The 43,838-nt window shown below is 31.2% G+C and carries 47 protein-coding genes and 1 riboswitch; of the genes, 40 read left to right on the forward strand and 7 right to left on the reverse strand.

What is annotated here, in order from left to right; genetic code table 11:
* The first annotated feature begins 190 nt into the window (after positions 1-190).
* Positions 191-619, forward strand: a complete 429-nt coding sequence (locus tag JJD95_RS07790; protein WP_291642030.1) for an FAD-dependent oxidoreductase — start codon at positions 191-193, stop codon at positions 617-619.
* Between the two features lie 213 nt (positions 620-832).
* On the opposite strand, the gene JJD95_RS07795 is transcribed toward JJD95_RS07790, so the two are convergent.
* The 7 genes from JJD95_RS07795 to lpdA are packed head-to-tail and all read right to left on the reverse strand — an operon-like array spanning position 833 to position 4,747.
* Positions 833-982 (reverse strand): hypothetical protein, encoded by a 150-nt coding sequence (locus tag JJD95_RS07795; RefSeq protein ID WP_291642032.1) that lies wholly within the window; start codon positions 980-982, stop codon positions 833-835.
* Between the two features lie 4 nt (positions 983-986).
* The gene (locus tag JJD95_RS07800; protein WP_291642034.1) at positions 987-1,400 is read right to left on the reverse strand and encodes a putative zinc-binding protein; all 414 of its coding nucleotides are present in this window, start codon (positions 1,398-1,400) and stop codon (positions 987-989) included.
* A 1-nt stretch (position 1,401) separates the two neighbouring features.
* Positions 1,402-1,803: a putative zinc-binding protein gene (locus JJD95_RS07805; RefSeq protein ID WP_291642035.1), complete on the reverse strand. Its 402-nt coding sequence runs from the start codon at positions 1,801-1,803 to the stop codon at positions 1,402-1,404.
* Entirely contained in the window at positions 1,796-2,647 is an 852-nt protein-coding gene (locus JJD95_RS07810) for a putative zinc-binding protein (RefSeq protein WP_291642037.1), read from the reverse strand. The genes JJD95_RS07805 and JJD95_RS07810 overlap by 8 nt, the downstream gene beginning before the upstream one ends.
* A complete protein-coding gene (locus tag JJD95_RS07815) occupies positions 2,640-2,933 on the reverse strand; it encodes a ferredoxin family protein (RefSeq protein ID WP_291642039.1) in 294 nt (97 codons plus the stop codon). Before JJD95_RS07815 ends, JJD95_RS07810 begins: the two co-directional genes overlap by 8 nt.
* Positions 2,933-3,313: a hypothetical protein gene (locus JJD95_RS07820; RefSeq protein WP_291642042.1), complete on the reverse strand. Its 381-nt coding sequence runs from the start codon at positions 3,311-3,313 to the stop codon at positions 2,933-2,935. Before JJD95_RS07820 ends, JJD95_RS07815 begins: the two co-directional genes overlap by 1 nt.
* Positions 3,314-3,352: 39 nt before the next feature.
* A complete protein-coding gene (gene lpdA, locus JJD95_RS07825; RefSeq protein WP_291642044.1) occupies positions 3,353-4,747 on the reverse strand; it encodes a dihydrolipoyl dehydrogenase in 1,395 nt (464 codons plus the stop codon).
* Positions 4,748-4,948: 201 nt separating this feature from the next.
* Between lpdA and JJD95_RS07830 the strand changes: the two genes are divergently transcribed.
* From JJD95_RS07830 to JJD95_RS08020, 39 genes are all read left to right on the forward strand, one after another.
* Complete coding sequence (locus tag JJD95_RS07830; RefSeq protein WP_291642046.1) at positions 4,949-5,242, forward strand: metalloregulator ArsR/SmtB family transcription factor; 294 nt, start codon at positions 4,949-4,951, stop codon at positions 5,240-5,242.
* A 171-nt stretch (positions 5,243-5,413) separates the two neighbouring features.
* Entirely contained in the window at positions 5,414-6,154 is a 741-nt protein-coding gene (locus tag JJD95_RS07835) for an ABC transporter ATP-binding protein (protein WP_291642048.1), read from the forward strand.
* Positions 6,148-7,068 (forward strand): SufD family Fe-S cluster assembly protein, encoded by a 921-nt coding sequence (locus JJD95_RS07840; RefSeq protein WP_291642050.1) that lies wholly within the window; start codon positions 6,148-6,150, stop codon positions 7,066-7,068. The genes JJD95_RS07835 and JJD95_RS07840 overlap by 7 nt, the downstream gene beginning before the upstream one ends.
* Before the next feature lie 117 nt (positions 7,069-7,185).
* Entirely contained in the window at positions 7,186-7,665 is a 480-nt protein-coding gene (locus tag JJD95_RS07845; RefSeq protein WP_291642052.1) for a putative zinc-binding protein, read from the forward strand.
* A gap of 40 nt (positions 7,666-7,705) precedes the next feature.
* On the forward strand, positions 7,706-8,059 hold the full coding sequence (locus tag JJD95_RS07850; RefSeq protein ID WP_291642054.1) for a carboxymuconolactone decarboxylase family protein: 354 nt from the start codon (positions 7,706-7,708) through the stop codon (positions 8,057-8,059).
* A gap of 170 nt (positions 8,060-8,229) precedes the next feature.
* Positions 8,230-9,168 (forward strand): cation diffusion facilitator family transporter, encoded by a 939-nt coding sequence (locus tag JJD95_RS07855; protein ID WP_291642056.1) that lies wholly within the window; start codon positions 8,230-8,232, stop codon positions 9,166-9,168.
* A gap of 32 nt (positions 9,169-9,200) precedes the next feature.
* A complete protein-coding gene (locus tag JJD95_RS07860; protein ID WP_291642058.1) occupies positions 9,201-9,677 on the forward strand; it encodes a permease in 477 nt (158 codons plus the stop codon).
* 5 nt (positions 9,678-9,682) lie between these two features.
* Positions 9,683-10,216 (forward strand): permease, encoded by a 534-nt coding sequence (locus tag JJD95_RS07865; RefSeq protein WP_291642060.1) that lies wholly within the window; start codon positions 9,683-9,685, stop codon positions 10,214-10,216.
* Between the two features lie 664 nt (positions 10,217-10,880).
* Complete coding sequence (locus tag JJD95_RS07870; protein ID WP_291642071.1) at positions 10,881-11,819, forward strand: NTP transferase domain-containing protein; 939 nt, start codon at positions 10,881-10,883, stop codon at positions 11,817-11,819.
* 247 nt (positions 11,820-12,066) lie between these two features.
* On the forward strand, positions 12,067-14,184 hold the full coding sequence (locus JJD95_RS07875) for a xanthine dehydrogenase family protein molybdopterin-binding subunit (protein ID WP_291642073.1): 2,118 nt from the start codon (positions 12,067-12,069) through the stop codon (positions 14,182-14,184).
* A gap of 54 nt (positions 14,185-14,238) precedes the next feature.
* Positions 14,239-14,712: a (2Fe-2S)-binding protein gene (locus tag JJD95_RS07880; RefSeq protein WP_291642075.1), complete on the forward strand. Its 474-nt coding sequence runs from the start codon at positions 14,239-14,241 to the stop codon at positions 14,710-14,712.
* The gene (locus JJD95_RS07885; RefSeq protein WP_291642077.1) at positions 14,706-15,533 is read left to right on the forward strand and encodes an FAD binding domain-containing protein; all 828 of its coding nucleotides are present in this window, start codon (positions 14,706-14,708) and stop codon (positions 15,531-15,533) included. The genes JJD95_RS07880 and JJD95_RS07885 overlap by 7 nt, the downstream gene beginning before the upstream one ends.
* A gap of 25 nt (positions 15,534-15,558) precedes the next feature.
* A riboswitch (purine riboswitch) is annotated at positions 15,559-15,659 on the forward strand.
* Positions 15,660-15,780: 121 nt separating this feature from the next.
* Positions 15,781-17,046, forward strand: a complete 1,266-nt coding sequence (guaD, locus tag JJD95_RS07890) for a guanine deaminase (protein ID WP_291642080.1) — start codon at positions 15,781-15,783, stop codon at positions 17,044-17,046.
* 61 nt (positions 17,047-17,107) lie between these two features.
* Positions 17,108-17,893 carry an EFR1 family ferrodoxin gene (locus JJD95_RS07895; protein ID WP_291642082.1) on the forward strand — a complete coding sequence of 262 codons (786 nt, stop codon included), beginning with the start codon at positions 17,108-17,110 and terminating at the stop codon, positions 17,891-17,893.
* A 316-nt stretch (positions 17,894-18,209) separates the two neighbouring features.
* Positions 18,210-18,788, forward strand: a complete 579-nt coding sequence (locus tag JJD95_RS07900) for a TerD family protein (protein WP_291642084.1) — start codon at positions 18,210-18,212, stop codon at positions 18,786-18,788.
* 62 nt (positions 18,789-18,850) lie between these two features.
* Positions 18,851-19,417 (forward strand): TerD family protein, encoded by a 567-nt coding sequence (locus JJD95_RS07905; protein ID WP_291642086.1) that lies wholly within the window; start codon positions 18,851-18,853, stop codon positions 19,415-19,417.
* A 316-nt stretch (positions 19,418-19,733) separates the two neighbouring features.
* On the forward strand, positions 19,734-20,576 hold the full coding sequence (locus JJD95_RS07910) for a type II CAAX endopeptidase family protein (protein WP_291642088.1): 843 nt from the start codon (positions 19,734-19,736) through the stop codon (positions 20,574-20,576).
* A gap of 233 nt (positions 20,577-20,809) precedes the next feature.
* The gene (locus JJD95_RS07915) at positions 20,810-21,841 is read left to right on the forward strand and encodes a glycosyltransferase family 4 protein (protein WP_291642091.1); all 1,032 of its coding nucleotides are present in this window, start codon (positions 20,810-20,812) and stop codon (positions 21,839-21,841) included.
* A 6-nt stretch (positions 21,842-21,847) separates the two neighbouring features.
* Positions 21,848-22,837 carry a lysylphosphatidylglycerol synthase transmembrane domain-containing protein gene (locus JJD95_RS07920; RefSeq protein WP_291642092.1) on the forward strand — a complete coding sequence of 330 codons (990 nt, stop codon included), beginning with the start codon at positions 21,848-21,850 and terminating at the stop codon, positions 22,835-22,837.
* Positions 22,838-22,882: 45 nt separating this feature from the next.
* Positions 22,883-24,067 (forward strand): glycosyltransferase family 4 protein, encoded by a 1,185-nt coding sequence (locus tag JJD95_RS07925; protein WP_291642094.1) that lies wholly within the window; start codon positions 22,883-22,885, stop codon positions 24,065-24,067.
* A 905-nt stretch (positions 24,068-24,972) separates the two neighbouring features.
* Complete coding sequence (locus JJD95_RS07930) at positions 24,973-26,802, forward strand: SEL1-like repeat protein (protein ID WP_291642096.1); 1,830 nt, start codon at positions 24,973-24,975, stop codon at positions 26,800-26,802.
* A gap of 74 nt (positions 26,803-26,876) precedes the next feature.
* Positions 26,877-28,019, forward strand: coding sequence for a hypothetical protein (locus JJD95_RS07935; RefSeq protein ID WP_291642098.1), 1,143 nt, complete (start codon positions 26,877-26,879; stop codon positions 28,017-28,019).
* A gap of 77 nt (positions 28,020-28,096) precedes the next feature.
* Positions 28,097-28,948 (forward strand): hypothetical protein, encoded by an 852-nt coding sequence (locus tag JJD95_RS07940; protein ID WP_291642100.1) that lies wholly within the window; start codon positions 28,097-28,099, stop codon positions 28,946-28,948.
* Positions 28,949-29,146: 198 nt separating this feature from the next.
* Positions 29,147-30,262: a hypothetical protein gene (locus JJD95_RS07945; protein WP_291642102.1), complete on the forward strand. Its 1,116-nt coding sequence runs from the start codon at positions 29,147-29,149 to the stop codon at positions 30,260-30,262.
* Between the two features lie 419 nt (positions 30,263-30,681).
* Entirely contained in the window at positions 30,682-31,125 is a 444-nt protein-coding gene (locus tag JJD95_RS07950) for a hypothetical protein (RefSeq protein WP_291642104.1), read from the forward strand.
* 423 nt (positions 31,126-31,548) lie between these two features.
* Positions 31,549-32,226: a hypothetical protein gene (locus tag JJD95_RS07955; RefSeq protein ID WP_291642106.1), complete on the forward strand. Its 678-nt coding sequence runs from the start codon at positions 31,549-31,551 to the stop codon at positions 32,224-32,226.
* Positions 32,227-33,923: 1,697 nt separating this feature from the next.
* On the forward strand, positions 33,924-34,067 hold the full coding sequence (locus tag JJD95_RS07960; RefSeq protein ID WP_291642108.1) for a hypothetical protein: 144 nt from the start codon (positions 33,924-33,926) through the stop codon (positions 34,065-34,067).
* Between the two features lie 169 nt (positions 34,068-34,236).
* Positions 34,237-34,491, forward strand: a complete 255-nt coding sequence (locus JJD95_RS07965) for a hypothetical protein (protein WP_291642110.1) — start codon at positions 34,237-34,239, stop codon at positions 34,489-34,491.
* Between the two features lie 40 nt (positions 34,492-34,531).
* Positions 34,532-35,248: a hypothetical protein gene (locus JJD95_RS07970; RefSeq protein WP_291642112.1), complete on the forward strand. Its 717-nt coding sequence runs from the start codon at positions 34,532-34,534 to the stop codon at positions 35,246-35,248.
* A 447-nt stretch (positions 35,249-35,695) separates the two neighbouring features.
* Positions 35,696-36,469, forward strand: a complete 774-nt coding sequence (locus JJD95_RS07975; protein WP_291642115.1) for a hypothetical protein — start codon at positions 35,696-35,698, stop codon at positions 36,467-36,469.
* Between the two features lie 62 nt (positions 36,470-36,531).
* Complete coding sequence (locus tag JJD95_RS07980) at positions 36,532-37,173, forward strand: hypothetical protein (protein WP_291642117.1); 642 nt, start codon at positions 36,532-36,534, stop codon at positions 37,171-37,173.
* Between the two features lie 316 nt (positions 37,174-37,489).
* Positions 37,490-37,717, forward strand: a complete 228-nt coding sequence (locus tag JJD95_RS07985) for a hypothetical protein (protein ID WP_367114791.1) — start codon at positions 37,490-37,492, stop codon at positions 37,715-37,717.
* Between the two features lie 60 nt (positions 37,718-37,777).
* Complete coding sequence (locus JJD95_RS07990) at positions 37,778-38,041, forward strand: hypothetical protein (protein ID WP_291642119.1); 264 nt, start codon at positions 37,778-37,780, stop codon at positions 38,039-38,041.
* A gap of 159 nt (positions 38,042-38,200) precedes the next feature.
* Entirely contained in the window at positions 38,201-38,383 is a 183-nt protein-coding gene (locus JJD95_RS07995; protein ID WP_291642122.1) for a hypothetical protein, read from the forward strand.
* A gap of 238 nt (positions 38,384-38,621) precedes the next feature.
* On the forward strand, positions 38,622-39,482 hold the full coding sequence (locus JJD95_RS08000) for a hypothetical protein (protein ID WP_291642123.1): 861 nt from the start codon (positions 38,622-38,624) through the stop codon (positions 39,480-39,482).
* Positions 39,483-40,058: 576 nt separating this feature from the next.
* Positions 40,059-40,823: a DUF5986 family protein gene (locus tag JJD95_RS08005; protein ID WP_291642125.1), complete on the forward strand. Its 765-nt coding sequence runs from the start codon at positions 40,059-40,061 to the stop codon at positions 40,821-40,823.
* A gap of 21 nt (positions 40,824-40,844) precedes the next feature.
* Complete coding sequence (locus JJD95_RS08010; RefSeq protein ID WP_291642127.1) at positions 40,845-42,005, forward strand: XRE family transcriptional regulator; 1,161 nt, start codon at positions 40,845-40,847, stop codon at positions 42,003-42,005.
* 462 nt (positions 42,006-42,467) lie between these two features.
* Positions 42,468-42,596 carry a hypothetical protein gene (locus JJD95_RS08015; RefSeq protein ID WP_291642129.1) on the forward strand — a complete coding sequence of 43 codons (129 nt, stop codon included), beginning with the start codon at positions 42,468-42,470 and terminating at the stop codon, positions 42,594-42,596.
* 339 nt (positions 42,597-42,935) lie between these two features.
* Positions 42,936-43,838: hypothetical protein (locus JJD95_RS08020; protein ID WP_291642131.1), on the forward strand; the 903-nt coding region annotated here is incomplete at its 3' end.

The raw sequence follows: 43,838 nt of genomic DNA on the forward strand, positions 1-43,838 counted from the left end.
AAATAAGAAAGAAAAAATAATTGATGCGAGCTTAATATTAAATTATTTTAAATATAATAATAGAGTGAAGTTATATTTAAATTTCGTAGAAAGTGATTTAGAATTTGATCTAAGTCTAAGAAATCCTAGTTAGAAAAAAAATCCACCCAGGGTTTCTTGTGAGTGAGCCTATGGTGAAGCTCACTTGCTATTGACTAATATCAATATGTTTAATTTAGAAAGTATACCAGAAAGCTTAATGGTAATAGGGGGGGGTGCAATAGGTACAGAAATGGCCCAAGCATTTTCACGTTTAGGTTCTAAAGTGACACTTGCACAAATGGATAAATATCTAATGCCAAATGGCGATGAAGAGGCTGCAGGTGTTCTCGAATTAGCTTTTAAAAGAGAAAACATCTCAGTTTATAATTCCACAACAATTAAAAATGTGAAAAAAGAAAATGAAAAAATAGTGATTGAAACCGATAAAGGAAATTTTATAACAGATAAAATTCTTGTGGCCACAGGAAGACAACCAGTATTAGAATCATTGGCCTTAGATAAAGCAGGGATTGTTTACACAAAAAAAAGGAATTACGGAGCAGACTCAAAAATCTATGCTCGGAAAAAATTAATATGAAATAAAAATAAAGGTTACCTTAATAGGCAACCTTTATTTTTAACCGCAACAGCCAGAACTCTTTATAACAAACTTATCTCCATCTTTTATTATTTCAAGATTTTTGATCAAAGATGCAATTTCAGCTTCAGCAGCAAATTTTATTCCATCAATTTCTGTAATAGTATCATTTTCTTTTTGTTCATCCAGAACAATGTTGAAAATTGGACCACTTCAGCCAAAATCTACAACTTCAAATCTGACCACATCTTTATTTAGAGCAGTTAGCTGGTTTTTTACATCATTTAAGATGTCAGGTTTTATTATAACGTTCATCCCTTTACCTCCCGAAGATTTATATTTTATAGAAGAAAATAATCCCATAAGATTAAACTCCTTTATTAATTAATAGTTCATCAAAATGTTTACATATTTCTGCAGCAACTTTATCTACCATTTTATAGTGTTCCTCGGTTAAGTTTCTAGTAGAAACAGTTTTATCTAAAGCAACATCTTCTCCTAATATATCCGAAACAATTACAGTAGCACTTACAGGTCCGCTATATTTTTCTGTAGCTCTTTTAGCACAACATTTACTGCAGCCATCTACTGCAATAACCGGAAAAGCTTTTGCAAAAAATCTTTCTTGTTCTCCACCTGCAACGTATAATGGAAGGCAAAGAGTAACGGTTGTACCTACACGGAGTTCTTCAAGCATTTTTCTTGTGGCAAGCCTTGAAATAGTTCCGCCAAGACATTCTTCACCACTACAGGATAATACTCCAATTTTTGAATTAGCCATACTATTTCTCCTCCTTTAAAATTTCATCTACTTTTATACAAATTTCCGCAGATAGTTCATCTACTACTTTCCATCCATCTTCAGTAAGAACCGTAGCAGTACCTGCATTTACGCCTCTATGTTTTTTCATTTGATCTACAGTTTTATATTTTGCCTTTACTATGCCACCTGCAACCTCAACATTTTTAGCAGCACAAAGTGCAGGGCAACCATCAATTGTTATGCAAGAACAACCTTCAATCTTTTCTTTAGCATCTGCATCTCCAGTTACTATATGGGCAAGACAAACTGTATCAGTTTCACTCGGTTTTAAGTCAGTTGTAATATGCAAAGCTACTTCTCTTGACATAAGGCCAAATACCTTACCCATTCCGCTACAGGCTATAACTTTTACTTTAGACATGAAATTCATCCACCTTTCTTTTTAGTACGCTATAATAATTATCAAAGTCATGAAGTAGTTCTTTATCACTTTCAAAATCGGATAACTCTATTTCGGCTATCCATCCATTTTCATATGGGTTTTGATTAATAAGCTCAGGTTCTTCTAACAGCTTTTCATTTACAGCTGTTATTGTACCGCTTACAGGGGATATAACTTCAAATACAGCTTTTCCAGACTCTACGTTTCCTACTTCATCAAACTGTTCTACCTCGGTGCCAACAGTTGGTGGAGTAAAGAACATTATATCTGAAAGACTTTGCTGAACAAAATCGCCAACACCTATCCTTGCCTTATTTCCAACAACGTAAGCCCAACAGTCATTTTCATTAAAATAAAAACCTTCTTTTGGGGTTCTAAAGGTAAACTTATCTTTTCTATATTCATCATAGTCAATGTTTTCAGGAAAAGCAAATGAATTTTCACTTTCAACTTTTTTTTCTACTTTTGTTAGTTTTTCACTTATAATGCTAGCAAGTTTAAGCTCGTTTTCTCCAAGTCTTAGACCTTCGGTAATATTAATGTTATTTGATTTTGCTTCATCGCTTATATTAATTTTTTCGGAAATTTTTAAACCTTTTTCTATGGCAAGTTTACTGGCACATTTTGTAGCACAGCCATCAATTACTAAAAGAGACTTTTCTTGCGCAATTTTAGTATACCTTGCGTCAGCTATTCTGTATAATACAGGACATATAATTTCACTATCCGTAGACTCAGAAAGATTTACTGCAACTTCCTTTGAAATGCAACCAGCACATTTATCAAGGCCATTGCAGGGAAGTATAGCATAAGATTTACTCATTAGCTGCCAGCTCCTTTCTTGTTTTCTTAATTTTAGTTGTAGTTTCCTTTTTATCTGGGAAAGACAAGGCGTCTAGCCCACAAGTCTTTCCACAAGCTCTACAGAATACAACACAATTATCTGGGTTTTTTACTATGAGTTTTTTGTCTTCATTTTCTCTTATTTCAAATACTTGATGAGGACAAAAGTCGGAACAGTCATTGCAAAAATTACATTTATCATAATCTATTGTTGGGCTCCAATCTATTGTATCTCTTGGAACACCCATAAAAGTTGATTCACTCATTATTCTTCCTCCTCAAAACCTAAGTCTTTTAATGCGTTTCTAACTACGTCAAAAGCTTTTTCGTTTGTCATATCTCTAATGTCAAGCATTACAGCATCTTTTTCTACATCTAGTCCAGCATTTTTAAAGGATTGTTTAAACATTTTCTTTTGCATATTTGGAGCGCAGGCACCTATTATTACTTTTCTGCCAGCTTTTAGATAGTCATCAAGAAATCTGTCTCCATCCTCTTCGCAAAGTTGAGGGTGAATAAAACCATACTCAACAGGGAGTTCAACTCTAACTTGATTTATGAAGTCCCAGATATCCATTGCCTGAAATCCTGGGCACTTTCCTGTACATACACACATTATAAAACCGGGTAATTGTTTTTCTTCCATAATAAAATCCTCCTTGTTTTTATATATTAAAGGGTATTCCTATAACTTGTGTAGGGATCTCCCTAAAACATCAGCGCAGGCTTCCCATATTGCTTCACCTAAACTTGGATGTGGATGAATCATATCAGCTAATACATCAGCTTTAGCTTTTAAGGTAATAGCAAGAGTTATCTCTGAAATTATTTCAGAAGCATTAACGCCAAGTATTTGACAGCCTATAATAGTATTATCACTATCAGTTATAACTTTTACAAAGCCTTCTCGCTCACCGAGAGTTAAGGCACGCCCATTATTTCTAAAATCAAATCTCCCCACCTTTATTTCCATATGGAGACCTTCCGCTTGTTCTTCATTAATACCAACAGAAGCTACTTCAGGATGAGTATAAACACAGGCAGGAATAGCATTATAATTAACTCTGCTGTCTATTCCTAGTGCATTTTCAGCAGCCACTTTACCTTCAGTAAAGGCAAGATGAGCAAGAAGCCTTCCTCCAATAACATCGCCAGCAGCATAAATCCCACTGATATTTGTTTCCATGTTTTCATTAACTACAATAGCACCATTTTCCATGGTAAGGCCTAAGTTTTTAAACTCTTCGCAGGTGGAGTTAAGCTTTCTACCTATGGCAACTAAAACATTTTCACATAGCACAGAGGATTCACTATCTTTTTCAATGTATACTACTTCAAGTTCATTTTCAGATTGTTTTATTTCCTTTACTGATGATGATAACTTAAAGTTTATCCCTTGCCTTTTCATAATCTTAAGAAGTGCAGTGGATATTTCCATATTCTCATTTGGAAGTATTTTATCTTTCATTTCAATTATAGTAACTTTACTCCCAGCAGAACTAAACATGGTAGCAAATTCAAGACCAATAGCACCACCACCGATTATCACAATGCTTTTAGGTATCTCTGTAAGATTAAGAGCTTCATTACTGGTTATAACTCCGGTATGATCAATTCCATTTATTTTAGGAATTAAAGGCCTAGAGCCAGTAGTTATAATTATTTTTCGGGTTGAAACTTCTATTTCTCCATCAACTGTTGAAACTAAAATTCTCTTTGGATCTTTAATATAACCACTACCTTTTAAAACCATAATTCCTTTTGCAGGTAGCATATGTTCAAGACCCATATTTAAATTTTTTACAACTCTATTTTTTCTTTCGTTAGATGTGTTCCAGTTTATGCTTGATATATTACTATCAATTCCAAATTCCTTTGATTTTTTAAAATCACGAGAAACTTCAGAAGTTTTAAGAAGAGCTTTAGTTGGTATGCAACCACTATTCAAACAAACTCCGCCCAGGTTACTTTCTTCTATTAGTACAACTTTGGCACCAAGCTGTGCTGACCTAATTGCAGCTACATACCCTGCGGGACCACCACCTATTATAGTAATTTCAGTACTTATTTTACTTTCCATAATAAATCACCTCCTATATAATTAATTATTTAATTAAATAGTTATTTAACTATAACATTATTTTACTACTATAAATATCAATAGTCAATATTGAAATATTAATAAAAGTGTATTATACTATCATTAAGTATATAATTGTTTAATTAAAAGATATTATTTTTTCTGAATTGATAAAAAAAATAAGTAACTAGGAGGAAAAAAATGAACCGAGAAGATTTAACTATAAAAGTTTTTAAAGCACTTGGGAACCCAGTGAGATTTAAAATTATGAGATTTTTATGTGATAGCCCAAAATGTGTTTGCAAGTTAAATGAAGAATTCGAGTATAGTCAAGCTAATTTATCTCAGCATTTAAGAATACTTAAAGATGCAGGGCTAGTTAAAAGTGAGAGAGTAGGACTTGAAATGCACTATAGATTATATAATGAAAAAATTAAAGATGTTATTTATAAAGTTGAAGATTATGTTAAAGATTTTTTCACTGATATAAAATAATATTTGTTTTAAAAAATCGTTGGTAAAATACTGCGATTTTTTTTGTAAATTTTTTGGATCAAATACTCTAAAATAATTATTGACATTGTGATATTAGGGGTTTAACATGTGAGTATATAATTAAATGATTATACAAACATATAATAAAACTAAAAAAGGATGATGATTTAAATGATAGAACTTAAAAATATAAGTTATAAAGTTGAAGGTGTCAATACCGTAGAAATTATTAAAAATTTAAGTTTTGAATTTACGGAAAATAAAATTTATGTAATTACTGGACCAAATGGTGGAGGTAAATCCTCCCTAGCCAAGTTACTTATGGGTATATATAAGGTGTCATCAGGTGAGATTTTATATAATGGAGAAGATATAACAAACCTTGAAATAACAGAGAGAGCAAAACTTGGTATTGGATATGCATTTCAGCAACCTCCAAAATTCAAAGGTATGAAGGTAAGTGAATTGTTAAAACTTTCAGCTGCAAAGGGTAATTCAACTTTGAACCCACATAATATACTCCTAGATGTAGGCCTTTGTCCAAAAGATTATTTGAATAGAGAAATAGATGCAAGTCTTTCAGGGGGAGAGCTAAAACGGATAGAAATTGCTTCAATATTAGCTAGAAAGCCTAAATTTGCTATCTTTGATGAGCCAGAAGCCGGAATAGATTTATGGAGTTTCGAAAAACTATCAGAGACCTTTAAGAAACTACATGAAGAGACGAATGCAACCATAGTTATAATTTCACATCAGGAAAGAATACTAAAGTTAGCTGATGAAGTAATTCTCATAGCCAATGGTAAAATAAAGGAAGTTTCAAATACCGATAAGATACTTATGGAAATTAGAGGTAATGAAGAGTGCGATTGTAGAAAAGTATTTAAAATAGGGGAGGAGATAGTATGTTAAGTGAAGTTGAGAAACAAGTTTTAAAAGCAATCTCGAATGATCATAGCATACCACAAGTTGCTTATAATTTAAGGAAAAATGGAGAAGGTGCAGATAGATCAAGCGATGAAGAAATTACTATAAATACTAAGAAAGATAAACCTGGAATTGATGTTTTTGTTAAACCAGGTACAAAAAATAAAAGTGTCCATATACCAGTTATTATTTCAAAAACGGGTATAACAGATATGGTTTATAACAGTTTTGATATTGGAGAAGATAGTGATGTACTTATTGTTGCTGGCTGTGGTATTCATAATCCAGGCGATGACAAGTCTCAGCATGACGGAATTCATGAATTTTTGGTTCGTAAAAATGCTCACATGAAATACACTGAAAAACACTATGGACAAGGTGAGGGAATGGGTAAAAGGATACTTAATCCTAAAACAATTCTTGAAGTATTTGAAGGTGGGTCCGTAGAAATGGAGCTTATTCAGATTAAAGGGGTAGATAATACAATTCGTGAAACCGAAGTAACACTTCATGAAGGGGCAAGCTTAATAGTAACGGAAAGGTTATTTACTGACTACAATCAGAAGGCAGAATCTCACATAAATATTAGACTACTAGGAGAGAATTCTTCAGCACAGATTATTTCAAGATCCGTTGCTAGGGGGAAATCTGAGCAGACTTATTACTTTAATATGATAGGGGAAAATAAGTGTGCAGGCCATATACAATGTGATGCAATAATTATGGATGGTGCAAAGATAACATCGCTTCCTGCAATCTCAGCTTTTCACCAAGATGCGCAACTTATTCATGAGGCGGAAATAGGTAGAATTTCTTCAGAACAGTTAATAAAGCTCATGTCACTAGGTTTATCTGAAAAGGAAGCAGAAGATAAAATATTAGAAGGGTTCTTAAAATAAATTAATTTGATTACTAGAAATATTTCTATTGACAAATTAAATTAAAGGTGTAATATAAGGTTATAAGCAATTAATTAAATAGTTAATTAAATAAATAAACAAATGGAGGAATATATAATGAGTGAAATAAAAAAACCTACAGGAACTGTAGCAAAAAAACAAACTGAAAATTGGTATCTTCCTTATATGGATAAGAAAACAAAGGGTATGGAAGTTGAAGAACAAAAAAGCCCAGTTGCAGTATTTTACTGTGCAGGTGCATCAAATGTAGGACAGTCAACAATGCTTGGTAGCGTAAAGGCAGCAAATAATGTTGGTTATGATAAGGCATCATTATTATGTCTTGCAAGTATTTCAGCAAAACTTGCTAACATTACAAATGGAGCAAAAAATGCAAAAGGAATAGTAGCTATAGACGGATGTCCAATGAGTTGTGCTAAAAAAACTTTACAGGCCTTTGGATTTGAAGCAGATAAACATATTATTGTTTCCAAAGATTTAGGAGTTGCAAAGAATTTTGATTTAAACTCAGCTACAGATCTTGAAAAAATTTCTACCGCAGTGGAAAATGCAGTTTTAGAAGTTTACGAGAAATAAAATTAGTTGTAAAAAAAATAAAAATATGGAGGGAATTATTATGGATTACAAAGAAATTATAGAACATATTAAAAAAGAAAATGGTGAGGTACCAAAACCAATACAAGCTTTAGGAAACTTAGATGAAAGTCTTGTTATAAATCATATAATGGATAAAAAATTTGTAATGTCAAAACAGACAATACCAGGAAAGTATAAAGCTTTAATACTTTTATCCGCTGCAATTGCATTAGATGCTCAAACTTGTATTTTAAATAATACTAAGTTAGCAAAGAAAAATGGAGCAACTGTGGAAGAAATAATGGAAACATTTGCTTTAGCTAAATTTTCTAAAGCAGCTACTACGCTATCTAATTCTACGCCAGCATTTGAATGGCTTTTAGCAAATAAATAAAATAATTCGTACTAAAATATATATTAAGATTAGTTAAATATTATTAGAAAAGCAATGTAATATCGATAGTATTTAGTCAATATGTATAATACATATTGACTAAATTTATGAAATTAAATGAATTAATTATATTGTTATGTATATATAAAATAAGATTGGGAGGGACCACTGTGTCAGAGCATAACCATACAGATAAACACGACCATGGCCATAGCCATAATCACGATGTTAGTAACATTAAAGGAATAAATTTACTTATAACTATGATTTTGAATCTTGTTATAACGGTAGCTGAAATAATAGGCGGTTTATATTCAGGAAGTTTATCACTGATTTCTGACGCTGTTCATAATTTAAGTGATGCATTATCTATTGTTGTAAGCTATTTTGCTATTAAAATGTCACAAAGGAGTAATGATGAGAATAAGACTTTCGGATACAAGAGGGCTACTATACTTGCGGCGTTAATTAATTCAACAGCACTAATTGCTATATCTATTTTTCTTTTTAAAGAAGCATATTTTAAATTCTTAACGCCTAAGGAAATAAATGGAGCAATAGTTGTATGGGTTGCATTAATAGGACTACTTGCAAATACACTTGGTGCATACTTACTGTATAGTGGTTCAAAAGGCGATATGAATATGAAATCAGCATATTTACATCTACTAAGTGATGCATTGTCTTCAATAGGAGTGGTAATTGGAGGAATAGTAATTTATTACTTTGATATTTTCTGGATTGATCCACTATTAACTGTTCTGATAGGGTTATATGTATTAAAGGAAAGTATTGAAATATTAAAACAAGCTATAAACATTTTAATGCAGGGAACTCCTGAAAATATAGATATAAATGAAATTGTAGAAGAACTTAAGGAAATTGAAGCTATAGAGAATGTTCATCATATTCACGTATGGTCATTAAATGACAATACTATATTCTTTGAAGCTCATGTGAATTTAAAGAATGACATATTAATTAGTGAAACATCAGAAATTTATGAAAAAATAGATCATGAATTAAAAGAACATTTTGGTATAAGCCATATAACGGTACAATTAGAGTTCAATAGATGTGAAGGTTGTGGGATAATCAATAAAAATTAGGGAATTATTAGAAAACAGGGGGTTAAACTTGAATGAGTAATATTATTTTATATACGTTAACAATTTTGTTACTAGTTTTTTCTTATTATAAAAACAAGAAAAAAACTAAAATGGCACTTAAAAAAGCTTGGAAGGCATTTGAACACATTTTACCAGAGTTCTTAACAGTTATTATGTTTGTTGGGATTTTACTGGCAGTATTTAATGCAGAGTTAATATCAAAGGTTATCGGAGAAAATTCAGGATTCTTGGGTGTTGTAATATCAGCAGTAGTTGGAGCAATAACATTAATACCAGGATTCATTGCATTCCCAACGGCTGCAATGTTACTGCAAAGTGGAGCAGGTTATATGCAAATAGGTGCTTTTATTTCAACATTAATGATGGTTGGGGTTGTTACGGTACCAATAGAAATAAAGTATTTTGGCAAGAAATTAACATTATTTAGAAATGTATTTGCTTTCATATTTTCATTTTTAGTAGCATTTATCATTGGAAAGGTGGTTTAAGTAGTATGAAAAAATTATTAAAAAGATATAGATACTTTATTGGAACAGTAATAGCTGTGGGCATTCTAACAATAGTTAATTACGATTTAGGAATGAAATCTTTTAGTATTGCAGCATATAGTTTTAAAGAAATGGCACTAGTTATACCACCTGTTTTTATACTGCTTGGGTTACTTGATATATGGGTTCCAAGAGAAATGATGATGAAATACATGGGTGAAGGATCAGGTCTTAAAGGAATAGTACTTTCGATAATTATAGGCTCAGCGGCAGCAGGTCCCCTTTATGGTGCATTCCCTGTAGCAGCAGTTTTTATGAAAAAAGGAGTTAAATTTAGTAATGTCCTAATTTTCATAGGAGCTTGGTCTACTACTAAAATTCCAATGTTAATATTTGAAATATCAGCCCTTGGAAGTAAGTTTGCAATAACTAGACTGTTAATTGATATTCCAGGGATAATAATAATAGCGTTTTTATTATCAGCCTTTGTTTCGAAGGATGAAATTGCTAGTATCTATAAAAATGCAGAAAAATTATAAAATTTTATAAAAACTAATATATGTGTAAATATTTAAAAGTGACATCTGGCTTAATAGCTGGATGTCACTTTTGTATATATATAAGAATTACTAATTTGTTAGTTTAAAGAAAGCTTGAATAAATAGTAATAAAATTTTAAATAATTGATTACAATCAATTATTTATCATTTAAATTTGATTATTAGCAAGTGAGTCCAGCATGTCCTCACTAGGAACCCAGGGTAGAAAAAATTTACAAATGTAAGTGATAAGAGATTAAAAGTTCCACTTGTTGTTAATAATAATTAAATACCATATATTTGTGTATAATCATATTTTATTTTGAATCTTTTTTTGCCTCTCATAGTTTAGAATAAATAGGGATAGACAAGTATAGTTTAAAAAACAAAGTGAGTATTAAGCCACTTTGGCGGTAGAAGTAAATAAAGCATCTAAAAAAGAACTTCCACCATGAGATTATTTTAATCATTACCGGCTCTTTATTTTTTAAATACATTTAAATTTAATAACTTTTTTTACAATTTTCATGTTTGCAAATAACAAGAAAATGACCATAAACTAACAGTTTAGGACGAACTTGCGCCTTTTCATATGGTATCAGTTTGATTTTTATTGATAATAGAATATAATAAGATATCAAAATTTTTTTAATGAGGTGATACTGTGAGAGAAGTTGGAGGAATAATTGCTGCTGCCAACAGATGTGTAGCTTATCCAATGAAAAAGGTCGGTTCAATTTCTTTAATTCAAAGAATAGTACTTACATATAAAAAGGCTGGTATATGGCCTATTGTGGTAATTACGGGTTTTGAGGAACCAGAAATAAAGTCAGATCTTGCACGAGAAGATGCTATTTTTATTATAAACAAGGATTATGAAAATCCTCCACTTATCGATTCCTTCAAGATTGGACTTAAATATCTTCTAGGTAAATGTAACAGAGTTATATTAACACCTGTAAATGTGCCTATGGTTAATTATAAGACAGTGATGGAAATGATTGAAATAAAGGATGACATCGTTATTCCATCATATAATATGCATGGTGGACATCCTTTACTCATGGATAGTTTACATATTCCGAGTATTCTTTCCTATGATGGTGAGGATGGACTTAGGGGAGCTATTAATTCCTTGGGTGTTTCTATAACTTGGCTCAATGTGAATGATAGAGGAGTTACATGCTCAATTAATGATGATGACGAAATTAAAGAACTTCTACCTTTGCACAATGATAGTTTGTTTCAGCCTGCTTTAACTATAAATATAAGGAAAGAGAAGGTTTTTCTTGATTCTAGATTAAGACTTCTTCTTGAGCTTATAGACGACAATGAATCTGTTAATGGCGCTTGTAAAAGGATGTCTTTATCCTTAAGCAAAGCTTGGGATATGATTAATGAACTTGAAAAAAATCTTGGTTATGAAATAGTTTTAAGAAGACGAGGAGGTGCAAAAGAAGGGAGAACACAACTTAGTCCTGAGGGTAGAGATTTTATGGAGAATTATGATCAGTTCTATAGTGCGGTAACTAAGTATACTTGGGAGCAATTTAAAAAGTATTTTGAAGACAAAACATCGAAAGATATAGAATACGATGTATAATTGTAAATTATATGCATGATATTACAGAAGGAAATTCTCCTACTTACATGGGTAATCTTTCAAATACTTTTCAAGAAGTATTTGAAACTTATAAAATGGTATTATATACTTGAATCAAGTAATACATGTTAACGGTATCATATATCGAACTATGATACCGTTATTTTATGCTTTCATTATTCAGAAAATTAAGAAACATTTTTTATATTTATACACTTGAAAACTTAGCTAATACGAGGAGGATATTATGAATAATATAGGAAATTCAGTTCGTAAAAAAGATCATTTAAAAAAGATATTAGGTGTGGCTAAATATGTAGCAGATGTTCCTACAGATGGAATTCTTCATGGTAAGTTTTTGAGATCAACAGTAGCTCATGCTAAAATAAAAAGCATTAACGTGCCAGAATTACCGGATGGATACATGATAGTAGACAAGGATGATGTTCTTGGTGAAAATAAGGTTCATATAGTACTCGAGGACATGCCAGTATTTGCTATAGATACTGTGGAATACATTGGGGATCCAATTCTCATGGTGGTAGGGCCGGATGAAAAAATCACAGAGGGAATTGTTGCGAAGATAGTGGTCGATTACGAGGAACTTCCAGTTGTTATTGATATGATTAAATCAGAAGTTGCATTTTTTGACTACCATCATGAGAAAGGTGACGTGGATGGGTGCTTTAAAAATGCGGACAAAGTGTATGATGAAATTTTAAATACGGGTTATGGTGAACAATTGTATCTAGAAACTAATGGAATGATTGCAGACTATCATGACGGTAAAATTACCGTTAGAGGGTCCATGCAATGCCCATATTATGTTCTTACAGCTGTTAAACTTGCAACAGGACTTGAAAAGGATAAGGTTCAGGTTCAGACAGATATTACAGGTGGAGCTTTCGGTGGAAAGGAAGATTATCCATCAATACTTGCATGTCAGGTAGCGGTAGCAAGTATGAAAGCTAAAAAACCAATAAGAGTTATTTTTGATAGAAGAGAAGATATTACGTCAACTAGCAAGAGACATCCATCAACTGCAAGATATAGGGCTGCTGTTAAGGATGGAAAGATTACAGCAATGGATATCGATATAATATATGATGCAGGGGCATATTCAACACTCTCAGCAGTAGTACTTCAGCGTGGAACAATATGTGCCACTGGAGTTTACAAAATAGAAAATTTAAGGGTTCACGGTAAGGCTAATAAAACAAATACAGTTCCTAAGGGTGCTTTCAGAGGATTTGGAGCACCACAGGTATTCTTTGACATGGATCTTTTTATGAACCATGTAGCAAAAGGTGAAGGACGAAATAGCTTAGAGTTTAAACAAGAACATATTGTAATGCAGGGAGATGACACTTCAACTAATGGAAAATATCATTTCCATGTTCCGCTCAGACAGATGATCAAAGAAGTGGACGTCCTTTGTGATTACAAGAAGAAAAAAGAACTTTATGACAAGCCACAGACTGGAAGATTTAGACGTGGAATAGGAATGCAACTTGCATTTCATGGTGCAGGCTTCACAGGTTCAGGAGAAAGAGACTTAATAAAAGCAGTACTAAAAGTTAAAAAGCATAAAGATGGCACTGTGGAAATTCTTACTTCAAATACTGATATGGGGCAAGGGCTACAAACAACCTTCGCAAAAATAGCAGGTAAAGAGCTAGGAATTCCATTTGAGAAAATAATAGTACGTAACCCAGATACTGACAAAGTTCCAGACTCTGGCCCAACTGTTGCATCGAGATCACTTATGATAGTTGGAGAGCTTGTCCGCCTTGCCGTTGTTAGGCTTAGAGATGAATGGAAGGATGGAGAGGAGCAGATTATTGAGGAGCATTACAAACATCCAGAGTTTCTTATACCATTCTCACTTGCTGAATTCCGTGGAGATGCTTATCCAACCTATTCTTGGTCAGTTCAGTCAGTAGAGCTTGAAATTGATATGTTAACTGGTCAGCATAATGTAATAGGTGCATATGGGTCTTTTGATGTAGGAACTCCTATTGACATGAATATAGTAGTAGGGCAAATGGAGGGTGGAATGCTTCAGGGAATTGGTTATTCATCAATGGAATTTATGGATCATGATAGCACAGGACGCATTAGAAATAACAGCTTGAGCGATTATATCATACCAACTGCTATGGATGTGCCAGTCATTAAGGCTTCGATGCATGTTAATGAATATCCTTATGGGCCTTATGGAGCTAAATGTGCAGGAGAACTTCCAAATGTAGGAACTGCTGCAGCATATATAGAGGCTGTAGAACAGATTTTAGGTAAGAAAGTTCAGCACATTCCATTTACAGTAGAAGATACACTAAAAGCAATATCCTCAAAAGAGGACTAGATATAAGTAATTACATGTGGACACCCATATTAAAATAGAGAGGAAGGTATACTCATGAAATATATTGAGTTCAAACTTAATGGAGAAAACATTCAATATGAGGGTAGTGCGAAAGACAGGCTCTTGGATGTATTGAGAGACACGTACAGGCTTACTGGAGTAAAGTGTGGTTGTAAAGAAGGTGAATGTGGAGCTTGCTCTGTTATTATCGATGGAAGACTTGCTAATTCATGTATGATAGCAATGGGAAGTATTCATGGAAGTAATGTTATGACCATAGAGGGATTTAGCAAAACTGAAAGGTTTAAGGTTATTGATAAAGCATATGGAGATGTTTCAGCAGTGCAATGTGGATTTTGTATACCAGGGATGGTGCTTGCAACAGAGTGTATACTTGCAAAAATTCCACATCCAACAGAGGAAGATATAAGACGTGGAATATCCGGAAATTTATGCCGTTGTACAGGATACAATTCAATAGTTAAAGCTATAGGAATCGCAGCAAAAGAAGGTGAAGGATTATGGTAACATTAAATAATGGATACATGCCAGAAACATTAGACGAGGCACTTTCAGTAATGAGGGATGAAAAGGTTAAGCCTTACAGTGGAGGAACTGACCTTATGCTTGAAGTAGGGGAAGGTGCAAGCTATCTATTTTTGAATAAGATACCAGAGCTTAAGATAATAAGGGAAGATTCTGATTATATAAGAATGGGGGCACAGTGTACTTTCACTGAAATAGAGGAATCAGATCTTGCACCTCGAATTTTAAAGGATGCAATGTCACAGCTTGCAGGCCCAGCTGTAAGAAATTTCGGAACTATTGGTGGGAATATAGGAAATGGATCTGCAAAGGCTGATTCAGCTTTGGTATTATTCGTTACGGACTCATTAATTAGACTAAAAAGTGCTAGTTCTGAGAGAATAATATGTATTAAAGATTTTTATAAGCAAAGAAAACAACTTGACCTGAGAGAAGGGGAACTAATAGTTGAAGTTTTAATACCTAAAAAATATCTTGGAAATTATTATTATAAGAAGATAGGAGCTAGAAAGGCATTAGCAATTACGAGAGTGGGATTTGCAGCGCTTCTCCACGCGGAGAATGGAGTGATTACTCATGTAGCAACTGCATTTGGAGCAATCGAACCTACCATAGTTAGACATCCGGAAATTGATGAGATGTTTATAGGAAAGACTATTAGTGAAGCTAAAGGGTTAAAGGATAATTATCTAAATGTATACAATAATGCGATAAATCCAAGTAACGGGAGAGTTTCAAAAGAATATAGGAAAACTGTATGTATTAATCTATTAAAAGATTTTTTAAATGAAAATGGTATCTAATTAATGTGTAAAGTTGTAAAATAAAGAGAACAATTAAATATTATCTTGTATATATTAGAAATATGCTCTAATAGTATCTACCAGGTTGCTGTAAATTACCTGACTACAAGAATAAATTGAAGCTATGCTGAATTAAGCTTCAATTATTCTATAGTCATTTAACTTAGTAACCTGGTTTTTTATACTTTATTAAAAATTAGGTTAATTAATACGTTATATAATCATCCATAAAAAAGGGAGGATATTAATGAAAGCACTTAAAGGTAATATAATTTTTACTGCTTCTAGTGAAAAGTTCGAAGTCTATGAAAATAGCTATCTTGTAGAGTCTGATGGAACAGTTATAGGAATATTCAAAGAACTCCCAAGCCACTTAAAGGGGACTCACGTTGATGATTTTGGCAATTCACTAATAATCCCTGGATTCGTAGATATGCACACGCATGCTCCACAGTTTCAGAATATGGGTATGGGCCTAGATGAGGAACTGTTGCAATGGCTTAATAAGTATACATTTCCAGAAGAAGCGAAATATAGCAATGAAGAATACGCCAAGAGGCTTTACACAAAGCTTGCAAAGGAGTTGTGGAGAAATGGAACCACTCGCGTTGTACTTTTCTCTACTATTCACAGAAATGGAACTGAAGTTCTAATGGATGTCATGAACAGAGCGGGAATTGGGGCTTACGTTGGAAAGGTTAATATGGATAGACATTCACCGGATTTTTATGTAGAGTCAACTGAGGAATCATTATCATCCACTGAAGAATGGATATTAGCTACGAAGGATAAGTACAATCTTGTAAAGCCTATAATAACACCAAGGTTTGTTCCAACCTGTTCAGTAAAGCTCATGAAGGGTCTTGCTAAGCTTTCTGAAAAGTACAATCTTAAAGTGCAAAGTCATCTTTCTGAGAATGAGGATGAGATTCAATGGGTGAAAACGCTCCATCCAGAATTTGACTCATACGCAGATGTATATAACGGAATGAACCTTCTGACTGAAAATACGATTATGGCTCATACGGTATATAGTACCCCGGAAGAAATAGAGCTACTAGCTAAAAGGAACAGCTTCATTGCACACTGCCCAAATGCTAATTACAACTTGTCATCAGGCATAATGCCAGCAAGGAGATTCATTGATGCTGGCATTAGGGTTGGACTTGGAACAGACATAGGTGCAGGTCATCAGATAGGTATATATAAGGTAATGAACAGTGCCGTTCAAGCTTCGAAGATAAATTGGATTAATAGTGGCAAGGTTGAAAGGTGCCTTACAATGTCAGAAGCTTTCTATATGGGAACAAAAGGTGGTGGAGAATTCTTTGGGAAGGTGGGGTCTTTCGAGGAGGGATACTCACTAGATGCTCTCGTAATAGATGATGAGAACCTTGGTGACAGGGATTTTAGAAGTATTGAGGAGCGCCTACAAAGGTTCATATACTGCGGAGATGACAGAAATATAACAAAACGTTATGTTGCTGGAGAACTACTTTGTGAGCCAATGTGATATTATATATAAATATACATGAAAAGCACTATTTAAATTTCATCTTAAAGGGGATGTGAAAATGGATATAAAGAAAGTGACAGTAATTTATTTTTCACCTAATGGTAGTACTAAAAAAATAGTAAATAAGGTAGCAGAAGATATTGGAGGCTATACTGTGGAGGAAATTGATTTAACTTCAGTAGAATCAAGAAATAAAAAAAGGAAATTTAGCACGGATGAATTAGTTGTAATAGGGTTTCCAGTATACGCTGATAGATTACCAGTGGTTTGTAATGAAATATTTAAAAATATTGAAGGAAATAATACCCCCACTATTGCGATAGTAAGCTATGGGAATAGGGATTATGGGGATGCATTATTAGAGTTAACAGAAGGTTTAAAGAAATCAAATATGAAGGTTATTTCTGGAGCTGCAATCATTGGTAAGCATTGTCTTAATAATAATGTTGCCACTAATAGGCCTGATAAAGAAGATAATATAAAGATATCAGAATATGCAAATAAAATAAGAGACAAAATAAACAATATTGTACAAATAGAAGAAACAGAAGATATTTATGTAAAAGGTAGCTATCCTTATAAACCTTTAAAATCTCATATGGTACCCATAGGGGACTTAAAATGTATACAATGTGGTTTATGTGAGGAAAAATGTCCTGCTAATGCAATAGATAAAAAAGATTTTAGACAAACTAATGATAGCGAATGTATTTTCTGCGGAGCTTGTATAAATATATGCCCTACAAATGCAAGAGACATAAAAGAAGAATCTTTTAAGAGCTTTATGAAAAAGTTAGAAACAATAGCTAAAGAAAGAAAAGAAATAGAGACTTTCATTAGGTGAAAGTATTAATACTGGTGTTATATAATATCCAATATCATTTTAGATAAGGGGGTGTAAATCTCACTGCTAAAAAGAATGAGTGTTCCTTCATGATTCTTGCGAAAAAAAGATTTTTTGTTATGCAATAGGATTATTTATATTTAAATAATTATAGTTATTTACATTAAATTCATATTATATTACAAAATGTATGTTAATGAATTCTATGCTATAATAGGTTACAGACAGTAACAAATATAGAATATGAAACCAATTATACATATTCCTAATTTCAATAATTCAAGAACATAATAAAAAAGAAAGAAGGTATATAAAAATGGCAGTTAATTTAAAAAAAGGTCAAAAAGTAGATTTAACAAAGACAAATCCAGGATTAAAAAAAGTGCTAGTAGGACTAGGCTGGAGTACAAACAAGTATGACGGCGGAGCAGACTTCGATTTAGATGCAGCAGCATTTTTAACAGGAGAAGATAAAAAAGTAACCTCCGATGCGGATTTTATATTCTACAACAATGCAGAGCATGCATCCAAATCGGTTAAACATATGGGAGACAATAAGACTGGCGCTGGAGACGGGGATGATGAACAAATACTCATTGACCTATCTTTAGTACCAGAAGCTATTAAGAAAATTTCATTTACTGTAACAATTAATGAAGCAGAAGAAAGAAGACAAAACTTTGGACAAGTTTCAGATGCTTATATTAGAGTAATGAGTGGAGACGGAACTACCGAGTTAATTAAATTTGACCTTGGAGAAGACTTTAGTATTGAAACAGCACTAGTAGTTGGAGAACTATACAGAAACGGAGCTGAATGGAAATTCACTGCATTAGGTAGCGGATTCGAAGGTGGGCTAGGCGCTTTATGTACTAACTTTGGAGTTAGTATCTAGTGTTTAATGTTATTAAGTTAAAGCAATAAACTTTAATGCATTTTATAGGGAGGCATACTAATATGGGAGTTAATTTGATAAAAGGTCAAAAAGTAGATTTAACAAAAGGTAATGCATCATTAAAGGAATTAATAGTAGGATTAGGTTGGGATAGTAGCAATGGTGGCGACACTATTGATTGTGATGCATCAGCTTTAATGTTAGGGGAAAATGGAAAGTTATCAAATGCCAAGAGTATAATATACTTTGGTAACAAGAAAAGCAAGTGTAAGAGTGTAGTTCACCAAGGTGACAATCTTACTGGTGCAGGGGACGGCGATGACGAACAAATAGTTATAGATTTAATAAAAGTACCAGATGATATATCTAAGATAGTTTTCGTTGTTAATATTTATAATTGTGCGTCTAAAAGACAGCATTTTGGAATGATTAAGAATGCTTACATCAGAATTATGGATAAATCGGTTAATGGTGAGTTGGTTAAATTTAATCTTTCTAATGATTACAACAACATGACATCTTTAATAATGGGCGAAGTTTACAGAAATAAGGGAGAATGGAAGTTTACAGCAATAGGAGAAGGTTCTACTGCCGTTAGCATAACAGAATTATCAGCAAAATATAAATAACAATGAAAATGGAACTATTTATTGGACGGAGCAGTTTATAGGAAGATAAATAATTAAATATGAATCTATGTTTCTAAATATTTGAATTTTAGAATATTTAGAAACATAGTTTTTTTTGTGTAAACGACTTTTAACTAGATTATAATATATAATTAAAGTTGCCATTAAGTTCATAACTAGTACAAGTATTTCATGTTACACTTAAAATATGATATAAGAAAGGATAATAGTCTTAATTAAAAATTCGTTGAAGTAATTATTAAGTGAGGTGAATGCAGCATTTGACAGAGTGTAATAAAATAGAGAGAGTGATTGAATGGGATTTTTAGAGAACATCGATGATGGAACTATAAACATTAAAAAAATGGGAATAATGAAAGCTATTTTTGTAATGATTATTGCGATTTTGTTGGAGTGGTTAGGACAAGTACCTGGAGAGTTCTTAAACTTATTTTCTGGTAAATTTGAAAGTGCATTGCCTTATGTTGTTTTTACTTTTGGGGTAATGGTTAAATATTATGTTATTATTGTTTTACTGAAGCTTTTTAGTAATAAAGTAAATTATCAAAAACCTAAACAAAAGTTGAATATAATGGGTTTTGTTTATGTAACACTCTTGATTATAGGATTTCGTGTGATATTTGATAACAGTTTAATCTTTTGGGTTAGTAAGATACCCATGCCAAATCTTATAAATAAGCCATTTGAAGAACAAGCTATTTCGCCAATTTTATTAATACTTAGTCTTGTGGTTATAGCACCTATATATGAAGAGGTTATTTTCAGAGGGATATTATTAAAAGGGATGGCTAACAAAATAAATCCGAATATAGCACTTGTGGTATCTGCATTACTTTTTGCTGTAGTACATTTGAATATTCCCCAAGGCATAAATGCATTCTTACTTGGACTAATTACTGGCTTTATATATTTAAAAACGGAGTCAATTTATTTGAGTATATTTGCACATTTCGTAAATAACTTTCTTGCGATTACAGTATCTTCAATGTTTACATCAATTGAAGGAAAGTATGTAATGACAATTCATAGAATATTTTTTATTCTTGGAGTTATACTTTTAGTTATAGTGTATAATGCGTATAAGCAAAATAAAGTTACAGATATACCAGAGATATATAAGGAATTTATAGAAATATAGGTTGAGAAGTAAACCCCACCCTATGACAATTAATATTGTTATAGGGTGGGGTTATTTATTTTAATAAAATATTAGTGGTAATTTAATGAAAAAATATTTTAAAAAAACTAAATACATTTTTATATTAAATTGTTAAAATTTAAGATAAATTTAAGGTTGCATTAATCTATTCTTAATAATGTTAGTGTACAATAAATGTATAAATAAGGTTAAATTAGATGGGAGTGACTAGAATGCCTACGATAAATATGCTTTCTTCAGCGGACAAAGTCAAAGGTCAAGGGGTAGGATCTGCTTATCTCGAGCAAGTAAATTTAGTTCAAAATGGGTTAGATAAAGAATATAAAGTTATAATAAATAAGAGAGTACGAGCCGATATAATGCATTATCATACTATTGATTTAAAACATTACTTAAGTATACCTTTTGCCAAAAAAAAAGGCGTAGCAGTGGGTTATGTGCATTTTTTACCGGAAACAATTGAAGGAAGTATCAAATTACCTAAGCTTATTGAAAAACTTTTTTATAAGTATATTATTAGTTTTTATAACAGTATGGATTATCTAGTTACGGTAAATCCAAATTTTATAACTAAACTTGAAGCTTATAATATTAATAGAAAGAAAATAACGTACATTCCAAATTTCGTCTCAGAAGAAAAATTTTATAATCTTTCAATTGAGGATAAATATATAGCTAAGGAAAAATTGAAAATTGCAAAGGACGCTTTTGTTGTTCTTGGGGTAGGTCAAATACAAACTCGAAAAGGTGTAATGGATTTTATTGATATTGCAAAAAAAATGCCTGAAGTTCAATTTGTTTGGGCAGGTGGATTTTCTTTTGGGAATATAACAGACGGATATAAGGAATTAAAGTATGAAATAGAAAATGCACCAAAAAATATTTTATTTACAGGAATAGTTGAAAGAGATTTGATGAATGCTATATATAATGTATCAAATGTTCTTTTTATGCCATCTTATAACGAGCTTTTCCCTATGTCGATTCTTGAGGCGATGAATACTTACACACCAATATTACTAAGAGATTTAGAGCTATATGAGGATATATTATTTGATTATTACTTGAAAGAACATGATAATGAAGGGTTTATTCGGGCTATAGAAAAGTTGAAAAATGATTCTGTTTATTATAAACAGGCTGAAGAAAAGGCTACAAGAGGACACAATTTTTATTCTAGAGAAAATGTACTTGCTATGTGGAAAAAATTTTATAATAAGGTGTATGCCATAAAAGGCAGGTAATAGCTAATGAAAAATTATAAATTTAATTTAATATTGGGGATATCTTCTGGAGTTATATTTATTTTACTGATTATTTTTACAAATGGGTGGATGGATTTAATTCACCAAATGAAGAATTTACAAATCTCCTGGCTAATTATAGCAGCACTTTCCATGCTTTTGTATTGGAGTTTTGAGGCTAAAACCTTGCAAAGTGTTATATTTTTAATAAAAAAAGATTATAAATTTAAAGAGGCATTTAAAGTAACTATGACAGGACAATATTTCAATTCAATAACTCCATTTGCATCTGGGGGCCAGCCAATGCAATTATATACACTAACAAAGCAAGAATTAGGATTTGGTAGCGCTGGGTCAGCGCTTATGATTAAGTTTATCATATACCAAACAATTTTAACTATATATTCTTTAATTCTTATACTATGGAAAGCTGCATTTTTTAAAAGTAAAATGAGTAACTTATTTTATTTAATAGCAATAGGATTTACAGTTAATGCTAGCGTAATTGTGTGTTTAATTATATTTTCAAAACATCGTAAATTAACTCATAAAATAATAATGACACTATCTAAAATATTAACTAAACTTAAATTCGTAAAGGATATAGCAAAGATGGAAACACGTATCAATGGCAATTTAGAAAAGTTTCATGATAATATGGAGATAGTTAAACATAGCAAAGTATTGATGTTAAAAGCTGTTATTTATACAATATGCCAACTAACAATATATTTTACTATACCTTATTTTATTTATCGTAGTTTTGGAATGAGCGGTGCTAGCGTAGGTAGCATGATAGCAGGAACAGCGTTTGTAATCATGCTAACAGCATTTATACCATTGCCTGGAGCTATTGGTGGGGCAGAGGGCGCTTTCTTCATGTTTTTCGCTTTGTTTTTTTTACGTACTAATATAATGGCAGCTATAATATTATGGAGAATAATTACATTTTATTCCTGTATAATATTTGGGTTTTATGCTGTTGTGAAGGATTAAATAAAAAAGTTATAAGGAAATTATAGTATTTAAAGGGGAATGATTATGAATATTGGAATTTTTACTGATGCTTATTATCCACAAGTAAGTGGAGTAGTTACTTCTACTATGATATTAAAAAATGAGTTAAGTAAACTTGGACATAGTGTAACCATTATCACAGTTACACATCCAGACGGAGAGGAACAGGAAGGTATTATTAGATTACCCAGTATACCATTTTTTCTTTTGCCTTCTCAAAGGGTTGGGATGATATATTCACATAAAATTATGAGTAAGATAAAAAAATTAGACTTAGACATAATACACACACAAACGGAATTTAGTATAGGTCTATTTGGAAGAATAGTTGCTAAAAAATTGGATATCCCTGTAGTTCACACTTATCATACTATGTATGAGGATTATATTCATTACGTATCGCGTGGTATAATGCTTAAGCCAGCTTCTGAATTTGCTAAAAAAGTAAGTAAATTATATTGTAGAGATTGTAGTGCTATAATAGTACCCACGTTAAAGGTTAAAGATGCGCTTAAGAATTATGGTTTAACAAGACATATAGATGTAATACCTACTGGGATTAATATTGAACCTTTCCAGAAAAGTAATTATGATGTAGAGCTTATCAAAGAGGAAAAGAAATCTTTTGGAATAAATGAAGATCAGCCAGTTGTATTATTTATTGGGCGCATAGCAAAAGAAAAAAGCGTAGATATAATTATAAAGAGTATGAAAGAGCTAATTTATAAAATGCCGAACTGTAAACTTCTAATTGTAGGTGATGGACCAGAACGTGAGAACTTAGAAATTTTAACTAAAGAGCTTGGTATTGAAAAATCTGTAATATTTACTGGTGAAAGGCCTTATGCGGAAATTGGAAAGTATTATCAGATGGGAGACGTATTTGTAGGCGCATCTCTGACTGAAACACAAGGATTAACCTTTGCAGAGGCTATGGCTGCACAAATACCTGTGGTGGCAAAGTACGATAAAAATTTAGATGGGGCAATTAGGGATAAATATAACGGAAGATTTTTTTATAAAGATGAAAATTTAGCAGAAATATTATTTCAAACTTTAATGGATAAAGAGGGATCAGGCATAATGGTTAAAAATGCTTATAGTGGAATAGGACACTTATCCTCTGCCTGCTTTGGCGAAAGCGTTGAGAAAGTTTATATGGAAGTTGAGAAACAAACTTATATGTTACAAAATCAAAAGGTAACATAAACTTTTGAATAAAAAATAAAGGTTGGTAATTTACACTTTTTATAATATAATAGACTAAATAGATGAAACAAAAGAGGTTTTTTGAGTTATTCAAGAGACTAATTTAACACATGGGGATGTAGCTCAGCTGGGAGAGTACTTGGATGGCATTTCAGCGTTCAATTTGAAGAAATAGCATGTAAAAATGGGCTTAGAGCCTTGAATTATAAGGGTTTGGAGTAGATTTAGATATAATAATAAAGTAGCCAAAACTTGGTGTCTAGCCTTGTATTTTGGTGCCTTTTATTGCCTGTTTTGCTATATTGGCTACGGTTTGGCTACATAGATTTTATGTAAATATGAGACTTTGATTAATTAATATATTGTTAAATCTGAAGCTGTAAAAATTAAGATGAAAAGTGGAATAGTCTACATGTTATGTGTTAAAACACTTAAAAAACTTGGAAACTATATTAAAATAAATTACCTAATGATGATAATACCTAAAATATATAAGAAAATTAAAAACCGTTAATACTCTAAAAATGAGTGTAACGGTTTTTATTTTTACCCTCAAGATGATACAAGAGGAAGCATATAATAAATCTGGAGCTGTATCATAAGTAGTATTTAATTAAGTGAAAGACTTGGGAATTATAATTAAATGAGAAATAGAGTGAATATTTTAAAATATGTAGGATCTTCTTTTATTTAACAAGTAATTGTTGCGGACATAGAATAGAATTTTCGTGTAGTTCTAAAAACAATATACTTGTGAAGCAAATTAATATACTTAATGCTAAATAAGTTAATATACTCATCTCTTAAAATTTATTACAGTGGGCATTTTTACTTATATTGTTGTATAAAATTGTTAACAAGAGGTATATAATGTAATTAAAATATAAAGTATGGGGATTGATGATATGAGTAATGGGGAAGGTGTAGAGCAGAATTATAATAAAGCTATAGAGTTGTATACAAGAGCCGCTGAACAAGGGTATGAGACAGCTCAAAATGATTTAGGGAATTGCTATCATAATGGAGAAGGTGTAGAACAGAATTATAACAAATCTGTGGAGTGGTATAGAAAAGCAGCTGAACAAGGATATGCTATCGCTCAATGTAATTTAGGAATATGTTATAAAAATGGAGAAGGCGTAGAACGGAATTATGAAAAGGGTGTGGAGTGGTATAGAAGAGCAGCTGAACAAGGATGTACTATTGCTCAATATAACTTAGCAGTTTCTTATGCGAATGGAGAAGGCGTAGAACAGAATTACGAAAAGGGAGTAGAGTGGTATATAAAAGCAGCTGAACAAGGGTATGAGAAAGCTCAATTTAATTTAGGAATATGTTATCATAATGGAGAAGGCGTAGAACAGAATTACGAAAAGGGTGTAGAATGGTTTAGAAAAGCAGCTGAACAAGGATATGCTATTGCTCAAAATAGCTTAGCAGTTTCTTATGCGAATGGAGAAGGCGTAGAACAAAATTATGAAAAGGGAGTAGAGTGGTATATAAAAGCAGCTGAACAAGGATATGCTAAAGCTCAAATTAATTTAGGAATATGCTATCATAATGGAGAAGGCGTAGAACAGAATTACGAAAAGGGAGTAGAATGGTATATAAAAGCAGCTGAACAAGGATATGCGACTGCTCAAAATAGCTTAGCAGTTTCTTATGCGAATGGAAAAGGCGTAGAGCAGAATTATAACAAAGCTGTGGAATGGTTTAGAAAAGCAGCTGAACAAGGACATGCTAGTGCTCAATATAGCTTAGCAATTTGCTATGATAATGGAGAGGGCATAGAGCAGAATTATGAAAAGGGTGTAGAGTGGTATATAAAAGGAGCTGAACAAGGGGATGCTAGTGCTCAGTGTAATTTAGGATTTTGTTATGAAAAAGGAAAAGGCATACAAATAAATTATGTTAAAGCTATTGAATTATATAGGAAAGCAGCTGATCAAGGATATTATATGGCACAGTTTAATCTAGGTGTTTGTTATGAGAATGGAGAAATCGTAGAAGAAAACTTTAAAAAAGCTGTAGAATGGTTTAAAAAAGCAGCTGATCAAGGGTTTACTCGTGCTCAATATAGCTTAGCAGTTTGTTATGATGAAGAAAAAGGTGTAAAACAAAATTTTAGCAAAGCTGTGGAGTGGTACAGAAAAGCAGCTCAAACGGGGGATAAGTATGCACAATGTAATTTGGGGTATATGTATTTAGAAGGAAGAGGTGTGGCAAAAGATAGAGAAGAAGCGAAAAGGTGGTTCCAAAAATCAGCGAAGCGTGGTTATAAAAGAGCTAAAGATGCGTTGGTAAATATTACATTATTAAAGGAGTTTAATGAACAAGCAGAAAGATTTGCATTAAATAAAGAATGGGGAATAGATGCTATTGAAATTAACAAGAAAATTATTAAAATTGATAGAAAAAATTTATTAGCATATACAAGGCTTGCTAAGTGTTATATTGAAATTGGTAAAATTGATGATGCAAAAAAAACATATAAACTTGTATTGATATATGATAAAGAGAATACAATAGCAAAAAATGCTCTTTCGAAATTAGAAGATTACCAACCTAATAGACATATTCCATTAAACAATTTAACAAATGTTATACGTGGAAATTATATTAATCATTGTCATAACTGTAGAAATACAATTACGGATCAAATGGTTAGATGTGATAAGTGTGGTTGGCATATTTGTGACGAATGCGGTGCGTGCGGATGTGGCTACAGAAGATAGTTGTTTAAAGTTAAGGCTAATATAAATTAAATAGTAATGTACCTTTTATAATTTATAGATATGGAGAATTGCTTATGGGGGTATCGTTTGATTTTAGTAAGAAATTTGAGGTTGACCAGATAAAAAAATTCAGAAACTTTATAAATGGAAATAATTATTTTGTTCTAAACAAATATAAGAACATAAATAGTAAGAACAGATGGAGCATAATATGTTCATGCATGGACTGGATTACTGTAGCGGTTGATTTTATTAATTCGACTGAGATAAAAAATAAGAGTGAAAATATTATGAGCATGCAAGTTTATACGATGATTTCTTCATATGATATAATAATTGATGCAATTATTCAGTTACATAGAGTATTCTTTAATACTAGAAATTCGCCATTTGAGAATGATAGGTCAATATTTAAGGAGAAGCTAACTGATGAAAAATATTTTAAGCACATAAGAGCAGTATTTGGTGCGCACCCAGTTAATCTTGATGATATTTATGATAGTAATAGCAAAAAGAAATATTTTGCAAGTTGGGCATCAGCAAGAGCGGTTTCAAAATATGATATGCATGTGTTCTTATATAGTAATATTCCAGGCGAACCAGCTAAAGAATTTGGAATAGAATTTTACTTAATACATGAACTGGTGCTAAAATATTATAATTACTTGAATATAATTGTGGAAGAGATTAAGAAGCAATATGAAGGGAGTTTATGTGAAAAAAGAGCACAGGTTATAGAGAAAAAGCAGGATATTTTAGAACAGATAGAAGTATTGAAAAATGAAAGAAAGTTAAGATTCAATGATTGTTATAGTATCGAATTAGACGAGCTTGAGATGATGTTTAATTCAAGGTGTACCTTTATAGAGAATCAATCAGCATTTAATGAATATTTGAAAGAGCTAGAAAAAGTAGTTGAGGAACTTCATAGTAATTTACAATCTATGAAGTTTGGGGAGCTGGAAACAGACTATATTATAAATCCAGGAAGTTCTTTTGATAGGCAATATGATTATGAGAAGGTTTTCAACTATATTTATGGGGATGATGATAATTTATCATATCATATGTTTCCAAATCATTATAAGAGGATTCAGGTTGAATTGTTAGGTATAAAGACATTTGACAGTAGCTTAAGTAAGAATGAGCTTTTGTTGACTATTAAAGCAGGGTTATATTTTAAAGAAAAACAAAAGAAGGTTGGTGAACGAAAATGACGGCTATTAGCTTTAATAAAAAGTAGCCCAAATTTGGTGGCTATCTAATATAAAAAGAACATGGGGGTAGAACATATATGCGATTATACAAATATTTATTGATAACAGATGAAATTATAAATAACCCTTATTTTTTCAAAGAGTCTGTCTTTACAAAAGAGTATCAGCACCATAAAACGAACAAAAAGGATATTAAAAAGGCCGAAGTTGTAGTTGAGTATAAAAACAAATTTTACACATATCTTAATGATGAAAATATAGTATTTATGTCTTTTGATTATCCAAATTACAGTCAATACAAAAAAGCATATGCCATTATAGATAAGGAAGATATAGATAAAATTAGAGCTAGTATAATAAAACATAAAACAAAATGGTCTGCAAATCATGATACTGAAAATAAGCAAGAAAATTTAGAAGCATCACTTAATCAAATAAAACTTTTTAGAGATGCAGGCGTTCTTGATGATAATGATATTCCACCTGGAAAAGTATTTGATGATGAAAGTTGGATAATAAAAAGTAAGTTTAGAACTGGTGGATACATAAATCAAGGTAATATTAATAAATATAAGCTGCACCATTTTTTATTTGGTGTTTCAGGTGATAGTACTAAGCACTACATTCATCATCGGGGACATACGTTTGATAATAGGAAAAATTTAATATCAGATATTCTAATATTAAAGCATGATGATATACATAAAACACAAGAGCCTACCAAAGATATTTACAGAGGCAAACATATTATGAGAGGAAACTTTTATGATACTGCACTTGATTGTAATTGTAAATTTTATAAAGATAAGTCTACAACGCCAGAATGTGATGATTATTGTCCTGGTACTTTATTAATTGAGAATATTGATAGTTTTAATAAATTTATGGGCATTATAGATTCTAGTGATTATTTAAATATGCCAAAATAGTATATTAGTCTATATATTTAAGAGCTTAGCTACATTTTTGTAGAAAAGCTCTTATTTTTTATCAACATACCCAGCTTAATCAAAAAGCTGTTAATTAGTTTTTTTCAAAGGGTTAAGAAAAAACTCACTAAGCACTAATTTTTAAGTGCTGTTTGTGAAGGATTCGAACTCTATCACTTATGAAAGTTGGTAGAAAATATGGAAACAAAAACTGTTAATGGAATGAGATTGGGTAGTAAGGCACCAGAAAATTTTAATAATGAGGAGGTTAGCAACATGGAGAACGAAAGAATTAACGTAGAAGATTTTGAGGAAGGTGATAAGATCATTGATTTACTAAGAAAAGGTAATTGTTTTAAGCATACAGCAAAGATGGCTAAGGTCATGGAAGGTCAATATGGCGGTGGTTTTTATGCTGCTATATATCAAGACGCAGGAACTAGGAATAGTAAAATAGGAGTAGCCATTGAATATCCAGATGGAACAGAATCAAAACTTCTAATATTTTCACAAGGGGAGTATCTGTTGGCAGGGCAAAAAGGATTTAAGCATACCACCATTAATAGCAAAGGCAGAGCAACTACCAAAACATTGACATTTGTTAAAAAATTCGAAGACTCATTAATGGATTATATGTCACCTAATATGCCTATTTGGCCTGATACTTTAATGCGTACTATATTTGCAAAGTATGATAAACTTCCTGAAATAAAAGCTTTTGAGTTAGCTCCTGGCATAGATGAAATTTACAAATATCTTTTGATGATTGCAAATGAGCTTTCATCAGGTGAAAATAATGGATATATAAATCATAAGGATTACTACCGCTTTAGGACAGATGACTTTGAGAAAATAGCAAAAGGACTGGGAATGAAGGTAAGTTCGCTAGTTGATACATTAAATTCCTATGGTGTAATCAGTCGTACACCAAGCTCTGTTGGTTCTCAAACAAGAATCAGATATAAAAATGAAAATTTTAACACATACAACATTTGTAAGCAATCATCTGCTGTTCATGTTAATGTACAAAAAAATGTTGAAGGAGAATTTCCTACAGTAAAATTTGATAGAAAATATTTATCTGCATCTGATAAATGCAAATTTAAAACGCAAGAAGCAGAAAAAGAATTTGAATTGAAGTTGGGAATTAAAAACTTGTTTTCAGTGCAACTTGGGAATGAATTTGGGGTAGATATTGCAATGGAGAAGTCTGATAGCGTAGAAAGTTCCAAAAGTTCTAAATTAGATGTCGTTGAAAATTCTAATAGTACTGAGTATGAGAATATAGAAAGTTCTAAAAGTTCTAAATTGTAAAATGTAGTTAAAATACAATTTAGTACAAAATTACATCGAAAATTATTTTAGCTAATTAATGAAAAAAATATCTCTCTCGTGAATCTAGAGTGATATTTGAGTATTAAGCAACTAAAACTAATTTTATTGTTCATGATTCACCGCCTAGTTATGAAAATACAAATATTAAAATATAATTAATAATTTAATTTTAATGTAATGCCACTAAATAAACATATAGATTAGTAATTAATAGTAACTGGAAAAACTGTAGATAGATAGCTACTTAATAATATATACCTAGTGGGTTAATGGTAAAACGACATAACCCAATAATTAACATGGTAAGTATTACCATAAAAGACGAATTATCAAAGTTTAACGGGCTTAAAATACTAGTTTAGTATAGATATAATTTTAAAGAATGGAGGATGCATTAAATGGTTAATATTGAACTAACAAAAGAGTTAAAGAAAAAATACAGACATAGGATAAAGCACTGCTATAATAACGCTAAAAGTTTACTTAAAAATAAGGAAACAGAATATATGGTAATAGGCTATTTATATGATGCTGAATGTAAGCTATATGTTAGGCATGCATGGGGAGTAAAAGATAATAAGATAATAGATACTAGTTTGAATGAATGGACAACAGAGAAAGTTGGAGTGTTAGTTTACTACCCGCTATTCAAAATTAATAATATAGTTGAAATTATACGTAAAACTTCAGGTCCTGCAGCTTTGGAGATAGATCCAGAAAAAGAATATACATTCTTAATGAAGAAGTTAAGGAATACTAACGAAGTCATGAAGTGTGCTATACAAAGTAAACACTATGCATTAGTAAATTATATACTAGAAAATTATACATTATCTATTTAAAATATGCCAGAAGTTAGGTAGTGTGGAATATTAGATATACTAGGAGAAACTTTTAAGGTAGTTTGTTAAGTTAATATTACACATATATTGGGTTGATGGGTAGATTTTATAAAGTAGTACAATTTTAAATGTGGGTGAAAGCAGTGGGGACAGCTACTGAACTGGGAAGTATTTTCAAAGCAAATGGCAGTTTTAAAGTAGTCAGGCTCGATTCATCAAAACAAGTAATGTTTAACTAGAATCAGGTTCTAATACAAAACAACTTTGAGTATACAAGATAAAAACAAAGCGATGCAACATATGTAAAAATAGTAAATTAGTGATATGAATAGTGATTTGGTGGTGTAAAAATAGTGATTTGGTGGTGTAAAAATAGTAAATTAGTGATGCGAAGAGAGTAAATTGATATGAGGAGGAGATAAAATGGATAAGAATATTAATGAATTATTGTTAGAGATTGAAGTAATTGTAAATAAACATTTGACAGATGATAGTAGAACAGAGGCACTAGGGTTAATAGAAGAGATAAGCAATAAGAATGAAGAAGGTAGTTATGTAATTTCAATCTATGAAATAGAAAACAATAGTTTAAGTAACTCAGTAAAAAAATTTACTGAGTTACTAAAAAAAACTAATGAGCAAATAAACAGTTTAAGGAGTAAGTTAGTCGAAGCATATATAAGAGAAACAAATATAACTAGGGAATATGAGGCCAAGCTTGCAGGATTAAATGAATTTGATACATTAGCACAACAACTGGAAGTAAAGCCTGAATATGATACAAATTATGGGCATTTAAAGAAAGTTGAAGAAGGAAACATTGCATTTAAAAGTAACATAGACACTTTAAGAATAATTAAACTATATTTAGAAGGCAATAGTGCACTTAAAATAATGAATATACTAAATGAAGGTATAGATAAAGATAGAATAAGTAAAGAGGGTGTATCTAGGCAAACTATAGTAAATAGGTTAAAAGCTGTTGGTTTATGGGGAAATATAGAAAAGTGGCATCTTACAGCGAGGACAGTAGAGGAAATAGATTACATTACAAGACATGGAATAGAAATTAGTAGTTTAAATGTCTTGAGTGATAAATAGTAGGATAATTGTTATGATTATGAAATTGGTAACAAGCAATTATTTATAATAACGCACTCTAAAAACCATGATTGTTATGATTTAATACAAAAATGAGTTGTAACTGACATAAGAATAGAAAGTACAACTACTGGAGTAGTATTTGATGATAATGAATTCTATGATTTTGAATATCCTGTATTATGAATAAATAATATCTTATGGTTTAAGTGTTTCAATAAAGTAGAAAGAAAGGACTGGTACATAAAAATTGATAGCGATAGTTTAGAAACAGAGATTTATATAGATAAAGTACTAATAACTGATTTATTAAGCAGTAATTCTAATATGGGAACTGGAAATCTAATAGGTTAATTTGTGAAAAGTTAAATCGTGCAAATAAGCAGATTTGTGACAGGGATAGAATAATAGATAAACTAGGAATTGAAAATAGAATACTTAAGAGAAAATGAAAGCCGAGTGAAGATAAGAAAGGCGAATACTAGAAATTATAGTAATGATAAAGAATAAACAGTAAGTACTAACTAATTAAGCACTAGAGGTTAATTAGTTGGTATTTTTTATGTATCAGGAAGTTTGATAAAAAGCATCAAAGAAATTTAGATTTATACTAACAGAACTATATGGTAAGAAGTTTAGTTAAGATGTTATCAAAAGCAAAAACAGCTAAGAATCTTGAGGAACATTCACATGTCAGCATTTTAATAAAAAAATGAATAGGATTAATTAATTAGTTGGGAGGGGTAAATCAGCATTCTACTGTGTGAAAAGTCAATAGGTACAGTGGCTATTTTTTAAGGATACACTTGATGTGAAAAAGTATGATTTTGAAAGATGAGATTTATAAAAGTTAGATTAATCACAGGTTTAAAAGTTAGCAGTTTAAGCGGGTAGAAGGTCTTAAAGATAGAAATAAGCACTGAAAATTATTAGATATTACAGGATTTATAAAAATTCATTGAGAGATAGAATATACGAACATATGTTCTAAGGGCTTAACATGAATTGTAGCAAAGTCTATAAAAGTGGTTTATTGGACTGGTACAAAGGGTTTTAAGTGTCAGAGTGACATAATGGGGTTGATAGGCTGTTTTGGTTAAATAGATAAATTGATAAACTGGCGTGATTGTATATTTAAAAAAGTTATTAAAGTGTTTATTAATTGAAAAAAATATGTTACAATTCATCCCAAAAATGGGTGGAGGAGTTTGTAAATATGATGTTTATTCAGGGGTTTTTAGCATGCTTATATTTAATGATAAGTGTCGTTTGTATTATAATACTATTACAATTAATTGGATTGTTAAGGCAATTAATTTATTTAATTAATGAAGAGTTAAAGAAAGAGTCTTAAATGGCTCTTTAATAGTTTATTAAAGAGCAATAATATTTAAAGGTTAAATATTAAAAAGGCTTACAGCAAAGATTAATATACTTAAATTAAATAAGAAAATACATACAATAAAATTAACCAATCTCATAGATGAAAATAATATACTAACTTACATACAGATATTAAAGTTAGATTTACTAGCTAATAAAACTATATGAATTAAATCAATATAAAACTAGACAAATAAATGAATTTAGGTACAAAGGGAACAGAGCTCATATCTGAAACTAGTCTATCAATATAAGAGTTTAAGCCATAAAAATCTAAGGTGTTAGCTTGTCATATATTAAAATTTGAATCAGGGTTGGAAAAGGGACAGCGGAATGAAATATGTGAGAAAAAAAGATGTTTTGAGGAAACAGGTGAACACAGCAGCAGTGGAAGGAAACATTCGAATGGACAACTGGTAGGTTGGTTGCACTATAATACTGAGAAGATAGATATATAGTTTATTTAGGTGCAACATTGGAAAATAGGGTTAACATATTATAAAGATAACTGATGATTGAGATTCTATACTATTGCATATATAATTACAATAGTATAAAATGTTATTATAATACAGGAATATATGGTAAACGATGCTACTTTTTTACATAATGTAAGGAGGATAAAACATGTCGGAATTAAAAGGAAAGATTAAAATAGAGAAAATAGCACCCATGGTATTGGGCGTAGCTATTGTAGCAAGTATTGCAGTCAATGTTTGGTTATATAGTAGGATTGTATCTATAAATACAGGTGCAACGGCTACACAGATACAAGTGGAAAATGCTCAGAGTGAGCATGAAGGACTTTTATTAAAAATTGAGGATAGCAAACTAAAATTATCGGTTGTACAGGAAGAGAACAACCAAATTGATAGAAGATAATAAGAATTTAATATATATAACAAATAAAGGGAGAGTAAATATGAAGAATAAAAGAGCTCTTATAAATATTTCGCTAGCTGTTCTGCTGCTATTGAGTATAGCGGGTAATTTTATACTGTTTAGTCAGTTATCTAATTCAAAACTAACACTTGCGGAATTAAAAACTCAATTAGAGAAAGGTAGTATTCAATTTCAAAATACCCAGAGTGAATGGAAGACGTTGCAGGCAAGCATAGCAGATGCAGAGAAGGAAAATGTTAGGCTTCTTGCATTGACGGATGATGGATTAGAGTATGGCGATGGTTGGATAGAAGTTCCAGCAGGTCAAGCACCTCCAGACGCTTATAAAGTATTAAGTAGCGGATTGACATTATGGGATGCTAAACTGGTTATAGATGGAATAATAGAAACTGTTAAAGAAGATAAGGGTACAGCAGAGTATACTAAGTTACTAGATGAGGCATGTAAAGAGTTAGGAACCACAATGCCAGAAATAAACAGTTTACCAGCAGAAAAACCAGCACCAGCAGCAGTAGTAACTAAAAAAGCAACAACAGCGAAAACATCAACAACATCAAAGCCAACGGTTAAAAAACCAACAACGACAACAGTTAAAAAACCAACTACAACAACTACAGTGAATAACGCTGATAAGAACGGCAATGGAATAGATGATGCATTTGAAGGCAGTCAGCTTAATGGTACGGGAACTACAACTATAACAGGAGACGGTTCAGGTGGATTAACAGCAAACTAGCAATATAAGAACCCTACTTATAGTGGGGTTCTTATTTTTATGCAATTAGATATTAAAGAGTATAAATAAAATAATAAAATATAGAAATAAGAGATAAAAATTGAGAGTAATAAAGTAGTTTAAAAAGTGTTTTAAGGTGTGTATAAGAGGTTGTAAGGTGAGTGTAGGTAGTTATGGTGTATTTGTATGTTTAGAAAATAGAGGGTTTTAAATAGGGTAGTAGAATATATTAAGGTGTGTAGGGTTAGTGATAAAGCAAAGTTTATATGTAAAATTAGTTTCGTGCAGAAATGAAAAATACCTTTGTATAGTTAGAGTAGGCAATTATTGAAGAAGGTGACCTAAGATTAGTTCTACTTGTACTGGAAAGACTTAGTTGTTCACCTGAAATTATAGGTTCTGATAAGATTTTGGAAAACCATAAAAATAAATCTGTGAGGTGATATTATGTATACATGCAATCATTGTAAAAATAAATTTCCTAATGAACCTTATTTATGTTATCCAAGTAGAAAAAAATACTGTAGCCTTGAATGCATACCTGACTCTGGAATGGATAGGCCTTACTCCTTTCAATATTTTAATTTGATAGACAGTATAAGAGATATTGAGGCTAGTATTGATGAAATTTCAACCTTGGAAGATAGAATAGATTTAGAGAACGAGGCAAATGAATTATCAACCTACTATACTTTGGAAATCTATGGGGATGACGAAGGTTTTTTTTATAAAAGGCAAATAGGGTTAACGCTTCTAATTTTAGATAAACTTTATGAAACAATTCACAATATCTTTATAGAAAGAAAAGTTCAATTAAGAACGGCTACAGTCATTTGTTGGGATGCTTTAACACAGTTAGTTGGTGAAGAAGCATCTGAAATGATATTCATATACTTTGAAAATAGTATGGCCGGTGTGCCTTATGAAAATGTGTATTATGCAGATCCGAATTACTATGATTACCTTGGGTGCTTTAAAGATATGCTATGTGTAGATACACAAGTGCAAGCAGAAAATATAAAAAATATATATTACGAAAGCTTAAATTTTTTTAAATCCCTATTTACAAAAAAGCAACTTGAAATATTAGCTGACTCTGAGAATTGTGTTCATATAGATACTCTTGTGCGTTGCGTTGTATGTAATGAGTGGGGACCTTCATCGGATACTAGCTTTGATGATAATTTAAATCTATATAAATGTGGCCAATACATGTGTTAACAATAATAAGATTAAGCAGAACAGATTTTAATAAATTTGAATTTACGAGGAGGTAATGACTTATGGATGAAAATGAAAAAACAACATGGCAAAAAATACTTTATACAACTGGAGAACTGAAATTTGAAGGTTTTACCAAGTATCATGAAAATATAAAAGAATTGGTTCCATGTGGAGAAGGTGTTTATTACTTTATTAATGGAAATAAGTATATGCAAGGTAGCTTTGGTAACGACTGGTTTATTGAGGCAGGTACAGAATACTATGAAAATGGAAACATAAGATTTATTGGTGAATACAACAAAGGTCCCAGAAATTATTATGGACCAAGATATTTTGTTTTTGGTAGGCTGTTCGATGAATCAGGTACGCTTTGGTATGAAGGTAGATTTCATTACAGAAAAAGTACACTAGGATATCCTTATTTTGAAAAGGAAAAATCATTCGCTGCTGGAACAGAATTTAATTCAGATGGCTCAGTAAAAAAAATATACAGTGGAGATAAAGTAATTGAAACGGATAATGTGAAAATAGAAATTGAGATAAAAGCAAAGGAAAAGCAGCTTGATAATGAGGTGTTGCAGGAGCTTTCAAAAGAAGTTCTGGAAAAACTAGACAAAATGGATAAGGAAGCAATTGAAAGTATGGTCAAGAGCGGCTACAGCAGAGAAGAAGCAGAAGCTCAGGCAAATGCATTCTCATAGAGGTTATATAGAGTCAATATTAAAAAAGTATGTTCTTTATATTAAGAGTATTATCACTTTCCTAATTTATTTGATAAGCATATAAAACAACATATTACATATATAAGTATGTAACTCCGGTGAAAACTAACAATATGGATATACATTGACAACATATATTATATTTATGATATTAGAAAAGGTTTATCAGCGAATGGTAAACCTTTTTAATTTACTATTTTATTTTGAGGTGTTACATTAACAAATTATTTGCATTGAAATAACCAAACGGTGATTGTATAATACACCCCAAGTATTTTATGAAAGGGGTTGGAAAATGGTGAAATATATAAAACCTGTGGCAAATTTAATTGGTGCGGATGGCAATATATTCAGTTTAATGGCCATAGCAAAGAGGACATTACAAGCCTGTGGTAAGAAAGAGCAGGCTTGTAATATGATATCAAGGGTGATGGCGAGTAGTAGCTATGAGGAAGCATTGAATATTATTGGTGAATACGTGATATTTGGAGAGTCAAAGGAGGGAGGAATTGGTAATGAGTGAACTCATTGAGATCCCTGTAACATTGAATATATCAAATGAGAGCTTAGATTTAATAGTAAAATGGCTATAGAAGAGGGCGGGAGTTCATACTGGATTTGTGATGTGAAACCTAAATATAAAAATAATAAGTCAATAGCAAGTGGAGCTGTGCTATTGATCTATGGCACTGAGAATAATGTTTATGAGCTAAATGGATTGCAGCAGGTTCTCCCATATTCAAAAAATGCAATCATTGGAGATACTTTGGATGCAAATCTCATAGATGCGGATACAGTAGACTTTATTGTTCAAATGGGAATCTTCAATGAATTAAGGTACGATTAAAGGGCACTGTAAATTTGATGAATACTGGAGCAATGGGATAGAAATACTTATAGAACTAAATGTAAACTATGAATGCATCTTTGAAGCAGAGGGTTTAACTGCAATCAATTCAATAGAAACGAAGAATGATCTACAGATAGAAGCTGTCAGGGATGGATAATGGGTGTTTATATTGGCACAGGAGAGTTTGATTTATTCAATTATAAGACCAAAGATGCAGCAGAAGAAAAAATATTAGACTTATGGGATAATATATATATCACATTAATATTTATAGTTTACTTGGAGTTGTTTAAATGTAGCTATAGTCTAAAAAAATGCACAGGAGAATTTGAATCATAGTATAGAATTTTGACACACCAGTAGAGAATGCGAAGCAAAGGTAGAGAAATAATAAGCACCAGCTTGGGATTTTCTTATTTGAGACGTTTAGCTTAATTACCGACGATGCTTAGTTTATGGAATTCGTGTTATATATTTGAATTTTATGTGGATATTCTATATAATTGGTTTAAAGAACATTTGTATATTATTGTTTATTATTAAGGATAGGATGTTCATATAAAAGGAGTGGTAAATAATGAAAAGAAAAATTATTATAGGTTTAATTACTTTATCTTTAATTGCAGTAGTTTCTACTGTTGTATATAAAATAAATGCTTCTAATGAAAATAAGAAAATGGTTACTGGATATGATACTGAGATTTCTACGGTTTATACTCAATTTTTAGGTAGCAAAGAGGATAGCGATAAAATCAATAACATAGAAGAACTTTCTAAAGATTATGAAACTTATAAAAATTCAGATACAGGACTTGATATTGAATCTAATTTTACAACTAAAATTAAGTCTATGAAAGATTATTTCATCAAAAAGAATGATAAAGTCATTGCTGACAATACTTTAGAGGACATAGAAAATAATGAAGATAAAGCTAAGATAATGAATTCTACAACTAATCTTTCAAATATACTTGCAACTATATCAAATGAGGCTAATGCAGTTTATACAGAAGAACAAGTTAATAAATATAAAGATAGCATAGGTAAATTAGTTGCATCTTATGACGCAAGAGTAGAAGCTATCGACAAAGTTATGATTGAAGCAAAAAAAGTTGCTGAGGCCAAAGCAAAAGCGGAAGCAGATAAAAAAGCAAAGGAAATTGCTGATGCTAAAATTGCAGCTGACAAGAAAGCAAAAGAAATTGCTAATGCTAAAGTAACAACAGCAAATAAAATATCTAATACTAAAACACCTGTAGTTAAAGCTCCTGTAGCTACAACACCAAAAACTACTACAAGTTCTCATGGCAGAATACTAGAATATAGATGGGCTACAGATGCCAATGGGAATAAAGTTCCAGATTCAACAATTGAACTATACGAGGATGGTTACAGAAGAGGTCCAGATGGAAGATGGTACTCTCCTGACCTATTTTAAATCTAAATTAAGGCATTCATTGAGGTTTTTCGTAATCTACGTCAACAATGATGAAAGCATCTTAATTTTTAAAAATAGATAGCTTTTATTACTCATAAAATATGCAACAAATATAAAAATAACTATGTATAACTAAAAATATTATCAAGTAATCGTATATAAAACATCCCATATCATTATTGTGATATGGGATGTTTTTATATTTTAAATAGGCTCATATTTAATTGATAATACTTGTGTGATTTGTCATAAAAAAATTACTTTCGCACATCTAAAGTGAGTCAGTTGTAATGTAGCTCCCTTTGTTCTTATATAGACACAAAAATTTGACAAGCAATATAGTTGAAGATATTAACATTGGCAAAAAACAAGATAAACGGATTGATCAGCGGAAGAGGCTAAATATGTGTAGTTAATATATGCTATAACCTTTAGGTTATAGCATATATTTTTTTTTGTAATTCTACAATATACATTTAAGCTTGACTGTAAAAAATAAATTGGTTAATTACTTGACTTTTATACATGTATTTGGTACAATAATTATATTAATTAATAACAGGAGGAAAATTACTTATGAACGACCTTGAGATTGGAAAACAGATCGAAGCAGAACTAGGTATAGATGAGAAAAATATTAATGAAATCTTCAAATGTATTGTAAATGGTTCTATAGAAGAGGTGCGATCGAAGCGTAATCTATTTCCATCACCTACATATAATGCTAGATATAATGATATATGGGATTCTATTAATGCAAAATGTGCTACATCATTTAATGATGGATATACTGTTACAATGCACAAAAGGGGGATATATGAATTTATCACTATCTTCAATATATTATCATCCTGTATATATATATTGATGAAGGATAATAATTTTAATAAGATTATTTCAGGCGGATCTGTAGGTGGTACTCACTATATGAAGTGTCTAACACTAATCAATAACGACTTGGGAGCATATCCTCAGGTATATGGACAACTAAGTTTGGATATACCACAATGTAATGAAATAAAAGATAAAAAAGAATCTGTTAAGAATGCAATAATACATAAGATAAATAGTACTATTAATCGTTTCGTTGTAATAACTTTTGAACCTGATGCTAACATAGGTGTTAAGTCTATTTATGTAAATGTTGTTGCAAGTGACACTTCTACTAAATATCGTAAGGATTGGACTTCTTCAATTAAATCAATTGAAGTCCCTGAATATGATGATTCTACATATGATAAGAGAAATATAGACACCGAGGTTGATAATGTTTCCACTTTTGATGCTCCTGCGAAGGTTAAAATTAAGAAGAGGATACAAGATGCGGAGTCTAGAAAATAAAATTAACTGAGGTGCAAGAGTATGTCAATAGAAAATTTCAATGGAGAACGTTTAAAGGCAGCTCGAACCATAAGATGCCTTTCTAGCACCGAACTTGCTAAATTAATAGACGTTTCAAAGCAAGCTATGTGGCAGTTTGAGAGTAAAGGTAAAGTGCAGCCTAAACCTGAAAATCTCTTTATGCTAGCTCAAAAACTTAACTTTCCAACTAGTTTTTTTTTAGAGGACGACTGGCAAGATATTTATTCCGGAAGCTGTTTTTATCGTGCTGGATCTTCTATTACTAAAAAGCAAAAGGAAGCTCAGAAAGAGTTAAATATTATACGAGGAAAAATATACTCTTTTCTAGATGAGCACATTGAATTTCCTTCACTGAATTTGTTTCAGCTCTCAAAGGAAGACAATTTAAATGATGAGAGCATTGAAAAATTTGCGGAAGACGCGCGTAATTATTATGGCATGGAAGATTTACCAATAGGCAACATGATTAATTTTATGGAGAATAATGGTATATTGCTCTCCCAGTTTCTACTACCTGATGTTAAATTTGATGCAGTTAGCCAGTTAATTGGTGTAGGTGACTTAGTAAAAATAGCGATAACACCTTATAATGGTTCGATACCTTCCTTCGCTAGACTTCAATTTACTTTAGCACATGAATTGGGACACTGGCTTTTAGGTCATATGAATTCTGATGAAGACTCTCTTTCAACGGAGGATTATAAAGATAATGAACATGATGCTAATTTGTTTGCATCATCCTTTTTATTACCAAGAGAAGCTTTTCTAAAAGATTTGCCATCAAATCCAAGCTTATATGCTTTTGTTGAGCTAAAGAAAAAATGGAGAGTATCAATACAAGCAATGATTTATAGAACACATTCTTTAGGTGAAATTAATTATAATCAGTATCAATATTTAATGAAACAAGTTTCGAAAAATGGTTGGAGAACACATGAACCACTTGACGATGAGTTTATTATTCCAAAACCTACAATTCTCAGAAAGGCTATTGAGATGCTGATTGATCAGAGTGTATTAAATAAAAAGGACTTGTTGGATAATTTTAAACTATATTGTGGGTCCTTAAACATTGACATGTATGAAGAACTGGCAGGTTTGACAAAAGGCTATTTAAACATAACAACAAATTCTGAACCTACAATACTATTAAAAAAATGACCATAGTTCTTATGTCTGTACGAAGTTATCATATGTAATTTAAAAGTAGATTTTAGTTGTATTTTTAATCCTTCGCTTAGATTTAGAGCGAAGGATTTTGCAATTATGATAAAAGTTTATCTTAGTGTAATAACTTTGTAATCATGAATAATAATATTTTTTATAGAAAAGTAGAATTTAGATCTTATTATATTTGCAAACCTTGTATACATACTCTTGGAGAAAAGAGCTACATTAATTGTAGCTCCTTTTGTTTTTATATAGACACAAAAATTTGACAAGCAGTATAGCTGAAGATATTAAAAACGGCAAAAAACCAGGTAAACAGTTTGAGGAGCATTAGCAAATCTGCAATATTATAAATTTAAAAGTTGTTGTGATTAATTAGCGGAAGTGGTTAAGATTGCAGTTAACTGTTGTAAAAGCAACTGATACAATGGTGGAAATTATAGGGTGCAATAGATGAATTTAAGTGGTACAGAGAATAGTAATATTATAATTTCCAGGTTTATAAATTTTGAAACAGAGGTTAAGCAGAAGTTTATAGCTTCAGCACTTCAAATGTTACATGTACTAAATGGTATGGAATAAAACTATAAATTGGTTTATTTATATGCTGCATTATTAAATGCTTACAGATATTTATAAATTCAACACTTTAATAGAAATATATGTTCATATAGAAAATTATAGGAATCAAGTATTAATAGAAACAATTAATGGATGTTCTGACATATACTTTAATTAAAAAAAATTAAGTGACAGATCTATTACATTAATATGACAATCATGGGTTGTGATGATGAATTTTATATAGATTTATTTTAATTTCAGAGTTTTTTATATTGTATTTTGGTAAAATATCTGGCATCATCCTTTCATAAAATAAAGTTTGAGTTTAAGCAGATGGACAAAAGGATGGGGGGAAATATGAAGGGTAAAAAATTAGAGAAAAGTAAAAATAATAATATACTAAAACATTTCACTATAGCTACTGTTGGTGCAGTAGAGGATGCGTTAAAAAGCATAACGGTAGAGGATTTGATAAACAGTATATATTTAAAAAGTGACGATACAGATGTTCAATACTTAATAAGAGAGTATGAAAAGCAATTAATATTGTCTAAGATTGACCCTTGTAGATTTGCAAAAGGACTACATCGATTTTTTATGACAATGGCAGATTATATTAAAACTAATAAGTTATATAAGAAGTTTTTTAGACTTGACTACTTGCAATATACTGCTTTGTGTAAACATAATACTAATCCCGGTATTTTAGTAGGATACAAAGATATAATAGTTCAGCAATATGCATATTTAGTAGGAACTACAAAGAAAGTCATCTGTGGCTTAGATAAAAAAGATAGGCTAATTACAGTATACGAGGTAGGGAAATGGCTAACAGAGATAAATATAGATATGTACACAGTAGGTAGAGAGGGAAATAGTTTAAAGGTATCAAGTCCTGACAGTATAGTGCTCAAGATTTTTAAAAAATATGGTTATAAAGTAAAGGATATACAAGAGTGTTTAGATATAATTGCAGATGACCAAGTAACAACAAATATGCTTGATTTTATGGCCTACTTCATAACAGAAAAAACAATAAAAATATTACCAAGACCTTATAGGAAACCTACAGACTTAGTAAATGCTAATCATATATTTGAAAGATCGGATCATACTCAGGTTGTAGTGCGTCAAAATATAGCTTTATATAACTGCATTCCTAAGTCAAATTATAACTATAATACTAATAATTATCTAGTTATTAATTGCTTTTTTGATAAGCACATTATTTCTATGACAAAAGCTCCTAACGACTTGACA

Origin of the sequence: Clostridium sp., from assembly GCF_016650035.1 — a bacterium.
GTDB lineage: Bacteria > Bacillota > Clostridia > Clostridiales > Clostridiaceae > Clostridium_AD.

Excerpts from the sequence above, each read along its gene's own strand:
- JJD95_RS07895 (WP_291642082.1), top strand. The coding sequence starts at position 17,108 with ATGGATATAAAGAAAGTGACAGTAATTTATTTTTCACCTAATGGTAGT.
- JJD95_RS07815 (WP_291642039.1), bottom strand. The coding sequence starts at position 2,933 with ATGAGTGAATCAACTTTTATGGGTGTTCCAAGAGATACAATAGATTGG.
- JJD95_RS08000 (WP_291642123.1), top strand. The coding sequence starts at position 38,622 with ATGAAAAGAAAAATTATTATAGGTTTAATTACTTTATCTTTAATTGCA.
- JJD95_RS07885 (WP_291642077.1), top strand. The coding sequence starts at position 14,706 with ATGGTAACATTAAATAATGGATACATGCCAGAAACATTAGACGAGGCA.
- JJD95_RS07900 (WP_291642084.1), top strand. The coding sequence starts at position 18,210 with ATGGCAGTTAATTTAAAAAAAGGTCAAAAAGTAGATTTAACAAAGACA.
- JJD95_RS07820 (WP_291642042.1), bottom strand. The coding sequence starts at position 3,313 with ATGGAAGAAAAACAATTACCCGGTTTTATAATGTGTGTATGTACAGGA.
- JJD95_RS07925 (WP_291642094.1), top strand. The coding sequence starts at position 22,883 with ATGAATATTGGAATTTTTACTGATGCTTATTATCCACAAGTAAGTGGA.
- JJD95_RS07880 (WP_291642075.1), top strand. The coding sequence starts at position 14,239 with ATGAAATATATTGAGTTCAAACTTAATGGAGAAAACATTCAATATGAG.
- JJD95_RS07980 (WP_291642117.1), top strand. The coding sequence starts at position 36,532 with ATGGATGAAAATGAAAAAACAACATGGCAAAAAATACTTTATACAACT.
- JJD95_RS07795 (WP_291642032.1), bottom strand. The coding sequence starts at position 982 with ATGGGATTATTTTCTTCTATAAAATATAAATCTTCGGGAGGTAAAGGG.
- JJD95_RS07990 (WP_291642119.1), top strand. The coding sequence starts at position 37,778 with ATGGCTATAGAAGAGGGCGGGAGTTCATACTGGATTTGTGATGTGAAA.
- JJD95_RS07955 (WP_291642106.1), top strand. The coding sequence starts at position 31,549 with ATGGATAAGAATATTAATGAATTATTGTTAGAGATTGAAGTAATTGTA.
- JJD95_RS07910 (WP_291642088.1), top strand. The coding sequence starts at position 19,734 with ATGGGATTTTTAGAGAACATCGATGATGGAACTATAAACATTAAAAAA.
- JJD95_RS08010 (WP_291642127.1), top strand. The coding sequence starts at position 40,845 with ATGTCAATAGAAAATTTCAATGGAGAACGTTTAAAGGCAGCTCGAACC.
- JJD95_RS07965 (WP_291642110.1), top strand. The coding sequence starts at position 34,237 with ATGTCGGAATTAAAAGGAAAGATTAAAATAGAGAAAATAGCACCCATG.
- JJD95_RS07830 (WP_291642046.1), top strand. The coding sequence starts at position 4,949 with ATGAACCGAGAAGATTTAACTATAAAAGTTTTTAAAGCACTTGGGAAC.
- JJD95_RS07875 (WP_291642073.1), top strand. The coding sequence starts at position 12,067 with ATGAATAATATAGGAAATTCAGTTCGTAAAAAAGATCATTTAAAAAAG.
- JJD95_RS07995 (WP_291642122.1), top strand. The coding sequence starts at position 38,201 with ATGGGTGTTTATATTGGCACAGGAGAGTTTGATTTATTCAATTATAAG.
- JJD95_RS07835 (WP_291642048.1), top strand. The coding sequence starts at position 5,414 with ATGATAGAACTTAAAAATATAAGTTATAAAGTTGAAGGTGTCAATACC.
- JJD95_RS07865 (WP_291642060.1), top strand. The coding sequence starts at position 9,683 with ATGAAAAAATTATTAAAAAGATATAGATACTTTATTGGAACAGTAATA.
- JJD95_RS07935 (WP_291642098.1), top strand. The coding sequence starts at position 26,877 with ATGGGGGTATCGTTTGATTTTAGTAAGAAATTTGAGGTTGACCAGATA.
- JJD95_RS07905 (WP_291642086.1), top strand. The coding sequence starts at position 18,851 with ATGGGAGTTAATTTGATAAAAGGTCAAAAAGTAGATTTAACAAAAGGT.
- JJD95_RS07860 (WP_291642058.1), top strand. The coding sequence starts at position 9,201 with ATGAGTAATATTATTTTATATACGTTAACAATTTTGTTACTAGTTTTT.
- JJD95_RS07945 (WP_291642102.1), top strand. The coding sequence starts at position 29,147 with ATGGAAACAAAAACTGTTAATGGAATGAGATTGGGTAGTAAGGCACCA.
- JJD95_RS07920 (WP_291642092.1), top strand. The coding sequence starts at position 21,848 with ATGAAAAATTATAAATTTAATTTAATATTGGGGATATCTTCTGGAGTT.
- JJD95_RS07940 (WP_291642100.1), top strand. The coding sequence starts at position 28,097 with ATGCGATTATACAAATATTTATTGATAACAGATGAAATTATAAATAAC.
- JJD95_RS07930 (WP_291642096.1), top strand. The coding sequence starts at position 24,973 with ATGAGTAATGGGGAAGGTGTAGAGCAGAATTATAATAAAGCTATAGAG.
- JJD95_RS08005 (WP_291642125.1), top strand. The coding sequence starts at position 40,059 with ATGAACGACCTTGAGATTGGAAAACAGATCGAAGCAGAACTAGGTATA.
- JJD95_RS07810 (WP_291642037.1), bottom strand. The coding sequence starts at position 2,647 with ATGAGTAAATCTTATGCTATACTTCCCTGCAATGGCCTTGATAAATGT.
- lpdA (WP_291642044.1), bottom strand. The coding sequence starts at position 4,747 with ATGGAAAGTAAAATAAGTACTGAAATTACTATAATAGGTGGTGGTCCC.
- JJD95_RS07805 (WP_291642035.1), bottom strand. The coding sequence starts at position 1,803 with ATGTCTAAAGTAAAAGTTATAGCCTGTAGCGGAATGGGTAAGGTATTT.
- JJD95_RS07950 (WP_291642104.1), top strand. The coding sequence starts at position 30,682 with ATGGTTAATATTGAACTAACAAAAGAGTTAAAGAAAAAATACAGACAT.
- guaD (WP_291642080.1), top strand. The coding sequence starts at position 15,781 with ATGAAAGCACTTAAAGGTAATATAATTTTTACTGCTTCTAGTGAAAAG.
- JJD95_RS07800 (WP_291642034.1), bottom strand. The coding sequence starts at position 1,400 with ATGGCTAATTCAAAAATTGGAGTATTATCCTGTAGTGGTGAAGAATGT.
- JJD95_RS08015 (WP_291642129.1), top strand. The coding sequence starts at position 42,468 with ATGAATTTAAGTGGTACAGAGAATAGTAATATTATAATTTCCAGGTTT.
- JJD95_RS07850 (WP_291642054.1), top strand. The coding sequence starts at position 7,706 with ATGGATTACAAAGAAATTATAGAACATATTAAAAAAGAAAATGGTGAG.
- JJD95_RS07845 (WP_291642052.1), top strand. The coding sequence starts at position 7,186 with ATGAGTGAAATAAAAAAACCTACAGGAACTGTAGCAAAAAAACAAACT.
- JJD95_RS07970 (WP_291642112.1), top strand. The coding sequence starts at position 34,532 with ATGAAGAATAAAAGAGCTCTTATAAATATTTCGCTAGCTGTTCTGCTG.
- JJD95_RS07840 (WP_291642050.1), top strand. The coding sequence starts at position 6,148 with ATGTTAAGTGAAGTTGAGAAACAAGTTTTAAAAGCAATCTCGAATGAT.
- JJD95_RS07915 (WP_291642091.1), top strand. The coding sequence starts at position 20,810 with ATGCCTACGATAAATATGCTTTCTTCAGCGGACAAAGTCAAAGGTCAA.
- JJD95_RS07975 (WP_291642115.1), top strand. The coding sequence starts at position 35,696 with ATGTATACATGCAATCATTGTAAAAATAAATTTCCTAATGAACCTTAT.
- JJD95_RS07985 (WP_367114791.1), top strand. The coding sequence starts at position 37,490 with ATGGTGAAATATATAAAACCTGTGGCAAATTTAATTGGTGCGGATGGC.